At 63.5% G+C, this 43,853-nt stretch carries 53 protein-coding genes; 19 read left to right on the plus strand and 34 right to left on the minus strand.

Features of this window, described 5'->3' with window-relative positions:
• Positions 1-136: 136 nt before the first annotated feature.
• From BKY26_RS03305 to speB, 3 genes are all read right to left on the minus strand, one after another.
• Entirely contained in the window at positions 137-1,108 is a 972-nt protein-coding gene (locus BKY26_RS03305) for a M20/M25/M40 family metallo-hydrolase (protein WP_071688977.1), read from the minus strand.
• A complete protein-coding gene (locus tag BKY26_RS03310) occupies positions 1,105-1,896 on the minus strand; it encodes a crotonase/enoyl-CoA hydratase family protein (protein WP_083431303.1) in 792 nt (263 codons plus the stop codon). The genes BKY26_RS03305 and BKY26_RS03310 overlap by 4 nt, the downstream gene beginning before the upstream one ends.
• Positions 1,897-1,967: 71 nt before the next feature.
• On the minus strand, positions 1,968-2,918 hold the full coding sequence (speB, locus tag BKY26_RS03315) for an agmatinase (RefSeq protein WP_071688979.1): 951 nt from the start codon (positions 2,916-2,918) through the stop codon (positions 1,968-1,970).
• A gap of 167 nt (positions 2,919-3,085) precedes the next feature.
• Between speB and BKY26_RS03320 the strand changes: the two genes are divergently transcribed.
• Entirely contained in the window at positions 3,086-3,991 is a 906-nt protein-coding gene (locus BKY26_RS03320) for an aminotransferase class IV (protein ID WP_071688980.1), read from the plus strand.
• Between the two features lie 169 nt (positions 3,992-4,160).
• Positions 4,161-4,574, plus strand: a complete 414-nt coding sequence (locus tag BKY26_RS20150) for an SET domain-containing protein (protein WP_071688981.1) — start codon at positions 4,161-4,163, stop codon at positions 4,572-4,574.
• A 198-nt stretch (positions 4,575-4,772) separates the two neighbouring features.
• On the opposite strand, the gene polA is transcribed toward BKY26_RS20150, so the two are convergent.
• The 5 genes from polA to BKY26_RS03350 form a co-directional block, all read right to left on the minus strand.
• The gene (polA, locus tag BKY26_RS03330; protein ID WP_071688982.1) at positions 4,773-7,571 is read right to left on the minus strand and encodes a DNA polymerase I; all 2,799 of its coding nucleotides are present in this window, start codon (positions 7,569-7,571) and stop codon (positions 4,773-4,775) included.
• A 64-nt stretch (positions 7,572-7,635) separates the two neighbouring features.
• Positions 7,636-8,280, minus strand: coding sequence for a PAQR family membrane homeostasis protein TrhA (trhA, locus tag BKY26_RS03335; RefSeq protein WP_071688983.1), 645 nt, complete (start codon positions 8,278-8,280; stop codon positions 7,636-7,638).
• 109 nt (positions 8,281-8,389) lie between these two features.
• Positions 8,390-8,575: a zinc-finger domain-containing protein gene (locus tag BKY26_RS03340; protein WP_071688984.1), complete on the minus strand. Its 186-nt coding sequence runs from the start codon at positions 8,573-8,575 to the stop codon at positions 8,390-8,392.
• A gap of 93 nt (positions 8,576-8,668) precedes the next feature.
• Positions 8,669-9,052 carry an HIT domain-containing protein gene (locus BKY26_RS03345; protein ID WP_071688985.1) on the minus strand — a complete coding sequence of 128 codons (384 nt, stop codon included), beginning with the start codon at positions 9,050-9,052 and terminating at the stop codon, positions 8,669-8,671.
• Positions 9,053-9,063: 11 nt separating this feature from the next.
• Complete coding sequence (locus tag BKY26_RS03350; RefSeq protein WP_071688986.1) at positions 9,064-10,641, minus strand: DUF5928 domain-containing protein; 1,578 nt, start codon at positions 10,639-10,641, stop codon at positions 9,064-9,066.
• A 134-nt stretch (positions 10,642-10,775) separates the two neighbouring features.
• On the opposite strand from BKY26_RS03350, the gene BKY26_RS03355 reads away from it, so the two are divergent.
• Positions 10,776-11,594: a sulfotransferase family protein gene (locus BKY26_RS03355; RefSeq protein WP_071688987.1), complete on the plus strand. Its 819-nt coding sequence runs from the start codon at positions 10,776-10,778 to the stop codon at positions 11,592-11,594.
• Positions 11,595-11,654: 60 nt separating this feature from the next.
• Positions 11,655-12,074, plus strand: a complete 420-nt coding sequence (locus BKY26_RS03360; protein WP_071688988.1) for an OsmC family protein — start codon at positions 11,655-11,657, stop codon at positions 12,072-12,074.
• A 6-nt stretch (positions 12,075-12,080) separates the two neighbouring features.
• Here the strand turns inward: BKY26_RS03360 and BKY26_RS03365 are convergent, their stop codons facing one another.
• The 4 genes from BKY26_RS03365 to BKY26_RS03380 all read right to left on the minus strand — a co-directional run bounded on the left by BKY26_RS03365 (position 12,081) and on the right by BKY26_RS03380 (position 15,090).
• Positions 12,081-13,073 (minus strand): adenosine kinase, encoded by a 993-nt coding sequence (locus BKY26_RS03365; protein ID WP_071688989.1) that lies wholly within the window; start codon positions 13,071-13,073, stop codon positions 12,081-12,083.
• Positions 13,070-13,714, minus strand: coding sequence for an endonuclease III (gene nth, locus BKY26_RS03370; RefSeq protein WP_071688990.1), 645 nt, complete (start codon positions 13,712-13,714; stop codon positions 13,070-13,072). The genes BKY26_RS03365 and nth overlap by 4 nt, the downstream gene beginning before the upstream one ends.
• Before the next feature lie 40 nt (positions 13,715-13,754).
• Positions 13,755-14,486: a methyltransferase domain-containing protein gene (locus BKY26_RS03375; RefSeq protein WP_227434909.1), complete on the minus strand. Its 732-nt coding sequence runs from the start codon at positions 14,484-14,486 to the stop codon at positions 13,755-13,757.
• A 163-nt stretch (positions 14,487-14,649) separates the two neighbouring features.
• Positions 14,650-15,090, minus strand: a complete 441-nt coding sequence (locus tag BKY26_RS03380) for a hypothetical protein (protein ID WP_071688992.1) — start codon at positions 15,088-15,090, stop codon at positions 14,650-14,652.
• Between the two features lie 145 nt (positions 15,091-15,235).
• Between BKY26_RS03380 and BKY26_RS03385 the strand changes: the two genes are divergently transcribed.
• Positions 15,236-16,090: a bifunctional helix-turn-helix domain-containing protein/methylated-DNA--[protein]-cysteine S-methyltransferase gene (locus BKY26_RS03385; protein WP_071688993.1), complete on the plus strand. Its 855-nt coding sequence runs from the start codon at positions 15,236-15,238 to the stop codon at positions 16,088-16,090.
• Here BKY26_RS03385 and BKY26_RS03390 read toward each other — a convergent pair.
• Together BKY26_RS03390 and BKY26_RS03395 are read right to left on the minus strand one after the other, a co-directional pair.
• Entirely contained in the window at positions 16,087-16,869 is a 783-nt protein-coding gene (locus BKY26_RS03390; RefSeq protein ID WP_071688994.1) for a methyltransferase domain-containing protein, read from the minus strand. The genes BKY26_RS03385 and BKY26_RS03390 overlap by 4 nt on opposite strands.
• Before the next feature lie 58 nt (positions 16,870-16,927).
• Complete coding sequence (locus tag BKY26_RS03395) at positions 16,928-18,793, minus strand: cation:proton antiporter domain-containing protein (protein ID WP_071688995.1); 1,866 nt, start codon at positions 18,791-18,793, stop codon at positions 16,928-16,930.
• A 222-nt stretch (positions 18,794-19,015) separates the two neighbouring features.
• On the opposite strand from BKY26_RS03395, the gene BKY26_RS03400 reads away from it, so the two are divergent.
• From BKY26_RS03400 to BKY26_RS03410, 3 genes are all read left to right on the plus strand, one after another.
• The gene (locus BKY26_RS03400) at positions 19,016-19,672 is read left to right on the plus strand and encodes a YiaD family glycine zipper/OmpA-like lipoprotein (protein WP_071688996.1); all 657 of its coding nucleotides are present in this window, start codon (positions 19,016-19,018) and stop codon (positions 19,670-19,672) included.
• Positions 19,673-19,739: 67 nt separating this feature from the next.
• Entirely contained in the window at positions 19,740-20,507 is a 768-nt protein-coding gene (locus BKY26_RS03405; protein ID WP_071688997.1) for an FCD domain-containing protein, read from the plus strand.
• A 56-nt stretch (positions 20,508-20,563) separates the two neighbouring features.
• Positions 20,564-21,217, plus strand: coding sequence for an imm11 family protein (locus tag BKY26_RS03410; protein ID WP_131541756.1), 654 nt, complete (start codon positions 20,564-20,566; stop codon positions 21,215-21,217).
• A gap of 384 nt (positions 21,218-21,601) precedes the next feature.
• On the opposite strand, the gene BKY26_RS03415 is transcribed toward BKY26_RS03410, so the two are convergent.
• Positions 21,602-22,639 (minus strand): sulfotransferase family protein, encoded by a 1,038-nt coding sequence (locus BKY26_RS03415; protein WP_071688999.1) that lies wholly within the window; start codon positions 22,637-22,639, stop codon positions 21,602-21,604.
• 97 nt (positions 22,640-22,736) lie between these two features.
• Here BKY26_RS03415 and BKY26_RS03420 point away from each other — a divergent pair, with 97 nt between their 5' ends.
• The 4 genes from BKY26_RS03420 to BKY26_RS03435 all read left to right on the plus strand — a co-directional run bounded on the left by BKY26_RS03420 (position 22,737) and on the right by BKY26_RS03435 (position 24,506).
• Positions 22,737-23,336 (plus strand): hypothetical protein, encoded by a 600-nt coding sequence (locus BKY26_RS03420; protein WP_083431307.1) that lies wholly within the window; start codon positions 22,737-22,739, stop codon positions 23,334-23,336.
• A gap of 73 nt (positions 23,337-23,409) precedes the next feature.
• Entirely contained in the window at positions 23,410-23,679 is a 270-nt protein-coding gene (locus BKY26_RS03425) for a hypothetical protein (RefSeq protein WP_071689000.1), read from the plus strand.
• A gap of 7 nt (positions 23,680-23,686) precedes the next feature.
• Positions 23,687-23,998 carry a hypothetical protein gene (locus tag BKY26_RS03430; protein ID WP_071689001.1) on the plus strand — a complete coding sequence of 104 codons (312 nt, stop codon included), beginning with the start codon at positions 23,687-23,689 and terminating at the stop codon, positions 23,996-23,998.
• A 121-nt stretch (positions 23,999-24,119) separates the two neighbouring features.
• A complete protein-coding gene (locus BKY26_RS03435) occupies positions 24,120-24,506 on the plus strand; it encodes a hypothetical protein (RefSeq protein ID WP_131541757.1) in 387 nt (128 codons plus the stop codon).
• 42 nt (positions 24,507-24,548) lie between these two features.
• On the opposite strand, the gene BKY26_RS03440 is transcribed toward BKY26_RS03435, so the two are convergent.
• The 7 genes from BKY26_RS03440 to BKY26_RS03470 form a co-directional block, all read right to left on the minus strand.
• Positions 24,549-25,364 (minus strand): sugar phosphate isomerase/epimerase family protein, encoded by an 816-nt coding sequence (locus tag BKY26_RS03440; RefSeq protein WP_071689003.1) that lies wholly within the window; start codon positions 25,362-25,364, stop codon positions 24,549-24,551.
• A 66-nt stretch (positions 25,365-25,430) separates the two neighbouring features.
• The gene (locus tag BKY26_RS03445; protein WP_071689004.1) at positions 25,431-25,694 is read right to left on the minus strand and encodes a TFIIB-type zinc ribbon-containing protein; all 264 of its coding nucleotides are present in this window, start codon (positions 25,692-25,694) and stop codon (positions 25,431-25,433) included.
• 92 nt (positions 25,695-25,786) lie between these two features.
• Complete coding sequence (locus tag BKY26_RS03450; protein ID WP_071689005.1) at positions 25,787-26,380, minus strand: rhodanese-like domain-containing protein; 594 nt, start codon at positions 26,378-26,380, stop codon at positions 25,787-25,789.
• A 73-nt stretch (positions 26,381-26,453) separates the two neighbouring features.
• A complete protein-coding gene (locus BKY26_RS03455) occupies positions 26,454-26,729 on the minus strand; it encodes a DUF5665 domain-containing protein (RefSeq protein WP_071689006.1) in 276 nt (91 codons plus the stop codon).
• Positions 26,726-27,046, minus strand: coding sequence for an antibiotic biosynthesis monooxygenase family protein (locus tag BKY26_RS03460; protein WP_071689007.1), 321 nt, complete (start codon positions 27,044-27,046; stop codon positions 26,726-26,728). Before BKY26_RS03460 ends, BKY26_RS03455 begins: the two co-directional genes overlap by 4 nt.
• 200 nt (positions 27,047-27,246) lie before the next feature.
• Complete coding sequence (locus BKY26_RS03465) at positions 27,247-27,690, minus strand: hypothetical protein (protein ID WP_071689008.1); 444 nt, start codon at positions 27,688-27,690, stop codon at positions 27,247-27,249.
• Between the two features lie 144 nt (positions 27,691-27,834).
• The gene (locus BKY26_RS03470) at positions 27,835-28,293 is read right to left on the minus strand and encodes a tRNA (cytidine(34)-2'-O)-methyltransferase (RefSeq protein WP_071689009.1); all 459 of its coding nucleotides are present in this window, start codon (positions 28,291-28,293) and stop codon (positions 27,835-27,837) included.
• Between the two features lie 172 nt (positions 28,294-28,465).
• Here BKY26_RS03470 and BKY26_RS03475 point away from each other — a divergent pair, with 172 nt between their 5' ends.
• From BKY26_RS03475 to BKY26_RS03485, 3 genes are all read left to right on the plus strand, one after another.
• Positions 28,466-29,167 (plus strand): hypothetical protein, encoded by a 702-nt coding sequence (locus tag BKY26_RS03475; protein ID WP_131541758.1) that lies wholly within the window; start codon positions 28,466-28,468, stop codon positions 29,165-29,167.
• A gap of 64 nt (positions 29,168-29,231) precedes the next feature.
• Positions 29,232-29,711 carry a HugZ family pyridoxamine 5'-phosphate oxidase gene (locus tag BKY26_RS03480; RefSeq protein ID WP_071689011.1) on the plus strand — a complete coding sequence of 160 codons (480 nt, stop codon included), beginning with the start codon at positions 29,232-29,234 and terminating at the stop codon, positions 29,709-29,711.
• Positions 29,712-29,787: 76 nt separating this feature from the next.
• Complete coding sequence (locus BKY26_RS03485) at positions 29,788-30,327, plus strand: hypothetical protein (protein ID WP_071689012.1); 540 nt, start codon at positions 29,788-29,790, stop codon at positions 30,325-30,327.
• 4 nt (positions 30,328-30,331) lie between these two features.
• On the opposite strand, the gene BKY26_RS03490 is transcribed toward BKY26_RS03485, so the two are convergent.
• Together BKY26_RS03490 and BKY26_RS03495 are read right to left on the minus strand one after the other, a co-directional pair.
• Positions 30,332-32,629 (minus strand): glycosyl hydrolase family 28-related protein, encoded by a 2,298-nt coding sequence (locus BKY26_RS03490; protein ID WP_071689028.1) that lies wholly within the window; start codon positions 32,627-32,629, stop codon positions 30,332-30,334.
• 186 nt (positions 32,630-32,815) lie between these two features.
• On the minus strand, positions 32,816-33,229 hold the full coding sequence (locus BKY26_RS03495; protein WP_071689013.1) for a DUF4864 domain-containing protein: 414 nt from the start codon (positions 33,227-33,229) through the stop codon (positions 32,816-32,818).
• A gap of 439 nt (positions 33,230-33,668) precedes the next feature.
• On the opposite strand from BKY26_RS03495, the gene BKY26_RS03500 reads away from it, so the two are divergent.
• Positions 33,669-35,360, plus strand: a complete 1,692-nt coding sequence (locus tag BKY26_RS03500) for an acyl-CoA dehydrogenase family protein (RefSeq protein ID WP_071689014.1) — start codon at positions 33,669-33,671, stop codon at positions 35,358-35,360.
• Positions 35,361-35,425: 65 nt separating this feature from the next.
• Here the strand turns inward: BKY26_RS03500 and BKY26_RS03505 are convergent, their stop codons facing one another.
• Both BKY26_RS03505 and BKY26_RS03510 read right to left on the minus strand, forming a co-directional pair.
• Positions 35,426-36,397: an SLAC1 anion channel family protein gene (locus tag BKY26_RS03505; protein ID WP_071689015.1), complete on the minus strand. Its 972-nt coding sequence runs from the start codon at positions 36,395-36,397 to the stop codon at positions 35,426-35,428.
• Positions 36,398-36,551: 154 nt separating this feature from the next.
• Positions 36,552-36,815: a hypothetical protein gene (locus BKY26_RS03510; protein ID WP_071689016.1), complete on the minus strand. Its 264-nt coding sequence runs from the start codon at positions 36,813-36,815 to the stop codon at positions 36,552-36,554.
• 132 nt (positions 36,816-36,947) lie between these two features.
• Here BKY26_RS03510 and BKY26_RS03515 point away from each other — a divergent pair, with 132 nt between their 5' ends.
• Positions 36,948-37,343, plus strand: coding sequence for an META domain-containing protein (locus BKY26_RS03515; protein ID WP_071689017.1), 396 nt, complete (start codon positions 36,948-36,950; stop codon positions 37,341-37,343).
• Positions 37,344-37,407: 64 nt separating this feature from the next.
• On the plus strand, positions 37,408-38,430 hold the full coding sequence (locus BKY26_RS03520) for an NAD-dependent epimerase/dehydratase family protein (RefSeq protein ID WP_071689018.1): 1,023 nt from the start codon (positions 37,408-37,410) through the stop codon (positions 38,428-38,430).
• Here the strand turns inward: BKY26_RS03520 and recO are convergent.
• Together recO and BKY26_RS03530 are read right to left on the minus strand one after the other, a co-directional pair.
• Entirely contained in the window at positions 38,415-39,146 is a 732-nt protein-coding gene (recO, locus tag BKY26_RS03525) for a DNA repair protein RecO (RefSeq protein ID WP_071689019.1), read from the minus strand. The genes BKY26_RS03520 and recO overlap by 16 nt on opposite strands.
• 160 nt (positions 39,147-39,306) lie before the next feature.
• Complete coding sequence (locus BKY26_RS03530) at positions 39,307-39,633, minus strand: DUF1491 family protein (protein WP_071689020.1); 327 nt, start codon at positions 39,631-39,633, stop codon at positions 39,307-39,309.
• A gap of 81 nt (positions 39,634-39,714) precedes the next feature.
• Here BKY26_RS03530 and BKY26_RS20155 point away from each other — a divergent pair, with 81 nt between their 5' ends.
• Positions 39,715-39,891 (plus strand): hypothetical protein, encoded by a 177-nt coding sequence (locus tag BKY26_RS20155; RefSeq protein ID WP_158514293.1) that lies wholly within the window; start codon positions 39,715-39,717, stop codon positions 39,889-39,891.
• A 6-nt stretch (positions 39,892-39,897) separates the two neighbouring features.
• On the opposite strand, the gene era is transcribed toward BKY26_RS20155, so the two are convergent.
• From era to BKY26_RS03560, 6 genes are all read right to left on the minus strand, one after another.
• Positions 39,898-40,803: a GTPase Era gene (gene era / locus BKY26_RS03535; RefSeq protein ID WP_071689021.1), complete on the minus strand. Its 906-nt coding sequence runs from the start codon at positions 40,801-40,803 to the stop codon at positions 39,898-39,900.
• A gap of 175 nt (positions 40,804-40,978) precedes the next feature.
• Complete coding sequence (rnc, locus tag BKY26_RS03540) at positions 40,979-41,662, minus strand: ribonuclease III (protein ID WP_071689022.1); 684 nt, start codon at positions 41,660-41,662, stop codon at positions 40,979-40,981.
• Positions 41,659-42,480: a signal peptidase I gene (lepB, locus tag BKY26_RS03545; protein WP_071689023.1), complete on the minus strand. Its 822-nt coding sequence runs from the start codon at positions 42,478-42,480 to the stop codon at positions 41,659-41,661. Before lepB ends, rnc begins: the two co-directional genes overlap by 4 nt.
• A gap of 62 nt (positions 42,481-42,542) precedes the next feature.
• On the minus strand, positions 42,543-42,992 hold the full coding sequence (gene acpS / locus BKY26_RS03550; RefSeq protein ID WP_071689024.1) for a holo-ACP synthase: 450 nt from the start codon (positions 42,990-42,992) through the stop codon (positions 42,543-42,545).
• Position 42,993: 1 nt separating this feature from the next.
• Positions 42,994-43,302, minus strand: a complete 309-nt coding sequence (locus BKY26_RS03555; RefSeq protein ID WP_071689025.1) for a Dabb family protein — start codon at positions 43,300-43,302, stop codon at positions 42,994-42,996.
• On the minus strand, positions 43,299-43,853 hold a 555-nt coding region (locus tag BKY26_RS03560), incomplete at its 5' end, for a LysE family translocator (RefSeq protein ID WP_071689026.1). The genes BKY26_RS03555 and BKY26_RS03560, both read right to left, overlap by 4 nt.

Consider the following 43,853-nt stretch of genomic DNA (forward strand, 5'->3'; position numbering starts at 1 on the left):
GACTGTCGGCATGTATGACATGGACGGCGGCCCCAACTGGCAGACCATCGGCCAGGCCGCGCTGGTATGGGACGTCGAGGGGCAGTTCGTGGATGAGTTCGTGTTCTGAGCAGGCTCGGGCGTCCGGATCAATCCGCTAGGTAAGCTCCGCCGCGGTTGCCATGATCGCCACCAGAAGTCGCGTCGCCTGTTCCAGTCGGCCGAAGTCCATCAGCTCCGGCACGTCGCCGCTGGTGTGATAGGGCGGGCCGCTGGCACCGCCGTCATATAGACCGATACAGGGGACGCCCGCCGCCTCGAAGGGCATGTAATCACTGTCCCAGATATCCGTCTGTGCCGTCGCAAGGCTCGTATGCTGCCCTGCCAGGGCCACGGCCATCTGCCCGTAAGCCCCCGCCGCCGCATTGTTGGCGGGGGTCGCGTTGCCCTGATCGTATTCGATGAACAGGGGCGCGGCGGGGTTGGACGGGCGATACCCCAGCATGTCGAGATTAACCATCAGTTCCACCGGCCAGCGCTGTTGCGTGGCCACGGCGGCGCAGCGGGCCGAGCCGATCAGCCCCTGTTCCTCGCCAGTGAAGCCAACGGCCACGATCTGGCGCGTGAATGCCTGCCCCGACAGGATGCGCAGCGCTTCCAGCATTGCGGCGATGCCCGATCCGTTGTCATTGGCTCCCGGTGCGCTGACAGCGGGGTTCTCCGACGTCGTATCCAGATGCGCGCCGAGAAGGATCACTTCACGCCCGTCCAGCGGATCGCCCCAGATCACGTTGTTGCGCACCATCCCGGCAGGCAGCGTCACGGGCTGGCGCGAGATTGCCCCGCCGGGCCCGGCCTCCGCGAAGGATGCCGCCATCCAGTCCTCGACCGCGCCGTATCCCGGCCCCTCGCTCCACCTTGTGCCAAAACCGGCCAGAGCGTCCACATCCGCGCGCAGCCGTGCCGGATCCACCTGCGCCACCAGATCGGCCACGGCCGGGTTCATCTCCGGCACCCGGAACGCGACCTCCGGGCGTGGAACCTTCCCCGGCGCGGTCTGAGCCAACCCCATCCGGGGAAGGGCCAGACCGGCCAGCGCACTCGTTACGAAGAACCGACGGTCGATCATTTATATTCGGGCTCCCGCCCCTGCATCCGGGCCATGATTGTCTCCACCTGGTTGGGCGCGCCCATCAGCGCCGCCTGCAATTCCGCCTCCAGCCGCAGCCCCTCGGCGGTCCTGTTCGACCACAACGCATCGACCAGCACCTTGCTGGCCCGCACCGCGTCGGGCGAGCGCGTGGCGAGTTCCTGCGCGAACCCCATCGCCGCCGCGAGGGGATCGTCCGACAGCCGCGTCACCAGCCCCTCGGCCAGCGCCTCCTTTCCGCTCATCACCCGCGCTGTCATGATCAGCGCCTTGGCCCGGTCAGCGGGCATCAGGCGGGGAAGGCTCAGCGAAATCCCCATATCCGGGATCAGCCCCCATTTGCCCTCCATGATCGACAGCTTCGCGTCGGGCGCGGCGATGCGGAAATCGGCGGCCAGCGCCAGCTGGATTCCGGCCCCGAAACAGACCCCGTCAATCGCCGCGATCACCGGCACCGGCAGATCGGCCAGCGCCTTGGCCGGGGCCTGAAACCGATTGGCGTCGCCCTCGGGCGCCAGCATCTCGGCCTTGATCGCATCAAGCTGCCCGGCGAAGCCCATCAGCACGGAGGTATCCATGCCTGCGCTGAAATCGCCCCCCGCGCCCGACAGAACCACCGCGCGCAGCCCCGGCTCATTCGCCAGCGCGCCGCAGGCCGCCACCAGCTCCTCCAGCAGCTCCATCGTCACGGCGTTCTTCTTCTCGGGCCGGTTGAGGCGCAGTTCCGCCACCGGACCGGTGGCATTCACGATCTCGATCAGGGCCATGCTCCCCTCCATTCACTTCCGCCCATGGGACGCCGCCCTGTCCCGCGGGTCAAGCCTGACCGCGCGTCGGTTCACCCCCGCGCGTGCAGAATGCGGCCAATGAGGTTCAGCAGAAGCTGCGCCGCGAGGATCGCCGTGGTGTCGGTGTGGTCATAGGCCGGGGCGACCTCCACAAGGTCTACCCCCACGATCCGCTGCCGCTTCGCCAGCGCCGCCAGCAGTTCCAGCACCTCGTAATAGAGAAACCCCCCGTGGCTCGGCGTGCCGGTGCCGGGCGCGATCGAGGGGTCGAACCCGTCGATGTCGATGGTCAGGTAGATATCCACGTCCGCCGGGATGCGCGCCAGAACCGCCTCGGTCCCGAGCGCGCGCATCTGCCGGACGGACAGGATGTCTGACCCCATCCGCGCCGCATCCTCATAGCCTTCGCGCGCGGTCGACGACACATTGCGAATGCCCAACTGCGTCAGCCCGGTGACATGATCCTGCTCCGCCGCGCGGCGCATCGGGTTGCCGTGGCCATGGCGCACCCCGTGCCGTTCATCGACGAAATCCAAGTGAGCGTCGATCTGCACGATGTGGATGGGACCCCGCCCATCAAAGGCCCGCACACAAGGGATATTGATCGAATGATCGCCCCCCAGAACCACCGGCAAAGCGCCCTTGGCAAGGATCGCCCGAACGCCCGCTTCGATATTGGCGTGGCTCTTTTCGGTATCCGTATGGACGATATCCGCGTCCCCCATGTCCACGATCCGCGTGCCCGCGCCCAGGTAAGTCACCCCGTCCTCATGGTCATAGGCGCCCGCATGGCCGAAGGAAAACAGCGTCGAGGCCTCGCGGATCGCCCGCGGACCGAACCGCGCACCGGGCCGCCACTGGGTGCCGAAATCGAACGGCGCGCCAAGAACGGCCACATCGGCCTCCAGCTTGTCCCAGTCCGGCTGATAGTCGTATTTTCCGAAGGTCGCGATGCCCGTGAAAGGCAGGTTGAGCCGCCCGCTCTCATATCCATGTGCCATATGCCGTCCCCTTGAAACCGTCGGCCCAGCTAACCGCCCCACGCGCGGGCTGACAAGGGCGGGCCAAAATCCTTGCAAGGATTTTCCAACGCTCTTGCAAGAGCGTTCCCCGCTTGACGGCACCGGCCCGCTCCTGTCCCCTGACCGAACCAGTGGAAAGGATCAGCATGACTCCCGATCTCAAGCATGGCGCGGCCTGGATGAAGGGCCGCATCATCCCCATCGCAGAGGCCAGCATCGGCGTCACCGACTGGGGCCTTACCCATTCCGACGTGGCCTATGACGTTGTGCCCGTCGTGCAGGGGGCCTTTTTCCGCCTCGACGCCTATCTTGACCGGTTCGAGTCCTCGATGCAGGCCTTGCATATGGACCCCGGCCTGACCCGGCCCCGGGTGGCGCAGGCGCTCCATGACATGGTCGCCGCCTCGGGCCTCACCGACGCCTATTGCGCCATGGTCACCGCGCGCGGCACGCCGATTATCCCCGGCAGCCGCGACCCCCGCGACTGCGCCAACCATTTCTATGCCTGGTGCGTGCCCTATATCCACGTCATAAAACCGGAGGTCATCGAAGAGGGCGCCAGCCTCTGGATCGCCGAACACACCCGCCGCATCCCGCCCGACAGCGTCAACCCCCGCGCCAAGAATTACCACTGGGGCGACTTCACCCAAGGGCTCTTCGAGGCCAAGGACAATGGCTATGAAACCGTCGTCCTGCTCGACCACCAAGGCAACCTGACCGAGGGCCCCGGCTTCAACATCTTCCTCGTCGAGGGCAACACCGTCACCACCCCCGACACCGGCGTGCTGGAAGGCATCAGCCGCCGCACCGCGCTGGAGATCTGCGCCGAAATGGGGCTGAAAACCCGCATCGAACCGATCCCCGCCAGCCGCCTCGATAGTGCCGACGAGGTCTTCCTGACCTCCTCGGGCGGCGGCATCCTGCCCATCACCAGGGTGGGCACCCGCATCTTCGGCAATGGCAAACCCGGCCCCGTCGCCACGAAAGCGCGCGAGACCTACTGGCACTGGACCACCCGGCCCGAACACCGGACAGAGATCGCCTACGGCTGATCCGTTCGCCAAGCCGATCACATCTTCTGTAGCAATCAAGATGCCCTTTGACAGACTCGCAAAAAAGGCGCTCGCATCGCCCCCGCGCTGCCTGCCCGGCGCGGGACCCGTCCCCCTCCCAGCAACCACCGGACAAGGGCAGGCCGGACCCATAGACAGGATCACGCGCATGATGATGGTGCGCTGCTATCTCGGCCCCTCTTCCATCGAGGGAATCGGCGTTTTCACCGCGACCGACATTCGCAAAGGCGGGCTCGTCTGGCTCTATGACAGCCGCTTCGACGTGTCCTACGAAAAAGAGGAGTTGGCCCGCGTCCCGCGCCATTTCCGCGAGTTCCTCGAACGCTACACATACGACCATCCGCGCGACCCGGACTTCATCGTGCTCGACTGCGACGAAGGCCGGTTCATGAACCACGCCGACCTGCCCAATGTCGACCTCACCAACCCCGACAAGGGCATCGCCACGCGCAACATCGCGGCGGGCGAGGAACTGACCTGCGACTATCGCAGCTTCACCCATGGCAACGTGGAATTCCAACCCACGCGCCACCGGATCGGCCAGATCATGGGCACCGCCTGACCTTTTCATCTTGGCGGAAATACCTCGGGGTTTGGGGTGGAACCCCAAGCGGCCCGACGAGGCCTCCGGCGCCAGCCGGGGGTTGAGGAGGGCCGCCCCCGGATCGACGCCGGCAGGCGGCGAAACCGCATTTCATATGCACAGGGGGTGTACGGCGGGTGCACAAGGGGTGTACGCATGGCACCCCCCCTTTTCCGCTCAATGCGCCTCGGCCCAGTTCGCGCCCTGACCCGCATCCACGACCAGCGGCACGGCCAGTTTCACGGCAGGCTCCGCCGCGCCTTCCATCACCTCGCGCGCCCGCGCGACCAAGGCATCGGCAGACCCTTCCTCGACCTCGAAGATCAATTCGTCATGCACCTGCAGCAGCATCTTCGCGGGCAGCCCCTCGATCGCGCTTTCCATACGGATCATCGCCCGCCGGATCACATCGGCCGCGGTGCCCTGAATGGGCGCGTTGATCGCAGCGCGATGCGCGAAACCGGCGCGCGGACCTTTCGCATTGATCTCGGGCGTGTGGATCTTGCGGCCAAAGAGCGTCTGCACGTAGCCCTTTGATTTCGCGAACTCTTTCGTCGCGTCCATGTAGTCCCGGATGCCGGGGAAGCGTTCGAAATAGGTGTTGATGAACTCCTGCGCCTCGCCCCTCGGGATGCGCAGGTTCCGTGCCAGGCCAAAGCCCGAGATTCCGTAGATCACCCCGAAATTGATCGCCTTGGCGCGGCGGCGGATCTCCGGCGTCATGTCCTCCATCGGCACGTTGAACATCTCGGACGCGGTCATCGCGTGGATGTCATCCCCGCGCTTGAACGCGGCCTTCAGCGCGTCGATCCCGGCGATATGGGCCAGAATACGCAGCTCGATCTGGGAATAGTCAAGTGAGACCAGCACGTTACCGGGTTCGGCCACGAAGGCCTCCCGGATGCGGCGGCCTTCCTCGGTCCTCACCGGGATGTTCTGCAGGTTCGGGTCGGTCGAGGCCAACCGCCCGGTGGACGCGCCCGACTGGATATAGCTCGTATGCACCCGGCCCGTGTCGCGGTTGATATGGTCCTGCAACGCATCCGTATAGGTCGATTTCAGCTTGGAAAGCTGCCGCCAATCCAGCACCCGCGCAGGCAGATCATGTTCGGTGGCGAGGTCCTCCAACACATCCGCGCCAGTGGCATAGGCCCCGGTCTTGCCCTTCTTGCCGCCTTCCAGCCCCATCTCGTCAAACAGGATCTCGCCCAACTGCTTGGGGCTGCCCACGTTGAAGGACCGCCCCGCAAGCTCATGGATTTCCGCCTCCAGACCTGCCATTTTCTGTGCGAAGGCGTTCGACATGCGGGACAGCGTATCGCGGTCGACCTTGACGCCGTGGCGTTCCATCCGGGCCAGTACGGGCACCAGCGGGCGTTCGAGCGTTTCATAGACCGTCGTCACCTTTTCCCGGTGCAGCTGCGGCTTGAACGCCTGCCACAGACGCAGCGTGATGTCGGCATCTTCGGCGGCGTATTTCACTGCCTCATCAATCTTCACCATGTCAAAAGTGATCGCCGATTTTCCGCTTCCGAGAAGGGACTTGATCGGAATGGGCTCATGGCCCAGATAGCGGTCCGACAGCGCGTCCATCCCGTGCCCGTGCAGGCCCGCATGCATCGCGTAGGACATCAGCATCGTGTCGTCGATCGGGCCGACGGTGATCCCGTAATTGGCAAAGATCTTGGCGTCGTATTTCATGTTCTGACCGATCTTGAGGACACTCGGGTCCTCCAGCATCGGCTTCAGAAGCGCCAGCGCGTCCTCCAGCCCCATCTGCCCCTCGGCGAGCGCCGAGCCACCGAAAAGATCGCCCTCGCCCTCTTTGTGCTGCAAGGGCACGTAACAGGCCTGCCCCGGCTCCACCGACAGGCAGACGCCGACCAGATCGGCGGTCATCTCATCGAGGCTCGTGGTTTCCGTGTCCACCGCCACATAGCCGCGCGCATGGGCCTTGGCGATCCAGGCGGCGAGCGTTGTGGCGTCGCGCACGCATTCGTAGGCGTCGGCGTCGAAGGGCACCACCTCGGGTGCAGGCGCATCTGAAGACGCGGCCACCGCGGCAGGTTCCGGGATCTCGGGCGCGTCCATCCCCAGTTGCGTCGCGATCCGTTTGGTCAGGGTGCGGAACTCCATCTGGGCGAGGAATTCCAGCAGCACTTCCGGCTCCGGGTCGCGCAATTCCAGATCGTCGAGCGTGATTTCCATCGGCACCTGATCATCCAGCGTGACCAATTGCTTGGACAGGCGGATCTGGTCTGCGAAGTCGATGAGCGTTTGCCGCCGCTTGGGCTGCTTGATCTCTGCCGCACGCTCCAAAAGCGTTTCCAGATCGCCATATTCGTTGATCAGAAGCGCGGCGGTCTTGATTCCGATCCCCGGTGCACCCGGCACATTGTCGACGCTGTCACCCGCCAGCGACTGCACATCGACCACCCGTTCCGGCCCGACGCCGAACTTGGCCTCCACGCCCTCGCGGTCGATGCGGCCGTTCTTCATCGCGTCGAGCATCTCGACGCCGCCACCGACCAACTGCATCAGGTCCTTGTCGGAGCTGATGATGGTGCAGCGCCCGCCCGCTTCGCGCGCCTGCCGGGCCAGCGTCGCGATGATATCGTCGGCCTCGTAATTCTCCTGCTCGATACAGGCGATGTTGAAGGCGCGTGTGGCCTCTCGCGTCAGCGGAAACTGCGGCACCAGATCCTCGGGTGCGGGCGGGCGGTTGGCCTTGTATTGGTCGTACAGATCGTTGCGGAAGGTCTTGCCGGAATGATCGAAGATCACCGCCACATGGGTGGGCGCATCGGGGCCCTTGTTGTCTTCGATCTGCTTGAACAGCATGTTGCAGAACCCCGACACCGCCCCAATGGGCAACCCGTCGGACTTGCGCGTTAGCGGCGGCAGCGCGTGATAGGCGCGGAAGATAAAGGCCGAGCCGTCGACCAGATGCAGATGATGCCCTTTACCGAATGCCATGTGCCGTCCCTGTTCGCGTTGGTCAGGCCCCCTGTGTAGCGCGGGGGTCGGGCTTTGGCGAGGGTCAGGCGACCTGCGCGGCGTGGATAAAGATGGCCACGAAGAAGACGGTCGAGGCCGCCACCACGAAGCCGTGCCAGATGGTGTTGTGAAAGCGCATCCGCGACAGCAGCAGGAAGGCCGTGCCCGCCGAATAAAGCAACCCGCCCACCACCATCAGCACCACGACCGGGGTCGACATCAGCGCCAGCAGGTCACGCCCGCCGATCACCACCGCCCATCCCATGCCGAGGCAGATCAGGACGCCGATCACCGTGGACCACTTGCGGACCAGGAAATTGCCGACAGTCGCCACAAGCGCCACGGCCCAGATCACCGCCAGAATGCCCGTCCCGGTGCCCGACAGAAGGGCGAAGGGCGTGTAGGTTCCGGCGATCTTCAGGTAGATCGCGGCGTGATCGAACCGGCGCAGCAGATCGCGCCAGTCGGGTGTCGGCAGGTGATTGTAAAGAAGCGAGGCGGTCAGCATCGCAATCAGCGTGGTGCCATAGATCGACACGCCGACGATCCCCGGTGCCCCCGTCTGCCACATGGCCGTGAGGGTGATCAGCACCGGAACCGCGCCGATGGCAAGGATCAGTGCCGCCAGGTGGACGATGGCATCGCTCAGCAGTTCCGCCCGGGTATAGATCCGGGACGCATGGGGCATCGGTACGGGATCAGGGTGTATCGCCATAATCCAAGGATATCACCGCTCCGCCTCCCGACAATGCGGGGCAGGCGGATGACCTTGGGGCAATCGGGCGGATCGGCGGGGATCAGCCGTTCTGTTTATCCGCGACCGAGGCGTGGATGAACTTCTTGTCGCAATAGCCGCATTCGACCTCGCCGGTGTCACGGTCCAGCGACAGCCACACGCGCGGGTGACCCAAAGCGCCTTCGCCGCCGTCGCAGGCCACGCGCCAGCTGGTCACAACTTCGGTTTCGGGGGCGTCAATGGTCATGGCTGGCGATCCTTCGCAACAAACGGGGGCTTGCAACGGTTCGACATATGGCAAATCGGCCCGCCCCCGGCAAGGCCGATCACAGTCCCCGCGTCAGTCCGCCTTTTTCACCATCCGGCCAAGGGGACGGCCGCTGAGGATATGCATGTGGTAATGAGGCACTTCCTGAACGCCGGTTTCGCCCGCGTTGGAGATCAGGCGATAGCCCTCGCCGCCCTCGCCGGGTTGGATGGCCAGTCCCGCGCAGATCGCACCGACAACGCGGGTGAAATCGACAATCTCGGCATCCGTGGCCTCAGCCGCGAAATGGTCGTGGTTCACGTAAGGACCCTTGGGGATGACCAGCACGTGATGCGGGGTCTGCGGGGCGATGTCGTTGAAGGCGAGCGTATGCTCGGTTTCCATCACGGTGCTGTTCGGGATCTCGCGGCGCAGGATTTTGGCGAAGATGTTCTGGTCGTCATAGGCATAGGCCATGCGGGTGTTCCTCAGTCGTCAAACAGATAGGGGGTATTGGCGATTTCGCGGGCGGCGTCCATGTCGAGGTTGAAGAACTCCGCCAGAACGGCGGCGTTCTCCTCGGGGCTGCGATCCTGATGAATGCGGAAGTGGTTGCCGAAGCCCGCCTCGCGGATGCGCACGCCTTCATAGTCGAATTCATGGCGCAGCGTCGGCAGCAGATGTTCCACCACCTCTGGCGGGGTTTCCTCGCGCGCCAGCCCGACCCGATGCGCGTGGCCGATCAGGTAGTCGTCGTCGAAGGTGCACTGGATTTCGAGAATCCGGTTGTTCGACTTGTCTGACATGAAATCGCGCATCAGGTCGACATTGTTGGGGTCGAGGCAGATCATCAGCCGGTCCACCTCGTAGTAATCGAACAGAAGCTTCATCACCGCGCGCCGGTGGCGGTTGCGCTTGTCCAGCGTGCGTTCCAGCCCGCCCAGATGCGGGATCTCGCAGCTTGCCTCATCGAACATGTATTCCAGCCCGCGGGTGCGGGTAACCCGTTTTGCAGCGGTCAGAAGACGCTTGGCCACATGCCATTTCTTGCAGACAAGCATCAGCAATTCGCGGTCCTGCCCAAGCGTGCTTTCGCTTTCCCAGAAGCGCGGCGCGAAGCGGCGGCCGATGCGGCCCCGACCCGACAGGAATTCAAAGAGCTTCTTGCCCTCGTCCGAGATCGCGAAGTCGCGCCGGTCAGAGGCCCAAAGCTCCCCCAAACGTTCCTTCAACTCGGTCGATTCGGGGCTGATCTTGCGGGCGAAGAGGAAGTCCTGGCTCAGCAGTAGGTCGAAATGGTCGTTATAGAAGGTGACCGGCATCCCGTAATCGGTGAACATCAGGAAGGTCAGCGTGCGCGTCTCGATCTCTCGCACCGCGACAACATGGTTTACGAGGGTCTGGAAAAACGTCTCATCCGGAATCCATGTGGTGCGGAAGAAGCGGATCACATCGGGGCGGTCCTTGCAGAATTGCAGGATTTTCTCGATCGTCGCGCGGCGCAGACACCACCACTGGCTGCCGATCATGATCTGCACATCGTCGGGGATCGCCCGTTCCAGCCGCAGCCGCTTCTGCATCTCCATCAGCCAGTAGAACAGGCGCTTGTGCTTTCGTTCATTGACCAGATGGCGATAGATCAGCCGCTCGCCCCGCATCCCGGTCTTGATCCAGCCCGATGTGAAGAAATCGAAGCTTTCGATATAGTCCTTGTCGTGGCGGTCGAGGAACTCATGGGCATAGGCCGCCGATTTGATCGAGTTGCAGTCCCCCGACAGCATGTAGAAATGACTGGCGTCCGGGAACGCGTCCACCGCCGCCTGCACCGCGTTCAGCGTCGCCTGCACCAGCGACCATTCCCCCCACCCGCATTTGACCCGGCGTTTGGCGAAGGTGACCGACGGGTTCGGGTCCAGCGCCTCGCGGATGCGGGCATAGCTGTCAGCCCCGGCGCGGGCATCGAAATGGATGGAAATACAGTCGCCAGCCGCCGTCAGACGACGCGCCTGCAGGATGATCGCCTCAGGGTCTTTATGACACAACAGAATGAAGGCAATTTTTGCCATTTGCGAAACAGACGCCTCAAACTTTCCTTATTGTTGTGCCATTACTAGTTGATAGCAGGTAAAGACAGCCTAGAGTTTCATAAAAGCCCGATCAATCCGTGGTTCGGGCAAAAAACCGTCGGAGGAAAGGCAGTATGGGTTTCCCTGGGACCTGGATGACAGAGAGCGAAAGCGTCGTCTATCGGGTGGTTCCGAAATGTGCCTGCTCAACTATCGGGCAGATCATGTATTATTCGGACAACGGTCAGTTTTTTGATGGCGATATTCACGATGCCAAGGATGGCATGCACAAATGGGCCTTCGACGCGTCACAACCGGTGATCGAGGCCAATGTGCGCGGGCATAGCTCCTATGCCTTCACCTGCGTGCGCAACCCCTACACCCGCATCCTCAGCAGCTTTTTCGACAAGATCTGCGGCATTCAAAGGAACGGCAAGCGCTATCGCGGCAACCTCGTACCGCTTCTGATCCAGAAATACGGGATCGAGGTCGGTGGCGATGACGGCAAGCAGGAGTTCGACCAGATCGCCAGCTTCCGCCGCTTCCTTCTGTTCGCCCGCGACACCATCCGCTGGCGCCGCCCGATGGACCCGGACATTCACTGGTCGGCCATGTCGGGTCATATCTCGACCTTCATTGTGAATGGCGGGCGTTACGACAAGATCTTCTGGACCGAAAGCTTCAACGACGGGATGCAGCAGGTGCTGGACAATATCGAGACCAAGCATTCGCTCGACCTGGCCACGATCCCGCGCTTCAACGAATCCGAAGGCCACGGCCCCAAACGCGCGCATCCGGTCGAGGACTATTTCGACGACCTGTCGATGCATCTGGTCTACGAGATCTACAAGAAGGACTTCCAGCTCTTCAAATACGATTTCGAGAACCCAGGGAACAAGATGCCCGTGGGTGAGATCGACCTGGACGAGGTTCATGCAAAACTGGGCGATTGACCCTGTGACACCGGCCGGCGGCTGCGGTATGACGCGCCAAACGCAGACAGGAGCATCCCCATGAAAGCGCGCGTCAAATGGGCCGAGAAGCGGACCTTCATCGGCAAGTCCGGCACCGGCCATAATTTCGTCTTCGGCACCAAGGAAGAGGACGGCACCACCCCCGGCCCCAGCCCGATGGAACTGGTGCTGATCGGGACGGGGGGCTGTTCGGCCTATGACGTGGTCTCGATCCTGGAAAAAGGGCGTGAACCGATCGAAGATGTGGTGGTGGAACTGGATGCCGACCGGGCCGAAGGAACGCCCGCCGTCTTCACCCGCATCCATATGCATTTTATCGTCAAGGGACGTGGCGTGAACCCGGTGAAGGTCGAGCGAGCCATTCAGCTGTCGGTGGAGAAATACTGCTCGGCCTCGGCCATGATGGCCAAGACCGCAGTGGTTACCCATGATTTCGAGGTGGTGGACAGCCCCGCCTGAGCGGGCTCAGATCAGCCCCTGTTCCGCGAAGACGACCTTGAGGGGGCGCTTGGGGCGGGGGCCGATATGGCCGATCACCTCTGCGGCGGCGGCAACGCCCATCTGACCACAGGTCTTCAGGTCCTGCCCGGTGGCCAGCCCATAGATGAACCCGGCGGCGAACTGATCGCCCGCGCCGGTGGCATCGACCGGGGTGACTTCCGTGACCGGCACGTGGATTTCCTGATCATCGGCCCGGATCACGACGGGATGGCCCGACCGGGTGCACACCACCAGCGGGCAGACCATCGCGGCCTCCTGCAAGGCGGTGGCAAGGTCCTTGGTTTCGTAAAGCGACAGCCACTCTTCCTCGTTCCCGAACACGAAATCCATCTCGTCCTCGATCAGCTGGCGGAAGCTTTGCCGGTGCCGGTCCACGCAGAACGGGTCCGACAGGGTCAGCCCGGCCTGCCCGCCTGCGTGACGGCAGGCGGCAGCCGCGGCGCGGAAGGCGGTCTTGCCCTTGTCCTTGTCGAAAAGATAGCCCTCGAGGAACAGGTAACGGGTGTTTTCCATCACCTCGGGGTCCACATCGTCAGAGGAAAACTCCGCCCCCGCGCCCAGATAGGTGTTCATCGACCGCTCACCATCGGGACTGACGAAGATCATCGAGCGCGAGGTGGGCAGCGGGTCGTCATCCGTGGGCGGGTTGGGGAAGGCGGTGCCCTCCTCGACCATCTGTTCGGCATAGAACTGGCCAAGCGGGTCGTTCTTGACCCGGCCCACGAAGGCCGTTTCCAGCCCAAGCGTGCCGATCCCCGCCAGCGTATTGCCGACCGATCCGCCGGGGGCCTGAACCCGGTCACGCATCGCGGAATAGAGCAGTTCCGCCCGTTCCCGTTCGATCAGCTGCATGATGCCCTTGGTGATGCCCATATTGGCCAGAAAATCGTCGGTGCCGTGGGAAATCACATCGACAATCGCGTTGCCGATGCCGACCACGTCGTAGGTTTTGCTCATTCGGTTTTGTCCTCGTAGGCGCAAAGGTCATTGATCAGGCAGGTCGCGCAGCCGGGTTTGCGCGCCTTGCATTTATAGCGGCCGTGCAGGATCAGCCAGTGATGGGCGTGCTGCTGGAATTCCACCGGAATATTGTCCTCGATGGCGCGTTCCACCGCATCCACGTCCTTGCCCGGGCAGATGCCGGACCGGTTGCCGACACGGAAAATATGCGTGTCCACAGCCTGCGCCGGATATCGCCACCACATGTTCAGCACCACATTGGCGGTCTTGCGCCCCACGCCGGGCAGGCTGACCAAAGCCGCGCGGGAGGAGGGGACGACACCGCCATATTCCTCCACCAGGATGCGGCTCAGCTTCATCACGTTCTTGGCCTTGTTGCGGTAAAGGCCGATGGTCTTGATATGCTCGATCAGCCCCTCTTCGCCCAGATCCAGCATCTTTTGCGGCGTGTCCGCGATCTCGAAGAGCTTTGCGGTGGCCTTGTTCACCCCCACATCCGTCGCCTGCGCCGACAGCGCCACCGCCACAACCAGCGTGTAAGCGTTGGTGTGGTTGAGCTCCCCCTTCGGTTCCGGCTCGGCGGCCTGAAACCGGGTGAAGATCTCGTGGATCGTGTGATAGGGCAGTTGCTTGGCCATGAACGCTTAATGCCCGCCATGATCAGAAGGGTAAAGCCCCTCAGAGACGCCTTGCCGCAAACAGATGGGCTTTCTGCGGAACTGCATATCCTTCATCGCTCAGGTATGGGGACAGGCGGCGTTCAATATCAGAAAAAACGATATCGGCCTGCTTCTCGCCCATGGCAGTAATATCCTTACCTGCTGGCAGCGACATGACCTGATCCTTGGGATTGTCGAACTGGCGATAAAGCTCGACCGAGTCCCGCCGTTCCACGACGAAACCCGCCTCGTCCAGCAGGGCCGCAATCATATCTCCGTCCCTGAACGAAAAAGGGGCCCGCGCCTTCCCTGCCGCATCTGCCGCACCGGCGGCCTCCAGCGCGTCTGCGATTGACCCGTTGAAGGGCGATATCTCGGCCCAACAGGTGATGTAGAGCAGCCCGCCCGGCTTCAACACGCGCGCGACTTCAGCAAGGGCCGCAGGCTTGTCGGGGAAGAATTGCAGACCCTGTTGAACGAAAGCGATATCAAAGGACTCCGGATCGCAGGGCAGATCCACAACATCGGCCGCGAACCAGGTAAACTCATGGCGGGAGCCGGATGGTTCAGACTCCTTTGCCACCTGGACCATGGCCTCGCTGATATCCGTTCCAACGATCCGCCCCGCGCCCGGCAAGTGTTCGGCAATGATACGTGCAGCCACACCTGTCCCACAGGCGATGTCGATCACATGCGCCCCATCTGACAATTCGATTTTCGCCATTGTCGCGCGTGCGAGTGGTTCGAACATCGCCGGAACGGCCTTGTTCTGATAATCGGCGGCAGCCGCAGGGGTGATGTCGAAGTTCTTGTTCTGAGCCAAAATTCAAACTCCCTCTCGTCCGGGCATCGAAGGCAATCCTTGCATGGCATGCTCACCATGGCCAGCGCAGGGAATTGGTCTTTGATCATTCTCAGAAGTCGGGACAGGAGTATTCCGGCGGCGGTATATCGGGCAGGTCACAGCCGCAATGGCCTTCAGGCAGGGTGATCCGGTCCACCTCGATCCCGAGCGCGCGGATCTCGCGGGCGAGGTCGCGCAGCGTGACCGCCTGTTCGGAATACAATGCGTCGATCATCCGGTCATAGGCATCGTAGTACGGGCCTTCCCAGCTATAGGGTTCGTCAATGGCGATCCCCTGGCGGCTGGTGCATTCGACAAGGACAGATCTGGCTTCGGTCTGCCCGTCAACGACACGTTGCTCGGTAAAATGGACGGCCCCGGCATTGTATCCGTTGAGAAAGGCGATACCGCCATCTTCCAGAGAACAGTCCGGCAAGGGGATCACGCAGGCAGAGGCGGCGGAGGTTGACAGCAGGAAGGCCCCGAGCAGGACGCGATGTTTGAAAACCATGGTGCAAAGTCTCGTTCAGATGAAATAGGCAAGGGCAATCTAGCACAGGGGCGATGCAGGCCAAATGCCCAACGGGCATTGCGCAAGAAACGGGTCGCAGGGTCTGTGCTGGAGGATTACATCTTGGGGACAGGAGACGAGCCAGATGACCCCACCCGACGACAGCGCCTACCATTTCAACGTGATCCGCCGCGCGCTCGACGTGATTGACGCGACCCCCGGTCCCGGCCCCTCGCTGGAGGAGCTGGCCAAGGGCCTCGGGATGAGCCCCGCCCATCTTCAACGCGTGTTTTCCAGGTGGGTCGGCGTCAGCCCCAAGCGCTATCAGCAATACCTGACGCTCGACCACGCAAGGCACTTGCTGCGCGACCGATTCACCACGCTGGCCACCGCCGATGAGGTCGGGCTGTCCGGGTCTGGCCGGTTGCATGATCTGTTCGTGACATGGGAGGCGATGAGCCCCGGCGATTACGCCCGTGGGGGTGAGGGGCTGGAGATCTACTGGGGATGGTATGAAAGCCCCTTCGGCCCGGCCCTGATCATGGGCACCGAAAAGGGCATCTGCGGCATCGCCTTTGCCGCCGAGACGGGACCCGAGGCCGCCATGGAGGACATGCTGTCCCGCTGGCCGAACGCCCGGTTCACCGAAGACCCGATGGCGCTGAAACCCTGGGCCGATGCGGCCTTCGGTGCGGCGGGGGGCGAGGCGCGGCTTTACCTCATCGGCGCGCCCTTCCAGATCAAGGTGTGGGAGGCTCTGCTGCGTATCCCTTCGGGCCATGTCACCACCTATTCCGAGATCGCGGGCGCCGTGGGCAACCCCAAGGCCGTGCGCGCCGTGGGCACCGCCGTGGGGCGCAACCCGATCAGCTGGCTTATCCCCTGCCACCGGGCCTTGCGCAAATCGGGCGGGCTTGGCGGCTATCACTGGGGCCTGCCGGTGAAACGCGCCATGCTGGCCTGGGAAGCGGCAGAGGAAGACGCGCGCGAAAGCGCCTAGGTGTCGGGCTTGCGCGCGGCGATCGAGAAATAGGTCATTGCAAAGAAGAACCGCCCCTCGACGGCCAGCCTGCGCTGTTCCTCGGCCCAGGCCCGTGCCATATCCTCGGCGTCCGGCTCGGTCTGGATCGCATAAGTCGTCATCAGGATGATCATCATGTTCGCCAGCCCGTCCGGGCGCAGAGTGGTATCCACAAAGGTGATGGGCCGCACCGTTTCCACCCTGTAACCCACATCGGTCAGGATGGCGGGCAGCCGCGCCGGAACGATCCGATCCACCAGGTGCCGGTCCCAGATCTGCTGCATACGGGCCATTCTCTCGGGCTGGTCACTGAACCACGCCAGCATGTCCCAATGCGCATCGCCCACGACCAACCGCCCGCCCGGCCGAAGTACGCGGAACAGCTCGGCCGACACGCCCGGAAGATCGCTTAGATACTCGAAAACCTGAAGGGACACAGCCTTGTCAAAGCTTGCGTCCTCAAAGGGCAGGCTTTCCGCTGCGCCATCCCGGATCGTGATGTTCTGGTGATCGGAACAGCGGCTGAGCGCCAGGGCGCGCATGTCTTCGCTCGGGTCCAGACCCGTCACATGCCCCTCCGGGCCGACGGCCCGCGCCAGTTCCTGCGTCAGCAGCCCATTTCCACAGCCCAGATCGAGCACCTGATCCCCGCCAACCGGCGCGAGATCGTCGAAGATGGCCCTTCGGCGTCTGGTGACATCAGCCCCCTGATAGGCAGTTTCGAGCACCTTGGCTGTCTCTGTGTCGAAGTTGAGCATATGGCACCCTCCCGAACACAACCATAGCGCGAATTTCTCAACACGAAACCCCCTTGTGCTACCCGCCCTCTCTGATCCGGGCCATTTCAGCCTTCAGCGCCTCTTCGAATTCCTCCCGGAATTCGGCCACCCGCGCGATATATTCCTCGTTTTCATGCGGAGGCACGTCCAGCCGGTGCACATCCGCCACGCGGATCATCGCCTCCCGATCCTGGGCATTGAACGCCGCAATCATCGCCTCGGACCGCGCGCGGTCTGTCCCGAATGCCTCGATCATCGAGCGGCCCATGCGCAGGCTGCTGTCATAGGTTTCGCGGATGATATCGCGGCAGCCATGCTGCCAGAGGTCATAGACATGGTCGCGGTCGGTCGCCCGCGCGATCACGTGGACATTGGGATAGGTCGAGGTGACGTGGTGCACGATCTGGGTGATCCCTTCGCGGTCGTCAATGGCCACCACCAGCACCCTGGCCTCTGCAATCCCCGCCGCGTGCAGCAGGTCGGGCCGGGTCGCATCGCCATAGAAAATCCGCGCGCCGAAGCGGGCCATGATGTCGAGCCTGCGGGACGAATAATCGATCACCGTCGTCTGATAGCCCGCCGCCCGCGCGATCCGGTCCACAAGCCCGCCGATCCGGCCCGCGCCCGCGATGATGACATTGGAGCCTTCGGGCATCTCGTCCGCGTCCCGTTCGGCTTCATGGGTAAAACGGGGACGGATCACCTTGTCGTAAAGGATGAAAAGCGCCGGGGTCAGCAGCATCGACAGCGCCACGACCAGCAGCAACTGTTCGGCCAACGGTCCGGGAATGACCGCATTGGCCACGGTGAAGGACAGCAGGACAAAGCCAAACTCCCCCGCCTGCGCCAGCCCGAGGGCGAAGAGCCATTTGTCCGCGCCCCGCAGCTTGAAGAGATAGGCCAGAACCAGCAGCACCGCGACTTTCAACGCCATCAGGCCAAGCGTCAGGGCAATCGTGGTGCCGAGATTCTCCGCCAGCAGCGCGAAGTTGATCCCTGCGCCCACGGTCATGAAAAAGAGGCCAAGCAACAGGCCCCGGAACGGGTCGATATCGCTTTCCAGCTCGTGCCGGTAAGGCGAATTGGCCAGAACAACGCCCGCAAGGAAGGTGCCAAGCGCGGGCGACAACCCGACCAGCGACATCAGAAGCGCGATGCCGATCACCATCATCAGGGCAGTTGCCGTGAACAGCTCTCGCAGATTGGCGACCGAGATGAAGCGGAAAATCGGCGTGGTCAGGTAATTGCCCCCCGCCACCACGGCCCCGATGGCCCCAAGCGTCACCAGCGCCGTTTGCCAGCCGGACAGCCCGTCAACAAGGCTGAGGCCCGGCCCGTGGCCGTCCTCTGCCCCGTGTTCGGCGCCATGGCTCAGCGCCTCGACCAGTTCCGGCATCGCCAGAAGCGGGATGAAGGCCAGCATCGGGATGACCGCGATATCCTGCGTCAGCAACACCGCGAAAGAGGATTGTCCGCCATCGGACCGCATCAGCCCTTTTTCGTTCAGGGTTTGCAGGACAATCGCGGTGGAGGACAGCGCGAAGACCAGCCCGATTGCCAGCGCCACCGTCCAGGGCTGCCCGAAGGCCAATGCCACGGCCATCACTGCCGCCACTGTCAGCCCGACCTGTCCGCCACCAAGCCCCAGAAGCTGCGCGCGCATGGACCACAGGTTTTTCGGCTCCAGTTCCAGCCCTACTAGGAAAAGCATCATCACCACGCCGAACTCCGCGAAATGCTGGATCGAGATCACATCCACATGCAGCAGCGCCAGAACCGGGCTGATGGCGATCCCCGCGATCAGGTAGCCCAGAACCGACCCAAGCCCGAGCCGCGACGCAATGGGAACGGCGACGACACCGGCAATCAGGAAGATAAAGGCCAGAAGCAGAAAATCGGTCATGATGGTCCCCCGTTCGTTGTAATCCACGCTAGGGCCACCACAGCGAAAAACAACCCGCGATTGCTGCCATCTGGCCTGCAGTTCACGTCACGCGGGAGCGGCCCCACCTGCGCGGGTTTCCGCCTGACCGCAGTTTATCGCTACCGGAGCGGAAATCCGCTGCTATAGTCCGGCGAAACCCCGCATCAGACCGGGTCCAGGACTATTGGGAAAGGCAGCACAATGAACACCCCCTTCCGTATTCTTTCGATCAGCCTGATATCGGCCATCGGCCTTGCCGCCTGTGAACCGGCCTATCTTCAGGACCCGAACCAGAACCGCACCCGTGACGGGGCCATCATCGGCGGGATGCTGGGGGCCTTTCTCGGGGCGGCGGCGGATGATGACAACCGGGGCCGCAATGCCGTGCTCGGCGCTGCGGCGGGGGCGGCTCTCGGCGGGGCAATCGGCTATTCGCTGGATCAGCAGGCCGCCGATCTGCGCGCCTCGATGGCCAATGAGAACATCGTCATCGACAACCGGGGCGATCACCTGATGGTCACCATGCCCGATGGTATCCTCTTTGACACCGACAGCGCCGCGATCCGGGCGGGCCTTCAGGCTGATCTGCGCGCCATGGCCCGCAACCTGCAGCAATACCCCGCCTCGACCGTGGACGTGATCGGCCATACCGACAACACCGGGTCCGCCGAATACAACCAGGATCTTTCGGCCCGCCGCGCCAGCGCCGTGGCCGGGGTGCTTCTGGAACAGGGCGTCGATCCGGCCCGCGTGCGCAGCTTTGGCCGGGGCGAGAACGAGCCGGTGGCGACGAACCTGACACCCGAGGGCCGTCAGCAGAACCGCCGGGTCGAGATCATCATCCGCCCGACCAGCTAAGCAGACGCTTTTTCTGGACTTCCCTCGATCTGGTCATTTAACCTGACCAATCAGAGGGAGGTCCACCATGCCATTCCAGCGCATCGACGCAGAGAAGCTGTCGCAATCCGTTGTTCGCCAGATCGAGCAGCTGATCCTGCGGGGTATCCTGCGCCCCGGTGAACGCCTGCCATCCGAGCGGGAACTGTCGGAACGGCTCGGCGTGTCGCGCCCCAGTCTGCGCGAGGCGATTGCCGAATTGCAGGACCGTGGCCTGCTGGCGACCCGTGCCGGGGCTGGCATCTATGTGGCCGATGTTCTGGGCAGCGCCTTCTCCCCCGCCCTGATCCGCCTGTTCGCGTCCCATGATCAGGCGGTTCTGGACTATATCGGCTTCCGCCGCGACCTGGAGGGTGTCGCCGCCGCCCGCGCCGCCGAGGCGGGCACCGATACCGATCTCAAGGTCATCGACACGATCTTTCATAAGATGGAACAGGCCCACAGCAAGCGGAACCCGTCCGACGAGGCCGAATTGGATGCGCAGTTCCACCTCGCCATCATCGAGGCCAGCCATAACGTGATCATGCTGCACATGATGCGGTCTATGTTCGACCTGCTGAAAGAGGGCGTGTTCTACAACCGTCAGGTCATGTTCAAACAGCGCAACACCCGCGATATCCTGCTGGAACACCACCGCGCCATCAACGACGCCATCCAGGCCCGCGACCCCGACGCCGCGCGAGAGGCGGTGAACATCCACCTGACCTTTGTCGAAGACGCGCTGGACCTGCAAAACAAGATCGCCAAGAACGAAGAAATCGCCAAACTGCGCTACGCGCATGAACAGGATCGGTAGGGCCAGCGACAGTTTGGTGGCGAGACCCTCGAAACGTGGAGTCGGAGAGGTAACAAGTGACTTGGGTTTTTAATCGTTCCGTGAACGATAATGTGTTGATTGCGGGTGGTTTTTTTGAAGCAAAAAAACCTCATCCTGATTGGTTGAAATACAACAAAGTTTCTATCGATCTTTGCGATGGTACACGGCAGATTTCTGAGGAAGAAATGCCCCGTGAGCTTAGAATGGTCGAGAAGTGTGAACTGCCCAATATGTTCATGGCTTACGGGGGAATGTGGATCGTCGATTCATCCGCCCGCCAGATCATCGAAGATCTCGACCCTGGGCTTCACCAGTTCTTTTCCATCAATGTGCAGTTCCCGGATGGCTCTTCCCCTCCCGGGGAGTGGTTTTCGATGAACATCACGACCGTCCGCAAGACGATGATTGATGCGGAATCTGCGATCAAGCACTTGCCTCCGGCAAAGCTTCCTAAGAAGTTGCCTGACGGAACCATTACGACCTATTGGAGTACAGGCACCAGCCTGATCGATTTCAACGCCAAACGCATCACCGTTGGACCAGACGCTGATGACGGCGCAAATCTATGGCGGGAGAAGGGGCATCAGAGAGACCTTATCCTGTTTTCGGACAAGCTTCACGATGCCTTGGAAGCGGCCGGTCTGACGACAGCAAAGACATTCCGCGCGCGGCTCTCCTCCGAACCCTGAAGCGGTCTCCGGTGCCCCACGCCAGCGAACTGCCCGCATATTCGCTCCCCTTCAGCCCGTCGAAGGACTTGGCGCGGGCGAACGCCTCGTCCCTCTCGTGAAGCCTCGCGAACGGAAGCGAACCTGCATGGCGCGTTTCAAGGACGGTGGCGACGCGGTTTCGAAACCGCGTAAAAGGGCTTTCGAAAGCCCTTCCCCGCGCCTCCGGCGACCCGCCCGCAAAGCCATTGCCGGTCTGCCGATCGCAAGGGGCGTCCTGAAGGTCCAGCTTCAGCCCGGTGCGGTCGCGGCAAAGGGCGCGGGAGAGGTTCCCTTGAACGGTGACCTCCGCCTTCAGGACAACAGACCCGATCCCCCTGGAGCCGCACGCGCAGGCCCTCTTGCCTATCTGGCCCGCCTGTTGCGCAGGAATTCCCCGAACCAGCGAAGGGCATCACGGGCCTCTTCCATCGGGCCGACCGGGGCGGACAGGGCATATCCCATGCGCGCCATGAACCGGTGCAGCCTGCGTTCGATGCAGCGCTGATCCTCTGCCGACAACTGGTCCCGCGCGATGGCGCTGTTGCGGAACACGCGGTCTTTCACCACCCCGCGCGAGGAATTTCCAAGCCACGGCTGGCCGTTCTTCGTCGGCTCCAGCATAGACGCATGAAAGGGGACGCCGATGAACTCCGCCAGTTGGCGCATCACCGCCTCGGTATCCGCCGTCAGCCTGTCATAATCCAGAACGAACAACTGATCCGCCGGGTAAATCGCCCACAGGCGCAACCGCTTCCGGACAGTGCGCGCAAAGGCCCCCGCGGATTGCGGCCTGTGGTCATACATCCGGGCGACATTCAGAAGCGACAGGTAATGTTCCATCGGGTCACGGGTGCATTGGATGAACCGCCCCCGCGGGCCAAGCATCCGGCGCCATTTGCGCGCGAACCGTTCATTATGCGGGGCCTTGCAGACGAAGTGGAGCCGCCCGTCCGGGATCGCCCGGCCCATGGCCAGCAGATAGGCGCCGATCACGATCCGAAACCGGGACAGCGGCACCGAATGGGCGGCAAACCCATCGACGATCAGCCGTTCGAACAGGTCCCAGTCGAACATGGAATAATCCATGCTGCCAAATCCGGTGCCGCCATGCGCGGTATAGTCGGTCAGGCTGTAATCGGTCTTGCCGCTGGCCAGCCGCCGGGTGTTTTCATTGTCCAGGAACTTGCGGGCCGCGCGGGCTGCATCCCGCCTGTCGGCCTTCATGTGGAAAAAGCGCAGCTCCTCCGGGAAGGTCACCAGATCGGGATGGCCGTCCAGCAGGGTCAGCGGCAGGGTGGTGCCGGTCTTGGCCATGCCGCCGATCACGGTCGCCGTCAGATCGACGGAAAAGATCGGCTCCAGCAGTTCGAGGCTGGATCTTGCGTGATCCTGTGGCGGCAAAACAGGCCCTCCCGATCGGTGTCCGGTCATGGTTCGGCCTCGACCTAGCAGAGGCCAGAGGGCCGGGCTAGCCCGGAAATCCGGGGACACCCGGGCCTTGTCATCGCAATCTTCGGACCCTTGCGACGACAAGGCCGCCGGGGCCGCTGCGGATCGCAGCGTGGAAAACAGGCCCCGGACGCAGGGCGTTCCCGACGGACCGAGGCGGGCAACCCGCCTGTCCGAAGGGGCCGTTCACGCCGCCCGCGAACCCTGCTACCATATCGCCATGCGTGCCCTGGTCCTCCTCGCTATTCTCACCTCTCCCGCCCATGCCTGGCAGGCGGGCAGCGAGGGGCGGGTCTGTACGCTCCGCCATTCCGGTCCCGCCGCCGATGTTTGGCTCACCTATGACCCTGACGGGCCGCTCTATTCCATCACCGTGACCACGCCCGCGCCATGGCCCGACGCCCCCGTTTTCGGCCTGCAGTTCGACGGGTCCCGCCCCAACATCATCACCACCACCCGGCACGAGCGGGACGAAACTGGCCACAGCCTGACGGTTACCGACCAGGGCTTCGGCAACGTGCTCGACGGGCTGGAATACAACCGGACGGCCACCGCCTTTGCCGGGCAGGGCCTCGCGCAGATCGACCTGACCGGGGCCGCGCCCGAGGTGCAGATCTTTCGCGCCTGCACCACCATCCCCTCGGTCTAGACGAAGCCAGACGAAAATTGAACCGCCACGCCCGGTGCCGCGACCCATGGTCAGGAACCAAGGGAAGCCAACCATGCGCCGGATCGCCAGCCTCTTCTGCACCGCCCTCAATCTGGGCCTGACCGGCCCGGCCATCGCCCATACCGACGGCCCGGTTCTGGCTGCCCCCACACCCGCAAGCCTCCACCTGCCCGCCGCGCTGGCCCAGGACACCCCCGCCTGTCACAGCGCCGTGTTTCACGCGGGCCAGTATCCAGCTGATCCGCTGACCGTGGACAGCATCACCTGCCTCGATACCAGCTGCGACACCCGTGAAATCATCCTCTGCACCATGACGGACTGACCGAGCCATGACCATGCAAGCCAATCCCCCCGCCCCCCTGCCCTGCTACGGCCAGATGATGCGCCGGATCATCTATGCGCTCTCTGCCCTGCAGGCTGTCTTGCTGGCCGTGGCCGTTCTGGTCTCGCATCGCTTCGCCATCGTGATGGCCGGACAGCCTCTGCCGATGTGGATGGCCCTGGTGGCTGGCTTGGCGCTGTCGGCTCTGCTTGTGCCCGCACTTGCGCTTGCGCATTCCCGCGCCCACCAGCATCTGGGCATGGCCATGGCCTTGACCCCGCTGGCCGGTATGGCGGCCCTATCCGTCTATCTGAATTGACAGTCACAAATATGAGGAGCTTGCGTTAGTATTTCTGTAACGACTCGGCCCCATGCCGGTCGATTCCATCGGGCCCGGACCTGCCGCCGGGCCTGCACACGAGTTAATTGACGAGGTTATCATGCGCATCAAACTTGCCGCCTTTGCCCTTCTTCTGTCGGCCCCCGCCGCGCTGGCAGACCAGTTCATCGCCACATTTTCCAACCCGAGCCATCCGCGAAACCTGCGAATCGCAATCACTCAGCTCAATGCCAGCGGTGGCACGATCAGCACTGACAACCGCCGCCTTGCACGGGTCGGGCCGGATCGGTCCACCTGGGCCGTGATCCTCGATGGCAACGCCGCCCGCGTCTGCGTCACCCTGCGCGGCAATGAAACCGCGACCGACGCGACTGCGATGCTCTCTGGCGGTCGCTCGGAATCCGTCGCGATCACCAATAACGGTCGCCAGATGTGCCCGAATGCCGATCCCGGCGATATCGAAATCCTGCTGGTGAGTTTCGAATAAGACCGCAGGCCCGCGCACCAGTCGGGGCGCGGGTCATGCCACCTATTGCGCAAGCCCAAGCGCCTCCAGATGCGCGACGCTTTCCTCCACCCGGTCGAAATCGTTGATCTCGACAATCAGATGCGGGGCGGATTTGATGTTGCGCAGCGCCTGAAACACCGCCTCCCACACGATATTGCCACGCCCGATGGGCCAGTGGCGGTCGGCATAGCCGTCGGTATCCTGCAAATGGACATGGCCAAGGCTCTGGCCCGCCGCCGAAATATACCGATCCGCCGGAGGCGCGCCACAAACCCAATGCGCCCAGTGGGCATGGCCGGTATCGACCGACAGGCGCAGAGCGGGCGTATCCGCCGCCGCGATCACCGCCGCCCGGTCGCGCGGGTCGGTGTCCTTTATGTTTTCCATCACCATTTCAACGCCCAGATCCTCGGCCCGCGCAATAGCCGGTTTCAGCGTGTCCAGCACGGCGGCAACTCGGCGTTCCCGATCCTTGGGGCCATTATCCAGATTGCAGGCATCCCACCCATCATAGGGCGAGTGAATGACCATCTGCCGGGCATCCAGCGCCGCGCAGACATCCAGCGCCTGATCCAGCCGTGTCTGCACCACGGCGCGGATGTCGCGGTCCTTCACGTCCAGCTCGAACCCGGCAAACGGCCCGTGAATGCCAAGCCGTCCGGTCCAGCCGTCCAGCTTGGTCTTGGCCATGTCGATGAAGGGCTGCGCGTTGGCCAGAATATCGGCCAGACAGAACTCCGGCAGCTCCAGGTCTCGGTTCTTCTCGAACAGCCAGTCGCGGTGTTTGTCGAGGTCGAGCACGCTCAACTGCGCGCCGACGATAGGCAGATCGGTCATGTCACCTCCCGTGTGGTCTGCCGGGAGTGTGGCAAAGAAAAGGGCGGCTGTCTGCCGCCCGTTTCATCAGAAATCGAAGATATCGCCCAGGAACGACCCGATGCCGTCCTTCTTCTTGCGCCGGTCGCCACTGTCGTGGTCGCTGCGGCTGCCACGCGCCGGGGCTTCGCGCCAATGGCCTTCACGGTTGTCGACCAGGGCGCTGCGCTCGATGATCTTGTCCAACTCGCCTCTGTCCAGCCAGACACCCCGGCAGGTGGGGCAATAGTCGATCTCGACCCCGCTGCGTTCGGTGATCACAAGGGCAGTTCCGTCAATCGGGCATTGCATGGGCGCGGGTCTCCTCCGGCGGGTTGATGTCCCCTTTCAGATAGGAACAAACCCGCCCGAAACAACGGGCATCCTGACGATTTCCGTCGGATTCAGCCACCCGCGACCGTCAGCCCCAGCATCCGCCAGCCCTGCATTCCGGGGCGATAATAGTGGATGCGTTCTGCCGGATAGCCTGCCTCGATCATGCGGCGGATGGCGGTCGGTGACTGGCCACACCACGGCCCGTTGCAAAACAGCGCCACGTCGCGCGCGCCCTCGCAATCCCACCCGTCAAAGTCGATCTCGCAGCCCAGTTCCCCAAGCCGGTCCACCATTTCCGTATAGGGCATGTTGACCGCACCGGGGATGGTGCCTGCCTGGAACCAATCCGGCGTGCGGCTGTCGACCACGGTCATGCCGGGGTTCTGCAATGCCTCCAGCAGCTCCAGTTCGCCAATCGGGCTGACGCCGGGCGCCGGGATCATCGGCTGGACGCAGAAATTCGGACAGGGGCGAGAGGTGCGGCCCCATTCCTCCTCGATCACGTGATCCGTGTCCTGAATGCGGGTGATCTCGCGCGGGCCGGATGCGGTCTCCACCGTGACGGACATCACATCCGGGGTGATCCCCACGGCATCCTGTGCCAGAGCCGGGGTGGAAAGGGTCAATCCGATGATCAGGGCGGGAAGCAAACCGGGGCGCATGGCGATCTCCATTTCAAATGCAATGATTTGAATATGAAGCTACGCGCGCACCCGCCCGGGCGCAAGCCCCGGCTCAGCGTCCGGCGGTGATCTCATCGGCGATCCGGGCGGCCCATTCGCCGATCACCGGGATGAAATCCACCTGGCTCAGCGAATAGACAACCGCCGACACCAGAAACGACGCCCCGATGACCGACCCAAGCCCGAAGGCCAGCCCGCGTCCGAAACTCAGCGCCAGCATCCGCCCCACCGTGCTTTGCGAGGTGAACAACCTGTGCTGGTTGATCACCGCCACTTCTTCGCGCAACTGCCGCAATTCGGTGCTGAGCGCGTCGTCGCCCTCGCTCAATTGAAGCTCTCCGCCACGTCATACATCACCGGCTCGAAGCTCTTGCACAGTTCGTTGATGGCGCGGTTCCTCTTGCGCATCTCGTCGCTGCGCAGCATCGCCTGAAAATCCTCTCGCCGCGTCCACTGGGAATAGTTGGCCACGCGCGTCTGCGCGTCATTCACATGCAGCCCCGCCGCGATGAAACCGGGCTGGTGAGAGATGAACTCCGAATAGGCCGAGGTCAGCGCATCCAGCAGATCCTGGCAGGTGCCCGGCGTGGTCTCGAAGGTGGTGATGACGGTCTGTAGGGCAGCGCCCTTGGTGATGGTCGGCATGGGAGATCCTCCTGTGACACCAGCCTAACAAGCGCGCCTTTCCGCGCCTAGGCCTTGATCGGGGTCAATCACCGGGCCATGGGCAGGAAAAAAGGGGCCGCGCCTTGCGACACGACCCCCGGGGCAGAGCTACCCCCCAGGGTAGTCCAGACCTTCCTAACCGCACGGTTGGGCACGGTCATGAAGGAATCACGCTGTTTTCATGGCGGGGACGCCGCGTCCATGAACCGGGCCCGAATCTCGGCGGCACGCTGGTTGCCATCGGGCAGCGGCAGGCCACGCCGCGTCATCTCTTCTTCGATGATCATCAGGAAATCGGCCCCGATCCGCGCATTCACCTCGCCAAGGGCCACGGCATACTGCGCCGCATAGGCCGCCAGCAGCGCGTCATCCCCCGCTTCGGCATAATAGGCGGCCTGATCCCGCCGCCAGACCTCGTCGAAATAGGGATAGAGCGGCGCGGTCTCCGGCGCGGATCGCTCGGTTGCAGTTTGCGGGGCCGGCGGCCGCTCGTCCAGATCGGCGGTGAAGACCGAGTAGACCGCCAGCCCGAGGCCAAACACGCCCACAGCCAGAATCACCCAGTCAAAGGTTGCTGCCCCGCTTTCGCGCGCGGCGAACCCGTCGGAACGCTTCGAAACCATTTACTCATACCCGTTCTAGGTCACTACCGGGCCAGCGTGGCGCAGTGATGGGGCAAGGCCTTGATCGGATTGTGGTTCTTTGCGGCTGTTTCGGGGAAAGGTCTGGCTGCTTCGGGGCAGCCCGTCACAGGGGTTAATCGTTTCTTAACGGGTGAATTGCCCGCGCAACGCCTGATAGACCACCGCCGTCGCCGCATTGGCAAGGTTCAAAGACCGAATATGCGGGCTGCGCATCGGCAGGTGGAAAATGCGGTCTTCCATGCCTTGCAGGATCTCCGGTTGCAGCCCCTTGGTTTCGCGCCCGAAGATCAGATAGGCGTCTTCGGGATAGTCGGGGTCATAGACGCTGGATGCGCCATGCTCCTCGAAGAAGAACAGGCTGTCGCGCGGCGGCGACCGATCCGCCAGAAAATCCTGCCAGCTGTCATATTCGCTCAGCCTCACGTGTTTCCAGTAATCCAGTCCGGCCCGGCGCACGGCCTTGTCGTCGATGGAAAACCCGTAAGGTCGGATCAGGATCAGCTCCAGATCCAGCGCCACGCACGTGCGCCCAATGGTGCCGGTATTGCCGGGGATTTCAGGCGTCACCAGCACCAGTTTCATGCGTTTCTCTGTCACCGGTTTGCCCCGCCTTCATGTGCCGCGCCCGTCTTTATCCGAATCCCTGCCGGTTTGGCCATGGCCCTCATCCTTTGACCGCATAGCGCAGAGAACCCGATTGGGTCGCGTTAGGGATACATTAACCAGATTGCGCGAGGCTGCTCCTATGCGCCCCGTGGTCATCCTTACCCTGCTCCTCTCGTGCCTTGCGTCTGCGGTACAGGCCGGGGCATGGGCCCGACCACGCGGCGAGGTCTTCCTGTCCTTTTCCAGCAATCTCCATTCCAGCATCGAGGCATTGGCGGACGGCGTCGATACGATGAGCCGCCATGATTCCGCCTATCTGGAATACGGCCTTGGCCGCCGGTTGACGTTCAGCGCCGAGATTGGACGCGGGCAGCATTCCCGCGAGTCCATGGGCCTGCTGCGCTACACCCTGACCCGACCCGACGCCCGGTTTCAGGCCGCCCTGGACTTTGGCGCCGGTCAGCGCAGCGCTGATGGTCAGGACAACAGCACGCTTGCCCGGCTTGGGTTGTCCCTCGGATACGGCTACGGGATCACCCCGCCGGACTGGATGCCGCTGGATCTTCAGGGGGGATGGATTGCGCTGGACGCCCATGCGGTCCGTGACATGACCCGACAGGAGGATCGCTGGAAGGTCGAGGCAACCTTCGGCCTGACTCTCTCGGAACGCTCCCGCTTCATGCTTCAGCTGGTGGCCGAGGAATGGGCCGGGCTTGACGTCACCTATGCGCTGAACCCGTCCTTTGTTTACCAGATCCGTGGCGGGACATCTGTAGAGCTTGGGATTAGGGCAATTCAGGCGGAGGACGTGCAGCTCGGCTTGGAACTGGGATTCTGGCATCACTTCTGAACTTATGGCCATGTTTATTCAAAACCGCACGGGTGCTATTCCCCTTGCAGGAGGGGCCCCCAACATGTCGAAACCCAAGCGGATGCTGCGTGAAACCGATGACGAGGCGCGCGCCGTCGGTCAGGATCTGCTGCGCCGGGCGCGGTTTGGCTCGCTCGGGGTGATCTGCCCCGACACGCAAAGCCCGATGGTCACCCGCGTCTCCGTTGGCACCGATGGCGATGGAACGCCGGTGACCCTGATCTCCGAACTGTCCCTGCATAGCCGGGCCCTTTTTCTCAACAATAACTGCTCCCTGCTGGTTGGCGAGCCGGGGCAGCGGGGCGATCCGCTGATCCATCCGCGCCTGACGCTGCAATGCCGGGCCGAGCCCGCAGATAAGAACGACCTCAAACCGCTCTACCTGTCGCAACACCCCAAGGCGACGCTCTACTATGACTTCAGTGATTTCCTGATGCTCCGTCTTCGCGTGACCACAGCCCACCTCAATGGCGGGTTCGGCAAAGCCTATCGTTTGTCACCTTCCGACCTAAGACTTGTCTAAAAGGACAGGTTTTGTTGCCAAGGTAAGGTAAACGGTGCATCATATTGGTTAACGGCACCGTCATAAGGCCAGGATAATGAGCCACGCGGCAATCGACCCCGAACTTCCCGGCATCTGGATCATTCCGGGTGAGCAGACGACCTATGAAATTGATCAGGATGGCAACTATCACATTGCCGATCCCGCGCAGCCCCTGACCGTGGCCGCCGATGGCGCGGCGATGATCTGGGGCCGGACCCGGTTCGACCGGATCGGCGGGGACAGCGATGCCCCCATCGGGGCGTGGCACGACCGGGATCACGGGGACGAATGGCTGTTCCGCGAGGACGGGACCTACCTGCAACGCTGGTCCGACGGCGAACGCACCACCGGCATCTGGGTTCTGGATTCCGCAAACGGCACGCTCTGGACACGCGAATACCGGGGCCATCTGGAAACCGATGGCGCCCGGGTAAAGTTCCTTCTGCCGTCCGAGACCGCGGTTACTTACGGCTACACGGTCGATGCCGGGGCGTGGGCGTTGCTCGACCCGAACAGCTGGGAAAAGCTGGTGGAATATCGTCGCCCGCAGGATGAAGGGCCCGCGGCCCGCACCAGAAGCGGGGCCGCGGGCTGAGCCGTCAGACCGTATCGCACCGCGCCGTCAACTGCACCGAACCATGCACCGGCTGCGACCAGTTCAGCCGCACCGACCCGCGCCCGACCCCGTGCCGCGTCGTGGCATAGGGCATCGTGTAGATCGCCACGTTCGACACCGACCGCACCGCGCCCTCCGGCATCACCGCCACCGCCACGCGCGCCTCGGTCTCGAACGGCAGCCAGTCGCGCAGATCGACCTCCCACACGTCGAGATCGCTGTTCTCCGTCACCTTCACCGTCACCGGGTTTTGCGAGTTCTTGGTGATCCCGTGATAGACATTCCCCGTCATCAGGAAATTCGCCGTCCGGCTGCCATCCAAAGGCGCAATCGAATCATCCACGTCATCGACCGAATCCAGCGCCCCGCCATTGAGATGCTTGAACACGTTGTCACAGATCGACAGCCCGTTGATGTAATGCCCCGGCCCATGCGGCCGGATCAGGATGAAGTTTGACCAGCTGGCAATCCCGTTCGCGGTGAAGATATTGCCGTTGATCGTCAGGCCACCGAAGGAAAACTCCCCGGACAGTTCCGGCGCCGGATCATGCTCATTGGCCCATTCGATATAGCTGTTGTCCACGTAGTTGCCGATGATCGTGGTCTTGACGTTGGTGTTGGTCAGCACGATCCCGGCACTGATCTGGCCGTCGGGCTCGTTATCCCCCTGGAACCAGTGATTTCCGGTGATCAGGTTGCCATTGCCGCCGAACACCCCGAAATGGCGGAACTTCACCGCCCGGTTGTCACGGATCTTGGTGTCGTTGGCATTGGTGTTGAAGGCAATCGTCGTGCGGTCCTGCACCCTCAGAACCTGCTCGTTCGACAGGAACTGACAGCGGTCGATCAGCATCCCCGCGCAGCCCTGGTCGCAAGAGGTAATCCCGCGATCCTTGGGGCCGGTGAAGAAACAGTCCTTCACATGGAAGATCAGCCCGCCACGCGGCAGCATGATGCCACTGGCCGCCCCGGCGCAGAGAAACTCCACATCCTCCAGCACGAAGCGTTGCAGGTTCTCGAACCCCACGAAGTCCATGATGTATTGGAACCGGGTGAAGGTATAGGTCTGGCTCGATGGCGGCACGCCCAGAGGTGAGGACAGGAACACCTGGTTGTTGGCAGCATTCACATCCCGCACATAAATCTCGCGCCCCACGCCCTGCGCGGCTGTCACCAGCGACCCAATGGGGATGGACCCCGCATTGGTCACATTGTCCAGCCGGTCAGGGTTGGCCACGGTCCAGGTGCCGGTTGCGCTATGCACCTCGTCATCCCAGTTGGCGCTTGGAAGGCAGCTGAACTGCCCGTTGCGGATCACCCGCCTGTTGGCATAGCTCACCTTGTTGCCCACAACGGCGGCCATATCAATCGGCCCGTCCAGCTGCACCCGACGTCCCATCATGTCCAGGCTTTCGTGGTCGCCATGGTTCAGCATCGCCTGAAAGGCCTTCTTGAACCCCTGCAACTCGTCGCCCCCGAACGCATCCGCATAGGCAGGCAGGTTGAAGCTGCCCGCCAGCACCAGCCGGGCGCTGTCGGGCATGTCCAGCTGGCCCTGAAAGCGCACCGGCGATTGCAGCGTCAGGTTCGACGCGATCCGATAGGTGCCGCCGCTGACCAGCAGCTCGCGTCCGGCGGCGGCGGCATCGGCGGCGGCAAAGGCACCGGTGTCATCGGTCACGCCATCGCCCGCCGCGCCGAAATCCTTCACATCCACCCAGTCCATCATCTTGCGCAGGAAGACGTGGGTCACATCCTCGATCTTGACCGACTCGATTCGGATGGTGCCCCCATTGCCGCCGGTCAGGTCCAGCCCGAAATGCCCATAGGCGGCATCCTCGCCCCAGGCCATGTCGACGCCGCCGCGATCCCCGATGCCGACAATCGCAGAGACGGTCACCACCTCGCCATAGGCGGTCATCGCCGTTGTCGGCCCAGTTTCGACCACCCCGGAGACATGGGTATTGTTGGCCTGCCCGGCCCACCCCGCGATCCGCACAGACGGGATGGCACCCGACAGCGACTTCACCCGTGCCGAGATGCGCAGATAGAGCCCTGGCAGTATCGGCGTTTCCGCCATGTAGCGGATGCGCGTGGTCGTTTCGGTCTTCAGGATCTCCAGACAGGTGCCGAAATCCTGATCCGCCGTCACCAGCACGCCAAAGCCGGATGTGGCCCAGGTATCGGTGCCGGGCGTGCCGTCCTCCCGGCTCCAGACAGAGAGCCCCTCGGAAAATGCCGGCGGCATCAGGTTCAGCCCGTCGGTGATCACTTGGTTCATGTCAAACCCCTTTTGCGCATGCATGGGCAGAACCCACGCCTTCGACCCCTGCGGGCGGTGTCTGGCCCGAGGGATGTCTCGATTGTTCACGATATTCAGAGAGAAGCGCCGGGCGCTCCTTCAGGCCCGGTTGACGCCCAGACTTACAGGCCGAGGGTTAAAAAGCGGTTAATCTCGCGGCAGGTTTCAGGCACCCAGATACTGCCCGCGCAGCACGGTCACACCCGCGATGCGCCAGCGCCCGTCGATCTGCACCATCTCGTAGTCCAGAACATGCGCGCCTCCGGCCGGGTCCAGAATCTGCACCTGCTGGACCAGCCTGTCGCCCTCCTCCCGCAATCCCAGAAAGGTCGTTTCCCCCGGCTGCCAGACCATCGGATAGCCGCGTTCCACCATCGCACCGAAATACATAGGGTGCTGGAACATCTGCTGAATCGTCGGGCTGGCAAAGGTCCAGGCGGTAAAGACATTGCCGGTCGAAAACGCATCCAGCTGGCTCTGGATGGTGCTCTCGATCTCCGGGTTCGCGGGCAGCCGCTCCTGTGCCGCCGCGCCAAGGGGCATCAGCATGAGCAGCACGGTGATAAGGAACATGCGCATGGTCGGCCTCCTGCCGGTTGTCCCAGTCCTTCCCGCAAACCTAGCGCGCAACCCCGTCGCGTCCAGCGCCGCACGCTCACCCGCTTGACGCGACCAGGGCTTCTCCTTGCGAAAATACTCCCGCCGGAGGCAGACCGCCGGTGCCACAAACGCCCGGATCGGCTCTGATGCACCGCGCCCGCAACCCTTTCGTGGCAACGCGGCCCGAGGAGGGCCCCGCAGGGGCTTGACGAGGGCCGCTCTCCGGTCGACGCCGGCAGGCGGCGAAACCGCTTTCCGTCTGCACGGGGGGTGTACAGGGGGTGTACGCATGGCGCCCCCGGATCAGGCCCTAGGCTTGCGACATAAATTGTCCAGAAATTATTCCCATACGAATTATTCTTGCGCTGCACCTGCAAAATGAATATCACCCTTGCAGCAAAACGACCGGAGAGATTCCATGCCGCATGACGGAGCGCCCATGCCCACAGATTCGCCCGAGGCCATCCTGCTGCCCGACCTGCTCACCCTGACTGCTGCCGCCATCGCGCCGGTCGAAACCCTGCTGGATATCGCGACCACCAGACTGCGCGGAAAGGTCAGTCATGACGGGCGGGTCTCTGGCAGGAAACTTGAAGAAAATCAGGTTGCTGCCCATGGTCTGGCCTGGCTCGCCACCTATGTGGAGGCGCTGCGGCAGATGCAGGGTTGGGCCGAACGGCTGACCGCCGACGGCAAGTTCGGCGAGACCGAGGCGCTGCTGCACCAGATCGCCTTTGGCGAATATCTCTGGCAGATCTATGGCGGCATCCCGATGAGCCAGGGCGAAATGCTGCGACCGCAAGATATCGGCCTCACCCAGGACGACCAGCGCGCCCTGATGACGCCCGAGATCATGACCCTGACCCAGTCCGGCAACACCCAGGCCGCACGCACGAAACTCGTTGAAATCATGCAGGAAATTGCGGGGTCCAACGGCGTCGGCGTCACCGGTCTGGACGATGAACTGGAAATGATCCGCGACCAGTTTTCTCGCTACGCCCGTGAACGCGTGGAACCCAATGCCCATGACTGGCACCTCAAGGATGAACTCATCCCGATGGAGATCATCGAGGAGCTGGCCGAGATGGGCGTCTTCGGCCTGACCATCCCCGAGGAATATGGCGGATTCGGCCTTTCGAAAGCCTCCATGGTCGTGGTCTCCGAGGAACTCAGCCGCGGCTATATCGGGGTCGGCTCCCTTGGGACCCGCTCTGAAATCGCGGCGGAGCTCATCCTTTGCGGCGGCACGGAAGAGCAGAAAAATCAATGGCTTCCCAAGCTTGCCAGCGGGGAAATCCTGCCCACGGCGGTGTTCACCGAACCCAACACCGGGTCCGATCTCGGCAGCCTGCGCACCCGCGCGGTTAAAACCGACGAGGGCTGGGAAATCACTGGCAACAAGACCTGGATCACCCACGCCGCGCGCACCCATGTGATGACGCTTCTGGCCCGCACCGACCCCGAGACCACCGATCACCGGGGCCTGTCGATGTTCCTTGCCGAGAAGACCCCGGGCTCCGACGAAAACCCCTTCCCGACCGAGGGCATGACAGGGGGTGAGATCGAAGTGCTCGGCTATCGCGGCATGAAGGAATACGAGCTTGGCTTCGACGGCTTCAAGGTGAAGGAGGAAAACCTTCTCGGCGGCCAGACAGGGCAAGGGTTCAAGCAGCTCATGCAGACATTTGAATCCGCCCGCATCCAGACCGCCGCCCGCGCCATTGGCGTGGCGCAGGCCGCGCTCGACGTGGCGATGCAATACGCACAGGACCGCAAGCAGTTCGGCAAATCGCTGATCGAGTTTCCCCGCGTCTCCGGCAAGCTGGCCATGATGGCGGTGGAAATCATGATCGCCCGTCAGTTGACCTATTATTCCGCCTGGCAGAAAGACCACGACAAGCGTTGTGATCTGGAGGCCGGGATGGCCAAGCTTCTCGGCGCCCGCGTGGCCTGGGCGGCTGCCGATAACGGGCTGCAGATCCATGGCGGCAACGGTTTCGCGCTGGAATACAAGATTTCCCGCATCCTGTGCGATGCGCGTATCCTCAATATCTTCGAGGGCGCTGCCGAAATTCAGGCGCAGGTGATCGCCCGCAGGCTTCTGGGCTGATCCTCACCCGATCAGCTCACAGACGGCCCGCCCCTCACCCGGCGGGCCGTTTTCTTTTCTGGGCATCATTCCGGTTGGCAGATTTCGCCCGCCGTGATCGCCCTGATTGTGCGCCAGAGCAACCCGGCGATGATCACCACCAGCACCGCCAGAAGCACGGTTCCGATGGTCTTATGCGCCGCGGATTCCGCCGCGCCCGCATAGACGAAACTGGCGATGGTGACGGCGGCAAAGGGGAAGCTCAGCGCCCAGAAGGACAGGGCGAAGGGCAGGCGGATGATACGGGGCAGCTGCATGGCGACCAGCAGGGTAAAGAAATAGGCCGCATTGAGCAGGATCAGCCCGAAAGGCCCGGTGCCACCCGTCAGCCGCACCCAGGCCACGAAGGCCACGGCGGGCGGCGCGATCAGGATCACCAGCGTCGGCTGCAACCGGCCCGGCAGCGGGTCGTGGAACACCAGCCGGTTGATGACCAGCGTCAGCAGCACGATCCAGAAGATCAGCCCGACCGACATGAAGTACCAGCTGAGGTCCGCATAGCCCAGTTGCACCCCCGCAATCGGCACGATCACATTGCCCACGGCGGGGATGAACCATGCGGGCGACAGCTGACCATGCATGAAGGACCGTGTCCCGATCCAGCCGGACACAACCGCCAACGTCAGCACCGCCTGAAGGGCCGCACCAGCGAGCCACAGCCCCTCGGCCAGCGCCTCCGACCGGCTGACCGATGCCGTGGCCAGCAGCAGCAGAGAGATCGAGATCGCCGGGAAGAAGGCCAGCTTTACCGGGTGATTCCATTCCGCCCGCACCGCCCCGCCGTGCCGCATCGCCTTGGCCGCGTAGAGCATGGCGATGATCACAAACACCGCGATGGTCCCGAAATAGGCGATATCAGAGGTCAGCGAGGACAGCCCGTAAGCCGTTTCCGCCGCATGCAGCGCCAATGTCAGACCGGACAGTCCCATGACGATGGCGAAGAAAGTAACGTGGAAATGCTCCAGCCGGGTGGCGGAGGGCGCGGTGGCATCGGACATGGGGCGGACTCCTGCGGGCAATGTTGTCTGCGTCAATTACATCGGAGCCATGGCGCAGGCCTTGACCCAAGTCAACCGCTATGCCGGGGTCGAAACGCGAACCGGCGCAGTCCCTTTGACAGGGCTGCGCCGGATACTGTTTTCAGTCTGACGGTCAGCAGGGGCGCACGTCCACCCGGCCATCGGCCCGTTTGTAGGCGCATTGGCCGGTCTGGTTGTTGCGGGCAACTTCCGCGCCAATGGCAGCACCTGCCAGAGAAAGACCGACGGTCCAGCCGGTATTCGCGTCCAGCAGTTCCGCCATGGCAAAACCGCCAAGCGCGCCAAGCGCCGCGCCGCCGTAAATCTGTTCTTCGGGGGTGCAGGCAGCACCAGCCAGCAGCGCAACAACTGCGGTAATGGTCAAATACTTCCGCATGAGAAATCTCCTTCCCAGGTTAGGCATTGCCTATCGAATGCCCAACAAAGACTATCAGGCTCACGAAATCCTGTCTTGATCTGGCGCAAACCCCTGTCAATCTGGCGAGGACCTGCCGAAAGCCCCGATCGCATGAACCCCGTCCTGCGCAAACCCTTGCCGCTGCTTTTCTTTTTACTGACCCTTGCGGGCTGCCTGAGGGATGAGAGCGTGACCGGCTACGCAGCCGGGATCTGGGAACTGGAGACCGACGAGGCGGTGCGGATCACGCTCGACCTGACGGCGCGCGGTCGGATCTCGGGCCATGGACCTTGCAACAGCTATTCGGCCCCGCAGACAGCCCCCTACCCCTGGTTCGAACCCGGCCCCTTGGCCAGCACCCGTGCCATTTGCCCCGAACTGGCAGCCGAGCAGAGGTTTCTTGCGGCGCTGTCTGGCATGACCCTGGCGGAAGTGTCGGGCCCCGTTCTGATCCTGTCCAACGACACGGGCGACAGGCTGGAGTTTCGCTTGATCACGCCGGAATGAATACACTGCCACGACCTGCGCAGCACCGCACCGAAGCCAGTGGCCAAACCGAAAAGGAACCCACATGCCTACAGTTCTGGTCACCGGCGCGTCGGGCTATATTGCCAAGCACATCGTCCTGCGCCTGTTGCGCGCCGGGTATCACGTGCGCGGCTCCGTCCGGGACGCGGCCAAGGGGCAGGCCCTGCGCGACGCGCTTACCCCGCTTTTGCCGGATGGACAGGCCGAGACCCACCTGAGCACGGTCACGCTCGACCTGCTCCAAGATGATGGCTGGACCGAGGCCGCAACCGGGACCGACGCGATCCTGCACACGGCCTCGCCCTTTCCCATGGTCCAGCCCACGGACCCGCAAGAGCTGATCGCCCCGGCGGTCGAAGGCGCGCAGCGGGCGATCCGTGCCGCGCGCGATGCGGGCGTGAGCCGGGTGATCCTGACCTCCTCGGTTGCGGCGGTGTCGGGCTGCGACCTGCCGCCGGGCCGCGCCACCTATGACGAGCGCGACTGGTCCGATCCCGCATATCCGGGTATCACGCCCTATTCCGTTTCCAAGACGCTCGCCGAGAAAGCCGCGTGGGACATGGTGGCCTCTGACGCGCCGGGAATCGGGCTGACCACCATCAATCCGGGCTTCGTGGTCGGCGCGCCACTTGATGGCCATTACGGCACCTCGCTGGCCGTGGTCGAGCGTCTTCTGTCGGCGCGGGATCCGATGCTGCCCTATTTCGGCTTCACCACCGTTGATGTCGGCGACATCGCCGAAATGCATCTGCGTGCCTTGCAGCGCGACGAGACCATCGGGCAACGGCTGATCGGGGTTGCAGATTTCCTCTGGTTCACGGACATGGCCGAGCATCTGGCCCGCACGTTCCCGGACCGAAAGATCGTGACCCGCCGCGCTCCGAATGTCGTCGTCCGTCTCCTCGGACTGTTCGACCCGGCGATCCGGTCGATCGTGCCTGCGCTCGGGGTCCGCACCGATGTCGATGCCAGCCGCGCGCGGGACATGTTGGACATGACTTTCCGCGATCCCCGCGACAGCCTGTCTGAAACCGCCCAATGGCTTTTGGATCAGGGCCGCGTCTGACCCCGCGCCAGCCGGTCCACAAACCGTTGCCGCGCGGCAGGCAGCGGCTTTTCGCCAAGCGCCCTTGCCAGATGCCCGGACAGGAAATGCCCGGTGACGGACAGACCGCTCAGGACATCCTCCGCCCCCGCATCCGAACGCCCCAACAGGCTGGCAGGCAAGGGCAACAGCCGGTCGGCCCAATCCCCCGCCCCGGTCCGGGTCACGGCCCGGCCGGTGCGCGGCGAGATATAGGCGAGATCGTCATTCTTGCCGGTGACCGCGCAAGCGCTGAGGTCAAGCCCAAAGCCCATCTCATCGAGCAGCGCCAGTTCCCATCTCAGATAGGCATAGCCCCATTGCTCGGCTCCGAGCGCGTCCAGAAGGGCGATGGACCTGGCGTATAGCTCCGGGTGCGGTTCCCGCTCCGGCAGGCAGAAGGTCAAAAGACTGCAAACGGCGGTCAGCCCCGCCAAGGCCAGCGGATCGCCCATGACCTCGGCCGCCCGCCCTTGCAGGGGTTCGACCGTATAGGCCCCAAGATGATCTTCCAGCCGCGCGCGCCAGGCCACGTCCAACTGGGCGCCGGGTTGCAGAACGGGCGCCATCCGACGCCCTGCGCCCCCGCGCACAACGCCCGCATGCCGTCCACGGGACGGGGTGAACACCTCGATGATCGCGGCGCTCTCGCCATGCTTGCGCACCGCCAGAAGAACGCCCTCGTCGCGCCAATCCATGGGGCCGATCCTATCGGGCTGGCGGATTTGTCCAAGCGCTAAATACGGCAGACCTGAGCCCGCCACTGTCCATGGCAATGCGGGCCGACGAGGCCTCCGGCGCAAGCCGGGGGTTGAGGAGGCGCGCCCCCCGGGTCGACGCCGGAGGCGGCGAAACCGCTCAGGTCAATCCCGGCTCGTCCAGCAGATGCCGCCCGGCCCGGTCCTCCAGCTCGATCACCCACAGATCCGGGTCCATGTCCCGCTGCCGCCGGATCGAGCCATCCACCTCGGCCTCGTCCCCCTCATTCAGCACGATCCAGGCCCGTTCGCCGGTCATCAGATCGAAACTGCGCTGGAAAAGCCGCGCCTTCCCGTCCAGCGTCGCCAGTTTCACCAGCACCGCGCCACCGGTATCGTCCCCATGGGCCACCACATAGGCGGGAATATCGGCAAGCCGCAGCCGCGCCAGATAGGCCTTGACCCAGAACTCCGTCGTCAATCGCATCTTTCTGCGCCTCGCTTTGAACCGAACCGGGCGCCGCGCCGACCCATGCTCATGTAACTGTTACAGGGAAAGTCCAGTCCAATGAATTTCACTTTGTCCAAGCGCTCCTGGGGATTGCTGGCTGCAATGTTCCTGCTCAATCTCGCTGTCATGTCCGGTGCGATCACGGGCATCATTCCCGATCTGCTGCGCATGTTGGCTGCCGTCGGGGCCCTTGTCTCCATCGGTGTGGACTGGCGGCAATCGCGGCTTGGCTAGGCCCGGTCAGTTCCCGTCGCGGAAATCCAGCCCCATCTCCGAGTAGCGCTCGGCCTCATCCAGCCAGCCGGGGCGCACCTTGACCTGCAGGAAAAGATGCACCTTGCGGCCCAGGAACTCCTCCAGTTCCGCGCGCGCGGCCTGGCTCACGGCCTTGATCGTCTCGCCCTTCTTGCCGAGCAGGATGCCCTTGTGCCCGTCGCGGGCAACATAGATCACCTGGTCGATCCGGGCCGAGCCATCCTTGCGTTCCTCCCAGTTTTCCGTCTCGACGGTCAGCTGATAGGGCAGTTCCTGGTGCAGCCTTAGCGTCAGTTTCTCGCGGGTCATTTCCGCCGCGATCATCCGCATCGGCAGATCGGCGATCTGATCCTCGGGGTAGAGCCAGGGGCCTTCGGGCAGATTTTCGGCCAGCCACAGGCGCAGGTCGTCCACCCCATGCCCCTTCTCGGCAGAGATCAGGAAGGTCTTCTCAAACGGGAAAGCCTCGTTCATCTTCTGCGTCAGGGCCAGCAGGTCCTCGGCCTTGACCCGGTCGATCTTGTTGATGGCCAGCGCCACGCGCCGCCCCTCGGCCCGCTCTGACAATCCGTCCAGAATGGCCTGCGCGCCATGAGTCAGCCCGCGATGCGCCTCGATCAGCAGAACCACAAGGTCGGCATCCGCCGCCCCGGTCCAGGCCGCCGCGACCATGGCGCGATCCAGCCTGCGGCGCGGGCGGAAGAGCCCTGGCGTGTCCACGAAGACGATCTGGCTGTCACCTTCCAACGCCACGCCCCGGATGCGCGCCCGCGTCGTCTGCACCTTATGCGTCACGATCGAGACCTTGGCCCCGACCATCCGGTTCAGAAGGGTCGACTTGCCCGCATTGGGCTCCCCGATCAGGGCAACGAAGCCCGCGCGTGTGGTCATGATCTTTCGCATCCTTCAACAGTCATGGCCGCGTTTAGCGGGTTTCCCCCCGCCTGACCAGTTCTCTGACGGCCAAGGGGCGGAGCGACGCAAGGCTCTTGCAAGAGCCTTTTTCGCGGCCCGTCAGGGCCGCGCGGGTCGGCGTGCCGATGGCACGGCGAAATCCCTGCCGCGATCACGGTTTGGCAAGCCGCGCCAGCATCGCTTGGGCCGCCGCCTGTTCCGCCTGGCGCTTGGACCCGGCCTCGGCCCGGGCCGTTTCACCCTGTTCCATCCGCACCTCGACAACGAAAACCGGCGCGTGGTCGGGCCCTGACCGGGCAATCTCCACATAGGTCGGCGGGGCCATGCGCCGGGCCTGCGCCCATTCCTGCAGGCTGGTCTTGGGGTCGCGGGAATCGGCCTCGACCGTCGCCACGCGATCCCCCCAAAGCCGCAGAATCATGTCCCGCGCCACCTCGTAGCCCGCATCGCGATAGACGGCGGCAATCACCGCCTCCATCGCATCGCCAAGCAGTGCGTTCTTGCGCCGCCCGCCGGTTTTCATCTCGGACTTGCCCAGTTTCAGCACCGCGCCAAGGTCGATCTCGCGCGCCACGTCGGCGCAGGTTTCCTTGCGCACCAGCGCGTTGAACCGTGGGGCCAGCTGACCTTCGGGCGCTTGTTTATCCTGGTCCAGCACCGCCTCGGCCAGCACCAGCCCAAGCACCCGGTCCCCCAGGAACTCCAGCCGCTGGTTGTCGGGTCGCGTGGGCGAAGACAGCGAGGAATGGGTGAGCGCCCGGATCAGCAGATCGGGACGCTCGAACTCATGACCAAGCCGGTCGCAAAAGGCTATGAGATCCTTGGCCAGCTTCACTCGATCGCCCGGAAGAAACGGTCGGACCGCCAGGTCCAGAAATAGACCATCCGTTCGCCTGCAGACGAGAACATGATCCGGTCAGCCCGGCCGATAATGTTTTCATAGGGCACCATGCCAACGCCGCCGATGGATTGCGGGAAGCGGCTGTCCTGGCTGTTGTCACGATTGTCGCCCATGACGAAGTAATGGCCCTCGGGCACGGTGAAGACCGGCGTGTTGTCGCCGAAGCTGCCATCCTCGATGTTCAGCACCGAATGGCTGACACCACCGGGCAGGGTCTCGGTAAACCGTTCCTTCTCGCAATCGCCGCCGAGGCCCACAGGGGCGTTGGAACAGCGCGGACGGTGCGCAACCGGGCCTTGCGGCTCGAACGTCTCGATGAACGGATCCTGGGGTTCCAGCGAAGCGGCGACCCAATCGGCATTGGTGCCGGTTTCCGCATCGTATTCGCTGATATAGAGCACCCCGTCCCGCATCTGGATGCGGTCACCGGGCAGGCCCACAACGCGCTTGATGAAATCGGTGCCATTGACCGGATGGCGGAACACCACCACGTCGCCGCGCTCAGGCTCGGACCCGAAGATTCGGCCCGAGAAGGGGCACATCGCAAAGGGGCAGGAGTAGCGCGAATAGCCATAGGCCATCTTGTTGACGAACAGGAAATCGCCAATCAGCAGCGTGTCCTTCATCGACCCGGACGGGATCCAGAAGGGTTGGAAGAACAGGGTGCGGAAGACCCCTGCGATCAGAAGGGCGTAGATCACCGTTTTCACGGTTTCCCAGATGCCGTCCTTCTTCGTGGCTGCTGCTGCCATGGGTCCTGCCTTTTTCTACGCGACTTTACGGGGTTTTGACATGAGGGCTTGGCGGGAAAGAGTCAAGCAAGCGACCGTCCGGGCGGGGTCGGGGGGGCTGGTTGCCAGCCCATGCCCTCGGGATAGGCATAAATCACCACGAAGGCCTGCGCCCAGGGCATGTCGTCGGTCAGGCTGACATGGATGGCGGCCTCCATCCCCTCGGGTGTCATGGACTCCAGCCGTTCGCGCGCCCATCCCGTCACATGCATGATGGGCTGGCCGGTGCGCAGGTTGGTGACCGCCATGTCGCGCCATGCGATCCCCATGCGCAATCCGGTGCCGAGCGCCTTGGAGCAGGCCTCCTTCGCGGCCCATCTCTTGGCATAGGTGGCGGCGGGGGTCTGGGTGAGCTCCGCGCGGCGCTGTTCGGTCTCGGTGAACACGCGATTGCGGAACCGGTCGCCGTGGCGGTCCAGCACGCCCTGAATGCGCTCGATATTGGCCAGGTCGGTGCCAACGCCAAGGATCATCTCAGTCCCTCTCGATATCGTAAACGGTGATGCGCTCTGCTCCGCCGCAAAGCGCCACAAGACGTGCGCCAAGCGCCTGATGGCGGGGATCGGCGGCATAGCGGGCCAGCGCGTCCCGGTTTTCGAACCGCGCGATGAAGCCGTAGGGGAAGTCCGGCGACTTGCCTTCCATGTCGATGTTCACGCCATGGGTCAGTCTGAGAAATCCGGGGATCTCCCCCGTCAGGCGTTCAAGCCCCTCCATCACATCCCGACACTCGCTCAGATCGGAGGTATCCGTCAGCGCCAGCATGACAACATGCTCGATCATGCCAGCCGCGCCGTCAGGATCTTGATCGCCGCCGCCCCGAAAAGCGCCGCGAAGGCCAGTTCGAACCAGCGGCGGGCAGCGGTGTAGACCCGCACCACCCCACGTCCCGAGAACAGCACGCCATAGCCCAGGAAGATCACCGCGGAGACCGTGGACAGCGCCACGAAGGTGCCCAGAAGCGTGACCAGAGGCGCGCCGGGTGGCACGACCACCGCATAGACAGCGCCCCAGGCCAGGATCGCCTTGGGGTTGGTCAGGTGCACAAGGAAACCGCGCCGGAAATGGCCCGTTGCCCCGGCGTCCCTCAATGACAGCCCCTTGCCCGGCGTCAGGGCCGAGCGCAGGGATTTTGCGGCAAGAAACAGCAGATACCCCGCGCCAATGTAGCGCAAGCCTTCTGCGATCCAGGCATTGGCGAGCATCAGCGCGCCCATCCCCGCCATGGCCGCCAAACCCCAAAGCGCGGACCCGGCCCAGACACCGGCCCCGGTCAGCACGCCCGCGCGCCGCCCCTGCCCCATGGCCGTGCCTGCAATGGTCAGCGTGGCGGG

It is taken from the genome of Nioella sediminis, from assembly GCF_001879695.1.
GTDB classification, from domain to species: Bacteria; Pseudomonadota; Alphaproteobacteria; order Rhodobacterales; family Rhodobacteraceae; genus Nioella; species Nioella sediminis.

Excerpts from the sequence above, each read along its gene's own strand:
- BKY26_RS03310 (WP_083431303.1), bottom strand. The coding sequence starts at position 1,896 with ATGGCCCTGATCGAGATCGTGAATGCCACCGGTCCGGTGGCGGAACTG.
- BKY26_RS20155 (WP_158514293.1), top strand. The coding sequence starts at position 39,715 with ATGAATTTCACTTTGTCCAAGCGCTCCTGGGGATTGCTGGCTGCAATG.
- BKY26_RS03495 (WP_071689013.1), bottom strand. The coding sequence starts at position 33,229 with ATGCGCATGTTCCTTATCACCGTGCTGCTCATGCTGATGCCCCTTGGC.
- BKY26_RS03510 (WP_071689016.1), bottom strand. The coding sequence starts at position 36,815 with ATGCGGAAGTATTTGACCATTACCGCAGTTGTTGCGCTGCTGGCTGGT.
- BKY26_RS03390 (WP_071688994.1), bottom strand. The coding sequence starts at position 16,869 with ATGCTCAACTTCGACACAGAGACAGCCAAGGTGCTCGAAACTGCCTAT.
- BKY26_RS03465 (WP_071689008.1), bottom strand. The coding sequence starts at position 27,690 with ATGGTTTCGAAGCGTTCCGACGGGTTCGCCGCGCGCGAAAGCGGGGCA.
- recO (WP_071689019.1), bottom strand. The coding sequence starts at position 39,146 with ATGGATTGGCGCGACGAGGGCGTTCTTCTGGCGGTGCGCAAGCATGGC.
- BKY26_RS03490 (WP_071689028.1), bottom strand. The coding sequence starts at position 32,629 with ATGAACCAAGTGATCACCGACGGGCTGAACCTGATGCCGCCGGCATTT.
- BKY26_RS03460 (WP_071689007.1), bottom strand. The coding sequence starts at position 27,046 with ATGCCGACCATCACCAAGGGCGCTGCCCTACAGACCGTCATCACCACC.
- BKY26_RS03305 (WP_071688977.1), bottom strand. The coding sequence starts at position 1,108 with ATGATCGACCGTCGGTTCTTCGTAACGAGTGCGCTGGCCGGTCTGGCC.
- BKY26_RS03365 (WP_071688989.1), bottom strand. The coding sequence starts at position 13,073 with ATGAGCAAAACCTACGACGTGGTCGGCATCGGCAACGCGATTGTCGAT.
- BKY26_RS03340 (WP_071688984.1), bottom strand. The coding sequence starts at position 8,575 with ATGACCATTGACGCCCCCGAAACCGAAGTTGTGACCAGCTGGCGCGTG.
- BKY26_RS03375 (WP_227434909.1), bottom strand. The coding sequence starts at position 14,486 with ATGTTCGAACCACTCGCACGCGCGACAATGGCGAAAATCGAATTGTCA.
- BKY26_RS03320 (WP_071688980.1), top strand. The coding sequence starts at position 3,086 with ATGACTCCCGATCTCAAGCATGGCGCGGCCTGGATGAAGGGCCGCATC.
- BKY26_RS03350 (WP_071688986.1), bottom strand. The coding sequence starts at position 10,641 with ATGGCAAAAATTGCCTTCATTCTGTTGTGTCATAAAGACCCTGAGGCG.
- BKY26_RS03520 (WP_071689018.1), top strand. The coding sequence starts at position 37,408 with ATGCCTACAGTTCTGGTCACCGGCGCGTCGGGCTATATTGCCAAGCAC.
- nth (WP_071688990.1), bottom strand. The coding sequence starts at position 13,714 with ATGGCCAAGCAACTGCCCTATCACACGATCCACGAGATCTTCACCCGG.
- BKY26_RS03400 (WP_071688996.1), top strand. The coding sequence starts at position 19,016 with ATGAACACCCCCTTCCGTATTCTTTCGATCAGCCTGATATCGGCCATC.
- BKY26_RS03395 (WP_071688995.1), bottom strand. The coding sequence starts at position 18,793 with ATGACCGATTTTCTGCTTCTGGCCTTTATCTTCCTGATTGCCGGTGTC.
- BKY26_RS03380 (WP_071688992.1), bottom strand. The coding sequence starts at position 15,090 with ATGGTTTTCAAACATCGCGTCCTGCTCGGGGCCTTCCTGCTGTCAACC.
- BKY26_RS03355 (WP_071688987.1), top strand. The coding sequence starts at position 10,776 with ATGGGTTTCCCTGGGACCTGGATGACAGAGAGCGAAAGCGTCGTCTAT.
- BKY26_RS03450 (WP_071689005.1), bottom strand. The coding sequence starts at position 26,380 with ATGCGCCCCGGTTTGCTTCCCGCCCTGATCATCGGATTGACCCTTTCC.
- BKY26_RS03430 (WP_071689001.1), top strand. The coding sequence starts at position 23,687 with ATGACCATGCAAGCCAATCCCCCCGCCCCCCTGCCCTGCTACGGCCAG.
- BKY26_RS03480 (WP_071689011.1), top strand. The coding sequence starts at position 29,232 with ATGTCGAAACCCAAGCGGATGCTGCGTGAAACCGATGACGAGGCGCGC.
- BKY26_RS03500 (WP_071689014.1), top strand. The coding sequence starts at position 33,669 with ATGCCGCATGACGGAGCGCCCATGCCCACAGATTCGCCCGAGGCCATC.
- BKY26_RS03515 (WP_071689017.1), top strand. The coding sequence starts at position 36,948 with ATGAACCCCGTCCTGCGCAAACCCTTGCCGCTGCTTTTCTTTTTACTG.
- BKY26_RS03555 (WP_071689025.1), bottom strand. The coding sequence starts at position 43,302 with ATGATCGAGCATGTTGTCATGCTGGCGCTGACGGATACCTCCGATCTG.
- BKY26_RS03530 (WP_071689020.1), bottom strand. The coding sequence starts at position 39,633 with ATGCGATTGACGACGGAGTTCTGGGTCAAGGCCTATCTGGCGCGGCTG.
- BKY26_RS03385 (WP_071688993.1), top strand. The coding sequence starts at position 15,236 with ATGACCCCACCCGACGACAGCGCCTACCATTTCAACGTGATCCGCCGC.
- acpS (WP_071689024.1), bottom strand. The coding sequence starts at position 42,992 with ATGATCCTTGGCGTTGGCACCGACCTGGCCAATATCGAGCGCATTCAG.
- BKY26_RS03440 (WP_071689003.1), bottom strand. The coding sequence starts at position 25,364 with ATGACCGATCTGCCTATCGTCGGCGCGCAGTTGAGCGTGCTCGACCTC.
- BKY26_RS03445 (WP_071689004.1), bottom strand. The coding sequence starts at position 25,694 with ATGCAATGCCCGATTGACGGAACTGCCCTTGTGATCACCGAACGCAGC.
- BKY26_RS03505 (WP_071689015.1), bottom strand. The coding sequence starts at position 36,397 with ATGTCCGATGCCACCGCGCCCTCCGCCACCCGGCTGGAGCATTTCCAC.
- BKY26_RS03470 (WP_071689009.1), bottom strand. The coding sequence starts at position 28,293 with ATGAAACTGGTGCTGGTGACGCCTGAAATCCCCGGCAATACCGGCACC.
- BKY26_RS03405 (WP_071688997.1), top strand. The coding sequence starts at position 19,740 with ATGCCATTCCAGCGCATCGACGCAGAGAAGCTGTCGCAATCCGTTGTT.
- lepB (WP_071689023.1), bottom strand. The coding sequence starts at position 42,480 with ATGGCAGCAGCAGCCACGAAGAAGGACGGCATCTGGGAAACCGTGAAA.
- BKY26_RS03360 (WP_071688988.1), top strand. The coding sequence starts at position 11,655 with ATGAAAGCGCGCGTCAAATGGGCCGAGAAGCGGACCTTCATCGGCAAG.
- speB (WP_071688979.1), bottom strand. The coding sequence starts at position 2,918 with ATGGCACATGGATATGAGAGCGGGCGGCTCAACCTGCCTTTCACGGGC.
- trhA (WP_071688983.1), bottom strand. The coding sequence starts at position 8,280 with ATGCCCCATGCGTCCCGGATCTATACCCGGGCGGAACTGCTGAGCGAT.
- BKY26_RS03485 (WP_071689012.1), top strand. The coding sequence starts at position 29,788 with ATGAGCCACGCGGCAATCGACCCCGAACTTCCCGGCATCTGGATCATT.
- BKY26_RS03435 (WP_131541757.1), top strand. The coding sequence starts at position 24,120 with ATGCGCATCAAACTTGCCGCCTTTGCCCTTCTTCTGTCGGCCCCCGCC.
- era (WP_071689021.1), bottom strand. The coding sequence starts at position 40,803 with ATGACCACACGCGCGGGCTTCGTTGCCCTGATCGGGGAGCCCAATGCG.
- BKY26_RS03425 (WP_071689000.1), top strand. The coding sequence starts at position 23,410 with ATGCGCCGGATCGCCAGCCTCTTCTGCACCGCCCTCAATCTGGGCCTG.
- polA (WP_071688982.1), bottom strand. The coding sequence starts at position 7,571 with ATGGCATTCGGTAAAGGGCATCATCTGCATCTGGTCGACGGCTCGGCC.
- BKY26_RS03345 (WP_071688985.1), bottom strand. The coding sequence starts at position 9,052 with ATGGCCTATGCCTATGACGACCAGAACATCTTCGCCAAAATCCTGCGC.
- BKY26_RS20150 (WP_071688981.1), top strand. The coding sequence starts at position 4,161 with ATGATGATGGTGCGCTGCTATCTCGGCCCCTCTTCCATCGAGGGAATC.